Annotated in this window: 44 protein-coding genes (2 of these 44 running past the window's edge); 19 read left to right on the forward strand and 25 right to left on the reverse strand. The window is 72.1% G+C overall.

The window, feature by feature from the left end:
* A protein-coding gene (locus tag CG740_RS02620; RefSeq protein WP_100573208.1) for a HelD family protein crosses the window boundary here: on the forward strand, window positions 1–1,563 show its 3' portion. The gene continues 504 nt to the left of window position 1, outside the view; 1,563 of the gene's 2,067 nt are visible here — the last part of the coding sequence; its start codon lies off the left edge, out of view; the stop codon is at window positions 1,561–1,563.
* 55 nt (window positions 1,564–1,618) lie between these two features.
* Here CG740_RS02620 and CG740_RS02625 read toward each other — a convergent pair whose 3' ends face one another.
* Window positions 1,619–2,812 carry an MFS transporter gene (locus CG740_RS02625; RefSeq protein ID WP_100573635.1) on the reverse strand — a complete coding sequence of 398 codons (1,194 nt, stop codon included), beginning with the start codon at window positions 2,810–2,812 and terminating at the stop codon, window positions 1,619–1,621.
* 214 nt (window positions 2,813–3,026) lie between these two features.
* Between CG740_RS02625 and CG740_RS40675 the strand changes: the two genes are divergently transcribed.
* Window positions 3,027–3,719: a hypothetical protein gene (locus CG740_RS40675; RefSeq protein WP_234376007.1), complete on the forward strand. Its 693-nt coding sequence runs from the start codon at window positions 3,027–3,029 to the stop codon at window positions 3,717–3,719.
* A 48-nt stretch (window positions 3,720–3,767) separates the two neighbouring features.
* Here CG740_RS40675 and CG740_RS02635 read toward each other — a convergent pair whose 3' ends face one another.
* The 12 genes from CG740_RS02635 to CG740_RS02690 form a co-directional block, all read right to left on the reverse strand.
* Window positions 3,768–4,121: a beta/gamma crystallin domain-containing protein gene (locus CG740_RS02635; protein ID WP_100573209.1), complete on the reverse strand. Its 354-nt coding sequence runs from the start codon at window positions 4,119–4,121 to the stop codon at window positions 3,768–3,770.
* A 298-nt stretch (window positions 4,122–4,419) separates the two neighbouring features.
* On the reverse strand, window positions 4,420–5,139 hold the full coding sequence (locus CG740_RS02640) for a tryptophan 2,3-dioxygenase family protein (RefSeq protein ID WP_159030196.1): 720 nt from the start codon (window positions 5,137–5,139) through the stop codon (window positions 4,420–4,422).
* The gene (locus CG740_RS02645; protein WP_100573211.1) at window positions 5,136–6,377 is read right to left on the reverse strand and encodes a pyridoxal phosphate-dependent aminotransferase; all 1,242 of its coding nucleotides are present in this window, start codon (window positions 6,375–6,377) and stop codon (window positions 5,136–5,138) included. The genes CG740_RS02640 and CG740_RS02645 overlap by 4 nt, the downstream gene beginning before the upstream one ends.
* Window positions 6,374–7,303 (reverse strand): class I SAM-dependent methyltransferase, encoded by a 930-nt coding sequence (locus CG740_RS02650; RefSeq protein ID WP_100573212.1) that lies wholly within the window; start codon window positions 7,301–7,303, stop codon window positions 6,374–6,376. The genes CG740_RS02645 and CG740_RS02650 overlap by 4 nt, the downstream gene beginning before the upstream one ends.
* A gap of 41 nt (window positions 7,304–7,344) precedes the next feature.
* A complete protein-coding gene (locus tag CG740_RS02655) occupies window positions 7,345–8,094 on the reverse strand; it encodes an SDR family NAD(P)-dependent oxidoreductase (RefSeq protein ID WP_100573213.1) in 750 nt (249 codons plus the stop codon).
* A 250-nt stretch (window positions 8,095–8,344) separates the two neighbouring features.
* Window positions 8,345–8,980 carry an O-methyltransferase gene (locus CG740_RS02660; protein ID WP_100573214.1) on the reverse strand — a complete coding sequence of 212 codons (636 nt, stop codon included), beginning with the start codon at window positions 8,978–8,980 and terminating at the stop codon, window positions 8,345–8,347.
* The gene (locus tag CG740_RS02665) at window positions 8,977–9,744 is read right to left on the reverse strand and encodes a thioesterase II family protein (RefSeq protein ID WP_100573215.1); all 768 of its coding nucleotides are present in this window, start codon (window positions 9,742–9,744) and stop codon (window positions 8,977–8,979) included. The genes CG740_RS02660 and CG740_RS02665 overlap by 4 nt, the downstream gene beginning before the upstream one ends.
* Complete coding sequence (locus CG740_RS02670; RefSeq protein WP_100573216.1) at window positions 9,741–10,937, reverse strand: Gfo/Idh/MocA family oxidoreductase; 1,197 nt, start codon at window positions 10,935–10,937, stop codon at window positions 9,741–9,743. Before CG740_RS02670 ends, CG740_RS02665 begins: the two co-directional genes overlap by 4 nt.
* On the reverse strand, window positions 10,934–12,088 hold the full coding sequence (locus CG740_RS02675; protein WP_159030197.1) for a saccharopine dehydrogenase NADP-binding domain-containing protein: 1,155 nt from the start codon (window positions 12,086–12,088) through the stop codon (window positions 10,934–10,936). The genes CG740_RS02670 and CG740_RS02675 overlap by 4 nt, the downstream gene beginning before the upstream one ends.
* Entirely contained in the window at window positions 12,085–17,556 is a 5,472-nt protein-coding gene (locus tag CG740_RS02680; RefSeq protein ID WP_100573218.1) for a non-ribosomal peptide synthetase, read from the reverse strand. The genes CG740_RS02675 and CG740_RS02680 overlap by 4 nt, the downstream gene beginning before the upstream one ends.
* On the reverse strand, window positions 17,553–24,092 hold the full coding sequence (locus CG740_RS02685; RefSeq protein ID WP_199846299.1) for a non-ribosomal peptide synthetase: 6,540 nt from the start codon (window positions 24,090–24,092) through the stop codon (window positions 17,553–17,555). Before CG740_RS02685 ends, CG740_RS02680 begins: the two co-directional genes overlap by 4 nt.
* A 39-nt stretch (window positions 24,093–24,131) precedes the next feature.
* Complete coding sequence (locus CG740_RS02690; protein ID WP_159030198.1) at window positions 24,132–25,427, reverse strand: condensation domain-containing protein; 1,296 nt, start codon at window positions 25,425–25,427, stop codon at window positions 24,132–24,134.
* Window positions 25,428–25,536: 109 nt separating this feature from the next.
* Here CG740_RS02690 and CG740_RS02695 point away from each other — a divergent pair, with 109 nt between their 5' ends.
* Together CG740_RS02695 and CG740_RS02700 are read left to right on the forward strand one after the other, a co-directional pair.
* Window positions 25,537–26,511, forward strand: coding sequence for a ferritin-like domain-containing protein (locus CG740_RS02695; protein ID WP_100573221.1), 975 nt, complete (start codon window positions 25,537–25,539; stop codon window positions 26,509–26,511).
* 21 nt (window positions 26,512–26,532) lie between these two features.
* Window positions 26,533–27,699 (forward strand): class I SAM-dependent methyltransferase, encoded by a 1,167-nt coding sequence (locus CG740_RS02700; RefSeq protein ID WP_100573222.1) that lies wholly within the window; start codon window positions 26,533–26,535, stop codon window positions 27,697–27,699.
* A gap of 105 nt (window positions 27,700–27,804) precedes the next feature.
* On the opposite strand, the gene CG740_RS02705 is transcribed toward CG740_RS02700, so the two are convergent.
* The 8 genes from CG740_RS02705 to CG740_RS02740 all read right to left on the reverse strand — a co-directional run bounded on the left by CG740_RS02705 (window position 27,805) and on the right by CG740_RS02740 (window position 36,115).
* Window positions 27,805–28,623, reverse strand: coding sequence for an alpha/beta fold hydrolase (locus tag CG740_RS02705; RefSeq protein ID WP_100573223.1), 819 nt, complete (start codon window positions 28,621–28,623; stop codon window positions 27,805–27,807).
* A gap of 186 nt (window positions 28,624–28,809) precedes the next feature.
* The gene (locus CG740_RS02710) at window positions 28,810–30,249 is read right to left on the reverse strand and encodes an NAD(P)/FAD-dependent oxidoreductase (RefSeq protein WP_100573224.1); all 1,440 of its coding nucleotides are present in this window, start codon (window positions 30,247–30,249) and stop codon (window positions 28,810–28,812) included.
* Between the two features lie 7 nt (window positions 30,250–30,256).
* A complete protein-coding gene (locus tag CG740_RS02715; protein WP_100573225.1) occupies window positions 30,257–31,468 on the reverse strand; it encodes an FAD-dependent oxidoreductase in 1,212 nt (403 codons plus the stop codon).
* A gap of 48 nt (window positions 31,469–31,516) precedes the next feature.
* Entirely contained in the window at window positions 31,517–32,326 is an 810-nt protein-coding gene (locus CG740_RS02720) for an ABC transporter permease (protein WP_234376008.1), read from the reverse strand.
* A complete protein-coding gene (locus CG740_RS02725; protein WP_100573226.1) occupies window positions 32,323–33,132 on the reverse strand; it encodes an ABC transporter permease in 810 nt (269 codons plus the stop codon). The genes CG740_RS02720 and CG740_RS02725 overlap by 4 nt, the downstream gene beginning before the upstream one ends.
* Entirely contained in the window at window positions 33,129–34,100 is a 972-nt protein-coding gene (locus tag CG740_RS02730) for an ATP-binding cassette domain-containing protein (protein ID WP_100573227.1), read from the reverse strand. The genes CG740_RS02725 and CG740_RS02730 overlap by 4 nt, the downstream gene beginning before the upstream one ends.
* A gap of 159 nt (window positions 34,101–34,259) precedes the next feature.
* A complete protein-coding gene (locus tag CG740_RS02735; protein ID WP_100573228.1) occupies window positions 34,260–34,535 on the reverse strand; it encodes a hypothetical protein in 276 nt (91 codons plus the stop codon).
* 11 nt (window positions 34,536–34,546) lie between these two features.
* Entirely contained in the window at window positions 34,547–36,115 is a 1,569-nt protein-coding gene (locus tag CG740_RS02740; protein WP_100573229.1) for an AMP-binding protein, read from the reverse strand.
* Window positions 36,116–36,330: 215 nt separating this feature from the next.
* Here CG740_RS02740 and CG740_RS02745 point away from each other — a divergent pair, with 215 nt between their 5' ends.
* On the forward strand, window positions 36,331–37,935 hold the full coding sequence (locus tag CG740_RS02745) for a (2,3-dihydroxybenzoyl)adenylate synthase (protein WP_100573230.1): 1,605 nt from the start codon (window positions 36,331–36,333) through the stop codon (window positions 37,933–37,935).
* A complete protein-coding gene (locus tag CG740_RS02750; RefSeq protein ID WP_100573231.1) occupies window positions 37,916–38,662 on the forward strand; it encodes a 4'-phosphopantetheinyl transferase family protein in 747 nt (248 codons plus the stop codon). Before CG740_RS02745 ends, CG740_RS02750 begins: the two co-directional genes overlap by 20 nt.
* A gap of 56 nt (window positions 38,663–38,718) precedes the next feature.
* Here the strand turns inward: CG740_RS02750 and CG740_RS40210 are convergent, their stop codons facing one another.
* Both CG740_RS40210 and CG740_RS02760 read right to left on the reverse strand, forming a co-directional pair.
* Window positions 38,719–38,955: a winged helix-turn-helix domain-containing protein gene (locus CG740_RS40210; RefSeq protein WP_199846301.1), complete on the reverse strand. Its 237-nt coding sequence runs from the start codon at window positions 38,953–38,955 to the stop codon at window positions 38,719–38,721.
* Window positions 38,956–39,684: 729 nt separating this feature from the next.
* Entirely contained in the window at window positions 39,685–40,890 is a 1,206-nt protein-coding gene (locus CG740_RS02760; RefSeq protein ID WP_100573232.1) for a cytochrome P450, read from the reverse strand.
* A gap of 160 nt (window positions 40,891–41,050) precedes the next feature.
* Between CG740_RS02760 and CG740_RS02765 the strand changes: the two genes are divergently transcribed.
* Window positions 41,051–42,277 (forward strand): cytochrome P450, encoded by a 1,227-nt coding sequence (locus CG740_RS02765; protein ID WP_234376009.1) that lies wholly within the window; start codon window positions 41,051–41,053, stop codon window positions 42,275–42,277.
* A gap of 93 nt (window positions 42,278–42,370) precedes the next feature.
* Here CG740_RS02765 and CG740_RS02770 read toward each other — a convergent pair whose 3' ends face one another.
* Window positions 42,371–43,771 (reverse strand): FAD-binding oxidoreductase, encoded by a 1,401-nt coding sequence (locus CG740_RS02770; RefSeq protein WP_234376010.1) that lies wholly within the window; start codon window positions 43,769–43,771, stop codon window positions 42,371–42,373.
* Window positions 43,772–43,919: 148 nt separating this feature from the next.
* Here CG740_RS02770 and CG740_RS02775 point away from each other — a divergent pair, with 148 nt between their 5' ends.
* The 5 genes from CG740_RS02775 to CG740_RS02795 all read left to right on the forward strand — a co-directional run bounded on the left by CG740_RS02775 (window position 43,920) and on the right by CG740_RS02795 (window position 49,005).
* Window positions 43,920–44,273 (forward strand): VOC family protein, encoded by a 354-nt coding sequence (locus CG740_RS02775; protein ID WP_100573234.1) that lies wholly within the window; start codon window positions 43,920–43,922, stop codon window positions 44,271–44,273.
* A gap of 154 nt (window positions 44,274–44,427) precedes the next feature.
* Window positions 44,428–45,351 (forward strand): LysR family transcriptional regulator, encoded by a 924-nt coding sequence (locus CG740_RS02780; RefSeq protein ID WP_100573235.1) that lies wholly within the window; start codon window positions 44,428–44,430, stop codon window positions 45,349–45,351.
* A 90-nt stretch (window positions 45,352–45,441) separates the two neighbouring features.
* On the forward strand, window positions 45,442–46,245 hold the full coding sequence (locus CG740_RS02785; RefSeq protein ID WP_100573236.1) for a serine/threonine protein kinase: 804 nt from the start codon (window positions 45,442–45,444) through the stop codon (window positions 46,243–46,245).
* A gap of 48 nt (window positions 46,246–46,293) precedes the next feature.
* A complete protein-coding gene (locus CG740_RS02790; protein ID WP_234376011.1) occupies window positions 46,294–47,718 on the forward strand; it encodes a serine/threonine-protein kinase in 1,425 nt (474 codons plus the stop codon).
* 288 nt (window positions 47,719–48,006) lie between these two features.
* Window positions 48,007–49,005 (forward strand): alpha/beta hydrolase, encoded by a 999-nt coding sequence (locus CG740_RS02795; RefSeq protein WP_100573237.1) that lies wholly within the window; start codon window positions 48,007–48,009, stop codon window positions 49,003–49,005.
* A 106-nt stretch (window positions 49,006–49,111) separates the two neighbouring features.
* Here CG740_RS02795 and tpx read toward each other — a convergent pair whose 3' ends face one another.
* Complete coding sequence (gene tpx / locus CG740_RS02800; protein WP_100573238.1) at window positions 49,112–49,621, reverse strand: thiol peroxidase; 510 nt, start codon at window positions 49,619–49,621, stop codon at window positions 49,112–49,114.
* A gap of 802 nt (window positions 49,622–50,423) precedes the next feature.
* Here tpx and CG740_RS02805 point away from each other — a divergent pair.
* The 7 genes from CG740_RS02805 to CG740_RS02835 all read left to right on the forward strand — a co-directional run.
* Window positions 50,424–51,023: a hypothetical protein gene (locus tag CG740_RS02805; protein ID WP_100573239.1), complete on the forward strand. Its 600-nt coding sequence runs from the start codon at window positions 50,424–50,426 to the stop codon at window positions 51,021–51,023.
* Window positions 51,023–51,337, forward strand: a complete 315-nt coding sequence (locus CG740_RS02810; protein WP_100573240.1) for a PqqD family protein — start codon at window positions 51,023–51,025, stop codon at window positions 51,335–51,337. The genes CG740_RS02805 and CG740_RS02810 overlap by 1 nt, the downstream gene beginning before the upstream one ends.
* A gap of 64 nt (window positions 51,338–51,401) precedes the next feature.
* Window positions 51,402–53,387 (forward strand): AfsR/SARP family transcriptional regulator, encoded by a 1,986-nt coding sequence (locus CG740_RS02815; RefSeq protein ID WP_100573241.1) that lies wholly within the window; start codon window positions 51,402–51,404, stop codon window positions 53,385–53,387.
* Window positions 53,388–53,535: 148 nt separating this feature from the next.
* On the forward strand, window positions 53,536–54,843 hold the full coding sequence (gene purB / locus CG740_RS02820) for an adenylosuccinate lyase (RefSeq protein WP_100573242.1): 1,308 nt from the start codon (window positions 53,536–53,538) through the stop codon (window positions 54,841–54,843).
* Complete coding sequence (locus CG740_RS02825; RefSeq protein WP_100573243.1) at window positions 54,830–55,234, forward strand: GNAT family N-acetyltransferase; 405 nt, start codon at window positions 54,830–54,832, stop codon at window positions 55,232–55,234. Before purB ends, CG740_RS02825 begins: the two co-directional genes overlap by 14 nt.
* A 64-nt stretch (window positions 55,235–55,298) precedes the next feature.
* Window positions 55,299–57,002 carry a hypothetical protein gene (locus tag CG740_RS02830; protein WP_159030199.1) on the forward strand — a complete coding sequence of 568 codons (1,704 nt, stop codon included), beginning with the start codon at window positions 55,299–55,301 and terminating at the stop codon, window positions 57,000–57,002.
* On the forward strand, window positions 56,992–57,671 hold the 5' end (the start) of the coding sequence (locus CG740_RS02835) for an amidase (protein ID WP_100573245.1). The gene runs 775 nt beyond the window's last position; the window shows 680 of its 1,455 coding nt (coding positions 1–680); its start codon is at window positions 56,992–56,994; the stop codon falls past the right edge of the window. The genes CG740_RS02830 and CG740_RS02835 overlap by 11 nt, the downstream gene beginning before the upstream one ends.

A 57,671-nucleotide genomic window follows, 5' to 3' on the forward strand; every position in this document is an offset into this window, starting at 1 on the left:
GCGATCCTCACCGGGGAGATCGAGCGCCCTCGGGTCGGCCCCATGCGGGACATCGCCGCGACCATCCAGCCCGAGCAGGACGACCTCGTACGCTCCGACCTCGTCCAGTCCCTCTGCGTGCAGGGCGCCCCCGGCACCGGCAAGACCGCCGTCGGGCTGCACCGCGCCGCGTATCTGCTGTACACCTACCCGCAGCGCATCCAGCGCCGCGGCCTCCTGGTGCTCGGCCCCAACCGCACCTTCCTGACCTACGTCTGCGAAGTCCTCCCCGCGCTCGGCGAGAGCGATATCCGGCAGTCGACCGTGGACGAGGAGGTCGTGCGCGAGCTTCGCGGCCGCCAGGTGGGGGCGGTCGACGAACCGGTGGCCGCGATCGTCAAACACGATGTGCGGATGGCCGAGGTGCTGCGCCGCGCGCTCTGCGGACGGATCGCCGGGCCCGCCAACTCCGTTGCCCTGCGCGAGGGTTCGTACACCTGGCGGGTGGCGCGGAGCGAGCTCGAAGCGATCGTCGACGCGGTGCGCGAGGAGGCGCCCCCGTACGCGATCGGGCGGGAACGGGTGCGCAGCCGGGCGGTCCGGGCGATCCAGCTCCAGGCCGAACGCCGGGCCGGGCCCATGAACAACGTCTGGCTCCAGAAGATCACCCGGGCCCGTCCGGTGAAGGAGTACGTCGATACGGTGTGGCCGAAGGTGAGGCCGGAGGAGGTGCTGGCCGAACTGCTCACCGACGCCGCCGCGTTGGCCGCGGCGGCCGACGGCATCCTGGACCCCGGCGAACAGAAGGCACTGCTCTGGGCGCGGCCGCCGCGTTCGTGGAAGTCGGCGAAGTGGTCGGCGGCCGATCTGATCCTGCTCGACGAGGTGTCCGGGCTCATCGAACACCCGGAAGGGTATGGGCACATCGTCGTCGACGAGGCGCAGGACCTGTCCCCGATGCAGTGCCGTGCGATCGCCCGGCGCGCGGTGTTCGGTTCGCTGACGGTACTCGGCGACCTGGCGCAGGGCACCACCGCGTGGGCCGCGCGCGACTGGCCCACCCAGCTGGCCCATCTGGGCAAGCCGGATGCCGTGGTGGTCCCGCTGACCACGGGGTTCCGGGTGCCGGCCGCGATCGTGGAACTCGCCAACCGGCTGCTGCCCGCGCTGGACGTGGACGTCTTGCCGGGGCAATCCCTGCGCAGGGACGGCCGGTTGAGCCGTCGGCCGGTGGCTCGACCGGCCGGGCTGGCCGCCGCGGTGGTCGACGCGGTACGGGCCGCGCTCGGCCGCGAGGGCTCGGTCGGCGTGATCGCCGCCGATCGCGATGTGGCCGCCCTGAGCGAGGCCCTCGCGTCGGCGGGCATCGACACGGCCACCGGGGCCCGCGTCGCCGTGCTGCCCGCCACCTTGGCCAAGGGCCTCGAATACGACCACGTCGTGGCCGTCGAACCGGCCGAAATCGCCGCGTCGGAGGACCGGGGACTGCACCGGCTCTATGTGGTCCTGACACGGGCGGTGTCGGGCCTGGAGATCGTCCACAGCAGGCCGTTGCCCGACGAACTCGCCGACCCCGCAGCCTGACGGCGGCCCGGTGCCCCTCGCGGCCGCCGGGAACCGGACGGCGGTCCCGCCGCGCTCAGTTCCCCCGCGGTGGCCCGGCCTCGGCGTCGGCCATGACGCCGGGCACGGGTTCGGCGGCGGGCCGGGTGGTGCGCATGCGGGTGAAGGCGTAGACACAGCCGGCGAGGGCCAGGTCGGACAGGAGCATGAAGCCGATCGAGTACGAGTTCTTCGCGCTGTAGATCGCGCCCATCACCAGCGGCGGCACGAAACCGCCGAGCCCGCCCATCGCGCCGACGATGCCGGTCACGCTGCCCACCTGGGGCTGCGGCGTCACCTGGGAGACCAGGGCGAAGACACTGCCGCTCGCCGTGCCGAGGCCCGCGCCCATGCACAGCAGGGCGATGGTGCCACCCGGGTACAGGGTGGGGTCGAAGGCCTGCACGATCGCGAGCAGGGCGACCAGGCCGAGCGCGACGGCGGTCACCACGGCGGGGTGGATGCGGTCGGAGAGCCAGCCGCCGATCGGGCGGAAGACGACGGTCGCCAGCGCGAACCCCGCCGCCTTGGAGCCCGCGTCCGTAGGCGACAACGCGTACCAGGTCTTCAGGTAGGTGGGCAGGTACACGCCGAACGCGACGATGCCGCCGAAGCCGATCGCGTACAGCGCCGACAGTTCCCACGTCACGCGCAGCCGTCCCGCGCTGCCGAGCCGGGTGGCGAGCGACGCCGTGGGGACCGGGCGGTCGGGCCGGTCGGTGATCAGCAGCGCCGCCAGAACGGCGTAGACCGCGAGGGCGATCGCCACGACGAGGAACGGCACGTGATAGCCGTGCTTGGCGATGCGGGGCGTCAGATACCCGGACAGCGCCACACCGCCCATGCCCATGCCGAACACGCCGAGCGCGAAGCCCCGCTTGTGCGGCGGGAACCAGGAGTTGACCAGCGGGATGCCGATCGCGAAGGTGGTGCCGCCCAGGCCCAGCAGGAAGCCGACGACCAGCATCAGGCCGTAGCTGTCGCGCGCCGGGATCAGCAGCAGGACCGGCACGATCGTGAGCGCCGACATCAGCGGGAACATCAGCTTCGCGCCGTAGCGGTCGGTCAGCGCACCGACCGGGATCCGCCCGAGCGACCCGACGAGCACCGGAACCGCGACGAGCAGCGACTGTTGCAGCGAGCTGAGGTGCAGCCGGTCCTTGTAGTCACCCGCCAGCGGAGCGATCAGGTCCCACGCCCAGAACGTCAGCGTGAATCCGATCGTCGCCATCACCAGGTTGCGGTACGCGGCGGCTGAGGGCTTCGTCACGGTGTCCACGCCCCCAGTCAAAGCCCCGGTCCGGCCCGGGGCGCGCCGGACTGTGCCGTACGGGTGACGGCCGCGGTGCCGGCGGTCGGGACCGTCAGCTGCCTTGACCAGGCCGTCCTGCCGGACCGTTAGGCTCGGCCCCTGACCTGCAAGCACCTTCCCTCGGGGGGAAACCATGACGATCCACCGGCCGGGCCTGCCCGGAGATCTGCCGGAGCCGGAGCTGCTCTGGGCGCGCTGGGGGCTGCTCGCCGTCCTGGAGGCGTCCACAGAGGAGGAGAACACTCCCTCTGTGCACCGCACGGGCCACTGGGCCGACGCCGGCGGGCTCCATCTCGACGACTGCGGCTGCACGTGGTGGACGCTGGCCCAGGCGGGCGGGGGCAGGTTCGTCCTCTACGGGGAGGACGAGTCGAGCGACGTGAAATGGTACAGGCCTGCCGTCGACATGCTGGCCGGCGCCCCGGACTGGCTCCCGTACGCAAAGCTCCGCGATCTGATCGAGGGCCATGAGCTCGGCTGCGTCTACTGGTACGAGAACGGTGCCTGGGCGCGTGCCCCGTACCCCGAGGGCCTCGCCGACGACGGCCTGGACTGCGGGATGAACCGGTTCGTCGACCGGGGTGATGTGCTGGGCGCCATCGACCTCGGCGGGAGCGCGGAAACGGATCCGGAACTCCTCCGGGACCCGGCCGAACGAGGCTTGCTGACAACGGAGTTGGTGGAATCGGCGGTGTCCGGGTCGGAGTGCGGCCACGGGGATCTCCCCGCCATGCTGGGGGCCCTGCGGCTGGCAGGGGTTTCGGCGCATGGCGGGGAGGGTGTGACGGGTGGTGATGGTTCGTCACATGCACCTCAGACAAGCTGAGTTGCTGTGCCTTCGAGCTCCGGTCCGAGGGTGTGGGCCGTCAGTTCGTCAGAGGATTTCGATGGAGTTGACCTTCGGCGGACGGTTCGGGAAGGTGATGTCGGTCCAGCGGTTGATCTTCACCGAGTCACCGTTGGCGTCGTAGTAGATCAGGTCGTTGTTGCCGGTGGAGATCCGGTCGACCCACCAGCCGCCGAAGTTCGTCCGGCCCTTGTTCGCGTAGCAGTCGACGCTCTGGCTGCCGCCGCTGTGCGACCAGATCTTCAGGAAGTTCTCCCCGCCGCGGCATTCGACGTGGTCGATGGCGAAGGCATTGCCGGTTGGCATGACGAAGGTGATCGCCGCGGTCGCGGCGAACGCGACGGCAATGGAACGCGCGGCTTTCCTGGTCTTCGAGATCACGAGTTCTCCTTCATTCAGTTCATTCGATGGTCAGTCGAGTTCGAACCGGGAGGTCATTTCGCCCACGACGACGATCCTGTGAACTGCCTGTGCAGGGCAATGATGTTGGAGATACCCGGCTGGAATATGCCCACGGATGTCCGAATCGGCCTTGGTTGGGTGGTGTGAGTAGGTCTGGCGTGCGGTCCTTACACACACATCCGTACCACTGGACACGCCGGCCCCCGGTGGCGGACACACGTCCGGGCGCAGACCGGACGAATCCGGTCTGCGCCCGTGGGTGTTGGGGCGGCGGGGGTCACTTCTGGCCCGAGTGCTGGTCCTCCCTGACCGCGCGGAGTTCCGGGAAGGGCATGCGGATCCGGGCCGCCAGATAGGAGAGGCCCGTGGTGCCGGCCGTGCCCCGCAGGGTGCCGACGGTGCGGTCCACGAGGGAGAGGTGGGTGATCTTCCAGCGCCAGAACGAGTAGCCGACGTCGAGCATCGCCTCGGCCAGGCGGTGCTCGACCCCCGCGCCGGCCGCGCCCCGCTCGCACACCTCCTCGACATCGGTCGCCCTCGCGGCCAGAGCCTTGAGATAGGCGCTGTACAGCGGGCTGGTCGCCCCGTCGGACGCGGTGCCGAGCCGGTCGTCCAGGGCGCGGAAGCCACGCGACTGGGCGCCGCTCGCCGTGCCGAGATAGCCGCGGAACGCCGCGAAGTGCTGGATGGGCAGGCGCTCCAGGAGCCGTACGGTCTCGTCCAGGATCCGGACCATGCCGGTCACCCGGCCCAGGTGCTCCAGGGCGCGCTCGGGGCCGTCCCAGTCCGGTGAGCCGTCCGCCTCCGCCAGCGCGTCCACCGCCGCGTCGATGTCCACGGCGGCCTGCGCGAGCCACAGTTCGCTCGTCTGGTGGGCCACGATGAAGAAGCGCTCGGCCGTCTCGACGGCCAGGTCCTTGTCCGCCGGGTAGAGCGGGTGCTGGAGGCCGAGCAGCTGTTCCAGACGCAGATAGCGCCCGTACTCGGGCGGGCTCACGGGTGCCCGCCGCTCGCCTGTCGCTCCGCCGTGTAGGTGAGCAGGCGCTCGACTCCGGTGTCCAGCTCCTGGGGATCGCCGCAGAAGGCCAGGCGCACCAGGGTCCTCGCCCCGGGGGCGGGCTCGGCGGAGAGCGTGCGGACCGCATCGGAGACCACCGGCCGCAGCGCGAACCCGGCGGCCGGCGCGAGGCCCACGTCGTACCGTTCGAGCAGGCCCTGCACGAAGACCTCCGCGTCGTCGCACACCCCGGCGACATCGAGCACCGCGTACCAGCCGCCCTGCGGGAGTTCCGCGAGCAGCCCCGCGTCCCGCAGCGCCGGCAGGGCCCGGTCCCGGTTGGCCCGCACCAGGGCCGCGTTGCGCACCGCGCTGTCGCGCGACTTGAGCGCGGTCAGACCTGCGTACTGCACCGGCGTCGACGGGCTGACCAGGCTCGCCTCCTGCACCACCCGCATGGCGTCGGCGGCCCGGCGGTGCGGGGTCACCACATAGCCGAGCCGGTAGCCGGTCATGGCGAGGCTCTTGGAGAAGGAGAACGTCGAGGAGATCCGGCGCTCGTGCTCCGGAAGGCCGCGCTCCAGGGACGCGAACGAGGTGTGCTCGCCGTCGTAGACGAAGTGCTCGTACGCCTCGTCGCTGATGATCTGGAGGTCGCGCTCCCGGGCCACCGCCAGGATCGCGGCCAGCGCGTCCGCGTCGAGGACCGCTCCGGTCGGGTTGGCGGGGGAGTTGATGAGGATCGCGCGGGTCCGCGGAGTGACGGCCGCCCGGATGCCTTCGGCGGTCGGGCGGAAGTCCGGGCCCAGCGGGTAGAAGGCCGGGCGGAATCCGGCGAGCAGACACTGCTGGAGGTGGATCGGCCAGTGCAGCTCCGGCAGCAGCAGCTCGTCGCCGGGCTCGGCCAGGGACTGCATCAGAGCGGCCAGGCCCTGGCAGGAGCCGGGGGTCACGAAGATGTGGTCCGGCGAGGTGCGGTGGCCGTTCTCCATCTCCAGCTTGACGGCCAGCGCCTCGCGCAGCGCGGGCATCCCCTCGGCCGAGGTGTACGCGGTGCGGCCGGTGCGCACGGCCTCCGCCACGGCCTCGGCGACTTCCCGCGGCGGCTTGAAGTAGGGCTCTCCGACATGGAGTTTGATGACCGGGCGCCCGGTGGCCCGCTCCCTTCGCTCCGCCGCGTTGAAGACCTCGTGCAGGCAGGAGGAGGGGATGGTGCCGGCCCGCGACACGGCGTTCACTGACGTCCCTGACCGGCCACGGGGCCTTCGGCCGCGGCGACGGTGAACTCGTAGACGAAGAAGCTCTGGAGTGCCGGCTCACGGTCTCCGATGACGTGCTTGGCCCGCTGCTGGAAGCCGTTGACGGCCAGCTCGTGCTCGACGATCAGCGGGGAGAGCTTGTGCTCCTCCTCGAAGGAGGTGACCACGTCGTCCTTGGTGATCTGCATCTCCGCGATCGCGACCATCCAGTTGTCGCGCTCGATGGCGTAGTCGATGACGAACTTGTACCAGTTCCACAGGGTCTTGCGGCGGCGGGTCTCCAGCTCGCGGGACCACTCGGGCACCGACCCGTCCTTGCGGTACGCCGCTATCTCCTCGTCGCTGGCCAGCAAATAGCCGCCGCCCAGCTCGATGACCTCGGCGGACTTCAACCGTACGGCGTCCTCGGGAGTGCAGTACTCCGGACAGAACTCGTCGCCGAGGATCAACAGGCCGTGCTCGCCCAGGAGTTGGCGGGCGTGCGTGAGGTGGTTGTGCGGCAGGTGGTGATGGCTGCCCCACGAGATCATCACGTCGAGCGGCTCCTGCCACTGCTCGAACGGGGAGCCGTACACCTCGGCGCCGGGCTTGTCCGCGAGGCGGTCACGGGCCTGCTCCAGCGGGTTGCGCGCCACGTCGTTGGCGATGACGCGGCAGTCGGGCAGCCGGTCGGCGATCATCCCGGCGAGCACGCCCGAGCCCGAGCCCACGTCCATGACGGTGAGCGGCCGCCCGAGTTCCGCGCGCCGGGCCGCGACGCGCTCCACGATGAGCAGGTCGCCGTCGGTGATGTCGGGGTGGCCGTCGCGCATGATGGCACCCACGTCGATGGTGCGGAACTCCTCGCGGGTGTAGATGGTGCTTTCCTCGATGACTGTCTCGGTGGTGCCGTCAACGGTTTCCATGTGCCTGATTCCTTCCGCGTCGCCGCTTTCCGATTCGGTGATCACGCGCTACGTCCCCCGTCGATGGCGACCAGCGCACCGGTGACCCAGCCCGAGGCTTCCGGGTCCAGCAGATTGCACACCCACCCGGCGATGTCGTCGGGTGTTCCGAAGCGACCGAGCGGGGTCGCCTCGACCATGTCCGCGACCAGGTCGCGGGTGGCTCGCTCGTCGAGGCCCAGGTCCCCGTACATGGGGGTGTCCACCGGGCCCGGCAGAATGGCGTTGACCCTCACCAGCGGCGCGAGTTCGCGCGCCAGCGAGCGGGTCAGACTGTTGAGCGCCGCCTTCGTCGCCCCGTACAGTGCGCGGCCCGGCATCGCGAGCGCCCCGCCGACCGACGAGACGTTCACGACCGCGCCCTGCCGTGCGCGCAGTTCGGGCAGCGCCGCGCGGATGAGGTGGACGGGGCCGAACAGGTTGACGCCCAGCATGGCTTCCAGGTCGGCGGGGTCCGCCTTCTCGATCGGCGCGAACCGGGCGAGCCCCGCGTTGTTGACCAGGCCGTCCACCGCGCCGAACCGCTCGACGGCGGCCTCGACCGCGGACCGCGCCCCGTGCTCGGCGCTGATGTCGGCGGGGTGGACCAGGGCCCGCTCCCCGCCCTTGGTGTCCGCCGCCTCGCGCAGCGCGTCGGCCCGGCGGCCGACCAGGGTCACCGAGGCTCCGGTGGCCAGCAGCCGGCGGGCGACGGCCCGTCCGATCCCGGTACCGGCGCCGGTGACCACCATGCTCTTTCCGTGGAGGCTCATGGACGTGTGGCCCACTTTCCTTGATCCGTGGACGTGCGGCGATCCGTGGACCGGCGACCTGGTCATGCGCTCCGGCGGGAGGCGGCCGCGGAGCTCGCGGGCCGCGGACGTGCCGTCGCGGCTTACGTTAGGGCGGCGCCGGAAGAGGGAGCGGAATTCTTTCACTGGCCGAAAAGAACCCGGCCCCTGCGATGCGGGAGCGACCCGGCCGCGCGCTGCGGGGCCGGCCCGCCCCCTGCGGTGCGGCGGCCTACACGCGGCGGATGAGCGTGATGCCTTCCCGCACCGTGAGCACGACCTGTTCGACCCTGGGGTCGTCGCGCACCTTCTCGTTGAACGCCCGCAGCGCGACGGTGTCCTCGTTCTGGTCCAGGGGGTTGGCCACCCCGCCGAACTGGAGCACGTTGTCCGCCGCGATGACGCCGCGCTCCGAGAGCAGCGGCAGCACCCGGTCGTAGTAGGCGCTGTACCCCGTCTTGTCCGCGTCCAGGAAGACGAAGTCGAACGGGCCCTGGACGTCGTCGAGTTGATCGAGGGCCGGGCCCTCGCGCAGCTCGATCCGGTCCGCCCAGGGCGAGGCCGCGATGTGCCGGCGGGCGATCTCGGCGTGCACCGGGTCGATCTCGCACGTCACCAGGCTTGCGCCGGGCGGGAGTTGGGCCGCCATCGACAAGGCGGAATAGCCGGTGAACGTGCCGATCTCCAGGACCCGATGCGGGCGCAGCATGTGCAGCAGCATCGAAAGGAAGCGGCCCTCCATCGGGCCCACCATCATCTGCGGCAGATCGCAGACCTTGCGGGTCTCCTCGGCGAGCGCGGCCAGCCAGGGCGGCTCGCCGGTGGAGAACTCCTCGGCGTACGCGTCGACCTTGGGCCTGACGATCATGGGTTCTCCCTGTCGGCGGTGGTCAGCAGCCAGGAGGCGAGGGCCTCTTCCTGGCCGCGGAGGTAGAAGTGGTCCCCGTCGAAGAGGCGGAACGCGAAGGCGCCGCCACTCACTTCGGCCCAGGCCCGAGCCTCGGGCTCGGTGACCTCGGGGTCCTTGTCGCCCAGGCAGGCGGCGACCGTGCAGCTCACCCGGGTGTCGAGCCGCGGCCGGTACCGCTCGACCAGGCGGTAGTCGGCCCGCAGGGTCGGCAGGACGACCTTGCGCACCTGTGCGTTGTCCAGCAGTGCGGCGGGAGTCGCGCCGAGCCGGGACAGTTCGTACCACAGGGCCGCGTCGTCCAGGTGCTTGTCGCCGGGCTTGTGGAAGCGGGGTGCCGGGCGGCCGGACACGGCGAGCAGGGACGGGCCCACGCCGTGCCGCGTCTCCAGGCGGGCCGCCACCTCATGGGCGACGGACGCGCCCATGCTGTGCCCGAAGAACAGCACCTCGCGGTCGAAGGCGGGCAGCAGCGCGTCGCTCACGCGCGCCACCAGGCGGTCCATGTCGTCGATGTGCGGATCGTCCAGCCGGTCCTCGCGCCCCGGGTACTGCACGACGACCGGCTCCACCCAGGGTGGCATGCGCTTGGCGAACGGGCGGTAGAAGCTGGCCGAGCCGCCGCCGTGCGGAAAGATCACGAGGCGCCGGCGCGCACCCGGCCGGGGCCAGTAGCAGCGCAACCAGGTGCGGTACGGCGCGTCCGCGCCCGGTGGCCTGTTCACGGGCCGCTCCTCGGGGTGGGGTCGGAGGCCGGCCCGGGATCCGGATCGGAGCCGGGGCCGGGGCCGGGGCCGGGGGCAGGGTCGGGCGGACCCGCGTCGATCGCGGCGCCGGCCAGCACCTCGGGCGTGCTGCCCCGGTGCAGACGCACGGGACCGAACCGCTCGGCGGCCTCCGCGGTCAGCCGGCACAGCGCCAGGTGGTACTGGCCGTCCTTGGCGGGGTCCTCGCCCGACTCGACGGCCGCCCGCAGCGCCCCGAGCGCCCGTGCCGCGGCCTGGGGCCACAGCTCGCCCAGGATCCCCCGCTGGTCCGGCGCGGTGGCCGGGCCGAGCGGTTCGGCGCTGGGGTGGGCGAAGGAGGGGTCCGCCGACTCGGCCAGGGTGGCGGTGGTGCGGATGTCCTGCGGCATGTGCGGGCGCGGGCTCCACAGCAGCGGGCCGTGGGTGTTGGCGAGCGTGAGGTGGCCGCCCTCGGTGTGCAGGGTGATCCGGTGGAAGAGGTGGATGTGGTTGTCGGGGTCCCCGGGGTCCATGTCGTTCTGGAGCCGCAGGCTGAGCGGCACCGAGCCCACCACCCCGTCCAGGCTCCGGTACACGGGCGGAGCGTCCGTCAACTCGACTGCACCGGACGGCAGTTGGGACGGCTGTCCCAGCGCGAAGGGGCGTACTCCGCCGAGCATGCGGCCGATGATGTCGAAGGTGGTGTAGAGCACCTGGAAGGAGCACGCCGCGTCGATGTGCAGCGGCCGCTGGCGGGCCAGCAGCCGGCGTGCCGTGGCGATGAACCTGCGCACCGGCTCCACGTGCGGGTAGTGCGTGTTCAGCCGGTAGGCCACCCGGTGTTCGCGGGCGGCCCGCAGGCAGTCGGCCAACTCCTGCTGATGCAGTGGGTGTTCCTGGAGGACGTGGTGCCCGCGCGCCATCAGGTCCTGGGCGAGCCGGGCGCCGGGACCGCCGTTGATCCCGGCACCCACGACGACGGCGCACGCCTCCACGTCCTTGGGCACGGCGTCCACCTCGGTGAACAGCGGCACCCCGTAGTGCTCGGCGACCCGGCGCGAGCGTTCACTGCCCCGGGCGAGCACGCCCGCCGGTTCGTACGGCGAGTCGGCGCGGGCGGCCCCGGCGAGATAGATCCGGCCGAACTTGGTGCCGCACACCACCAGCCGGGGCCGCCGCCCGGCCGCGCTCACAGCTCGCCCTCCTCGGTGTCACCGGCTTCGGCGAGCGGGACGCGGTAGGTCTCGAACAGGGACACCTCGTCCAGTTTCGCCACCCGCTCCACCACCGAGGACGGGTCGAGCACATCGGCCGCGTAGTGCACCCCGGGCGCCACCGAGCCCTCCACCAGGGCGCTCGCCGCGAGGGCCGCGACGAGCCCGGTGAGCCGGTAGGTGTCGCCGGCCCGCAGCACGAGGCTGCGGGTCGCGGGCGCCCCCGCATGACGGCCCGTCAGCTCCAGGGCGAAGAGCTGGTAGGGGGCGCGGCCGAACAGGTCGAGGGCCGCCGCGTCGATGAGTTCGCGGGCGGCCGGCGTCAGATCGCTCTGGCCGGCCATGGCACCTTGCAGCCGGCTGAGTGTCTTGAGCATGTGGGAGCCGCCGTCGAACACGTTGTACCAGTCCACCGTGGACAGCCCGAGGTCCCGGGCGAGCCGCTCGATCTCGTAGCTGAGATACGGGTACGCGCTGACCGTGCCGGGGAAGAACGGCAGCCGCACATCGGCGAGCGGAGTGAGCGCGCGCAGCACCCTCGCCCCGTCCCGCCAGGCCGACTGGGCCTCTCCGTAGCCGCCGCCGAGGCTGAGCAGATAGTCGGCGGCGCCCGCCGGGGTGAGCCGGTCCATGGTGCCCGCGTACGCGGTGAGCCGGCTCGGCTCGCTCAGGTCCTGGGCGGCCAGCCAGCGCGGAAGCAGGCCGGTGAGGCCGGGCATCATGCCCGCCGTGAGCAGCGCGGTGCGCCCGCTCTCGGCCAGGCGCTGCTCGGACAGGGCGCGGTGTACGGGCTCGTCGCCCCCGGCGTCCACATAGTCGGCGCCCGCCGCGAGGGCGACCTTGGCCACGGTGTCCAGGACGACGTAGGAGGGGCCCGCGCAGTTGACGACGATGTGGCTGCCCCGGCAGAAGGCGTCGAGCGAGGCCGCGTCGGCGGTGTCCGCACGGGCGGACTCCACCGGACCCGGCCGGCCGGTCGCCTTGAGTTCGGCCGCCAGTGCCTCGGCCTGGACGGGGTCGCGCCCGCCGATGCGCAGCGTCGCCCCGGGGTGTGCGGAGGCCAGTTCCTGGGCCACGACGCGGCCCACCGCGCCGTAGCCGCCGAGGACCGCGATGGTCGGAGCGTTCACGCTTGGTTCTCCTTCTCCGTACGGACATCGGTGAGCAGGGCCGCGATACGGGCGGCGCGCGCCGGATCCAGGCAGTCGAAGTGGGTGCCGGGGGCGTCGATCCTTCGCACCTCACCCAGACATCCGGCGCTCCACCACTCCGTCATGTCCGCGCGCAGCGTCGGCCACAGCGCGATCTCGTCGGTGTGCAGAACCAGGGTGAGGTCGCCCGCGTACGCCTCCGGGCGGTGCACCGCACAGGCATCGGCCAGTGCGCGTCCGGCCCGCAGCCGCGGACGCAGGTCCTGGGCGTCGGTGCCGAGCGCGGCGGCGAGCGCCGCGAGCCGCTCCTGTTCGGGCCGGGCCGCGTACTGGCCGAAGGACTGCGCGAGTTCGGCGTGCGGGCCGTCGAGCCGGCTCAGGGCTCCGTCGGGCACCCGACCCGGGGTCGCGGCGAGGACGGCGGCGAGCGCGGGCCCGGTCAGGGTGTCCCCGGGCAGCCCCAGCGCGGCCGGGTCGAGACCCGCGCCGAGGGCGAAGAGGTACTCGGCGAACGCGTCGTCCTCGACCACGGCCGGCAGCGGATAGCTGCTGATCACGGTGAGGTCGACCTCGGCGCCGCCCTCCGCGAGCAGCCGCGCCGTCTCGGCCGCGAGCACCCCGCCCACATGCGCGCCCACCAGGTGGAAGCGGGTGTGGCCGGTGGCCCGCAGGGTCTTGGCCCGGTCATGGGCGATGCGCTCGATGAGCACGGCCGAGGTGGCGTCCGCGTAGTCGGTCAGCGGGTGGCCCGCCGAGAGATCGAGGAGCGGACCGGCGTCCTCCAGGGGGGCGCACAGCGCGGCGTACCGCTCGGCCGTGCCGAACCCCTCGGCGCAGGTGGCCCACACGCCGTCGTCGTCCCCGCCGCCGAGGAACGCGGCGGGCGCGGCCGAGGCGCTCTCGCTCTCGCGCGCCGCGGACTGCTCGCCGTCGATCTGGCCGGTGGCGAGCAGGGCGGCGAGCCGGGCCACGGAGGCGCCGTTGAGGACCTCGCGCAGCAGCTCGTCGAAGAAGGTGTGCTTGGCCTCGGCCACCTCCTCGCGCAGCACGCCCACCACCTGGGCGGCGAGCAGCGAGTCGCCGCCCGCCTCGTAGAAGGTCTCCTCGCGGCCGACCGCCGTGGTGCCGAGCACCGTGCACCACGCGGCCTGGATGCGCTGCTCCAGATCGGTCATGGGCACCCGGTCGCCGGCCCCGGCGCGCTGCTCGACCGCGCCCCTGGGCAGCAGCCAGGAGGCGAGGGTGCGCCGGTCGGTCTTGCCGTTGTCGGTCAGCGGCAGCGCGTCGACCAGCTGGAGGTGGGCCGGGACCATCTCCTCGGGCAGCCGCTCGGCGACATGGCCGAGCACCTCGGCCGCGTTCACCGGCACCCGGTCCTGTTTGAACTGCACCGCGAAGACGTGCATGCCGATCGTGGACAGCGGGTCCTTGGTGTCCGGCAGGCACACCACGGTCTCGCCGCCGGCCCCCGCGATCAGGTCGAGCCACTGGTCACGGGCGACGAAGGTCTGGTCGGCTCCCTTGCGCACATCCTCGAAGTCGCCGTTGGTGGCGTCGAAGAGGAACTCCATCGACGTCAGGATCTGGTAGTTGTCCCGGGTCGTCTCGATGAAGATGAGCCAGCCGCCCGGCGCGAGCATCTCCCGCATCCGGTCCAGGACCACCGAGGCGTTGCGCGAGTAGTGCATGACGTTGCCGCACAGGATGACGTCGAGCGAGTTGGGCTCGATGCCCTGCGGGCGGTACTCCTCGTTCATGTCGAAGAGCTGGTAGTCCACCCACGGGAAGTCGGTGAAGCGCTCGGCCGCCTTGTTCAGGAAGAACTGCGACACATCGGTGAACAGGTACGAGCAGTCGGTCCCGGCGAGCCGGGGCACCGCCTCGACGCTCACCCCGCCCACGCCCGCGCCGACTTCGAGCAGCCGCAGGGTGCCGCGCGGGGCGTGCTCCTGGGCGATCCGCTGGACGACGGAGGTCGCGACCCGGTTGAGGTAGGAGTTCAGGAAGCCCTCGGTGTAGGCCGCCTCCTGGATCTCCAACCGGCCCTCGGGGAACAGGAGTTGCACGGGATCCTGCTCGTCGCGCAGCAGCTGCGGCAGATGGGCCGTGGCCGTGCGGAAGTAGCTGAGCAGTTCCGAACCGTCCTGCGCGGTGGGCAGCGCCTCGTCCACCCGCACCCACGCCTCGTCGACCGAACCGGGCTCGGCCCGGCGAAGGGCCCGGTACGCGCCGTCCTTCGACGAGCGCTCCACATACCCCTCGCGTTCGAGAGCGGCGAGCCAGCGGCGCACCAGGCGGTGGTGCTTGGGCGCCACGGCCGCGGAGAGAAGGATCGTCTCCAGTGAGTGCCGGTCGTCCGCCGTGGCGAACAGGCCGCTGGTCTGGAGCACATCCATCATGGCCAGCAGCGCCGCCTCGTCGAGCCGCCGGGCGAAGCCGACCACCTGCTCGGCGTTCACCCCGGCCCTGACCTCCTCGCCGTCGGCGGTCACCGCCTCCACCAGGGCGCTGTCCCGCTCGGCGGCGCCCGCGGGCACGCGCGCGGTCTCGGCGAACGCCATCAGGCGCCGCTCCCAGGGGCGTTCGCCCTCCACGAGCACCACGCAGTCGGCGACCGCCGGGTGGCTGCGCAGGGCCGCCTCGACCTCGGCCGTCTCGATGCGGTGGCCCCGGATCTTGACCTGGCGGTCGTCCCGGCCGAGGAACTCGATCTCCCCGTCGGGCAGATACCGCCCCAGGTCCCCGGTGCGGTAGAGCCGTTCGCCGGTGCGCGGATGGGTCAGGAAGCGCTCGGCGGTCCGGGCCTCGTCGCCGAGGTAGCCGAGCGCGAGCCCGATCCCGGCGATGTACAGCTCGCCGGCCACCAGATCCGGACAGGGCTCCATCGCCGCGTCCAGGACGTGGAAGCGCTGGTTGGTGAGCGGCCGCCCGTACGGGATCGAGGGCAGCCCGGGGGTCACCTCGTCGATGGGGTGCAGGATCGACCAGATCGACGCTTCGGTCGCGCCGCCCAGCGAGGTCACGGTCAGGCCCGGCACCTTGGCGCGGATGGAGTCGGGAAGCGACACCGGTATCCAGTCGCCGGACAGCAGGGCCAGGCGCAGCGAGGGCAGCGGCACGGGTTCGGTGCCGAGGTACTCGTTGACCATGTGCAGCTGCGCGGGGACCGAGTTCCACAGGGTGACGCCGTGCCGGGCGACGAGATCGGCCCAGTGCGAGGGGTCGGCGCGCCGGTCGGGGTCGGGCAGGACGAGCGCGCCGCCCGCGGCGAGGACCCCGAACACGTCGTAGACGGACAGGTCGAAGCCGAGGTTGGCGAGGGCGAGGACGCGGTCGTCCGGGCCCACCGCGAACCGCTCGTTGATGTCGTCGATCGTGTTCACCGCGCCGCGGTGGCTGATCATGACGCCCTTGGGGCTGCCCGTCGACCCGGAGGTGTAGATGACGTAGGCGAGGTCGTCGGGCGCGCGCAGCCGGGCGACCGGGGCGGTCGGCGCGGGATCCAGGGTGTCCACCTCGATGGCGGTGACGCCCTCGGGCAGGACGGTACGGCCCGAACGCACCAGCGCGCAGCCGACCTTGGCGTCCCGGAGCATCTGCTCGCGGCGCGCCTCGGGCTGGTGGGTGTCGACCGGGACGTAGACGGCGCCGGCCAGCAGCGTGCCGAGGACGGCCACCACCTGCTCCCAGCTCTTGTCCATCACGACGCCGACGAGATCGCCCGGCGCGCAGCCCGCGCCCTTGAGGGCGGCGGCGACGGCGTGCGCCCGCGCGGCCACCTCGCCATGGGTGAGGACCCTGTCGCCGCTGATCACGGCGGGGTTTTCGGGCGAGTGGGCGGCCGCCGCGAACGGGCCCTCGTGCAGCAGGGCTTCGGACAGCGGGCCCTCGGTGGCGTTGGCCACGGTGCGGCGGGCGCTCTGCTCGGCGGGCAGTTCGGTCGGCACCGCCAGGTCCCATACGCCGGGGTCGGCGGCCATCCGCTCCACGAGGGTGCGGAAGGAGGCGAACATCGCCTCCACCACCCCGTCCGCCAACACCCCTTCGCGGACGTCCCAGTTGAGGGAGAGTCCCTCGCGGTCCTCCATGACCTGGCAGTCGATCCACACCTGCGGGGTCTGGCTGATGCCGTGCACCAGCCGGCCCTCGGTGTGGTCGGCCGGTGCGGACGCGGCGTCCCCGAGCCCGATGGCACTGGTGAAGACGACCGGCATCAGGGCCGCGTCCTGCCCGCGCCTGCGGGCGATCTCGCGCATCACCTCGACACCGGTGAACAGCCGGTGGTCCAGGTCCTCGAAGAGCCGGCCCACCAGCTGCTTGCCCCGCTCGGCGAACGTGGCGCCGGACGAGCGGTCGACTTCGAGCAGCTCGACAGAGGTGAAGTCCCCTACCAGGGAGCCGACTTGGGGATGCAGCGGCAACCGGTTCAGGAGGGTGAGGTCGAGGGTGAAGCGCTGCCGGTTGCACCAGCGGCCGATGACCTCCGCGTACGCGGCGAGCACCGCACCCGACGGGGTGAGGCCGCGCGCGGTCGCGGTGTCGCGCAGCGCCTGCCACTGCGGCTGGGACAGCGCCAGCCGATGGCGCACGAAGCGGGCCGGGCCCTCGGCGGCCGGGGCGTCCCGCATCGGGAACGCGGGCGCCGGGGGCAGCTCGTCCACGCGGTCCAGCCAGTAGGCGCGGTCGCGCTCGTAGCGGGTGCTCTGGCGCAGCCCGCGTTCGGCGAGCAGATAGTCCCGGAAGGTGACGGGCAGTTCGGGCAGGGGCGCCGACAAGTCGGCGTACAGGGTGCGCAGTTCGTCGAGCAGGAGGTTGATCGAGACGTAGTCGGCGATCAGGAAGTCCAGCGAGACGTGCAGCAGCGCGTGATCGGCGAAGAGGGTGGCCCGCAGCTCGAACAGCGGCCACACACCGGCCGGCCTGATCTCGTGGTCCATCGCGTCCCGCTGTGCCGCCAGCGCCCGTCCGGCGTGCTCCGGGGGGGCCTCGCGCAGATCGGTGACCTCGATGCGGTACGGGGCCACGGCGGTCAGGACCCGCTGGGACCCCTCCTCGTCGACGACGGCCCGCAGCATGTCGTGCCGTTCGATCAGGAGCTGCCAGGCCTGCTCCATCCGGGCCGGGTCGAGGCTGGTGAAGCGCAGCTCCCCGTAGGCGTGGCAGGCGACGCCGCCGTACGCGAAGAGGTCCTTGCGGCCGAGCAGATACGCGGTCTGCACATCGGTGAGCGGGAACGGGGTGTGGCGGTCGTCGGGGTGGTGCACGACCGTGCTGCGGGTGCGCTCCGCACGCAGGTGGCCGAGCACCTGCTCCTTGTGGGCGCGCAATGCCTCGCGGCGCTCGTCGGTCAGCGCGCCCTGGGGGGCGCGGAACCGCAGCCGTCCCGACTCCTCCCACAACTCGACCCCGGCGGCCTCCAGTTCGGCCAAGAGCCCGGCGATGTTCATAGGGTTCCCTCTTCCATGGCGGTCAGGGCGGTCGTGTTCCGTTGCTCCTGGACGAGCGCGGCGAGCGCGCTCACGGTGGGCGTGGCAAAGAACTGACGTAGCGTCAGTCGCAGTCCGGTGGCCCGGTACAGCTCCTCGGCGGCGCGGGTGGCGGTGAGGCTGTCCCCGCCGAGCAGGAAGAAGCTCTCGCCGCGCCCCACCCGTTCGGTTTCCAGAACCGCACCGAAGACGCCGGCGACCAGCTGCTCAAGCTCTCCTCGGGGCGGCTCGCCCCGGTCGGGACCGGCGCCCGCTCCGGCCGCGAGGTCGGTGAGGGCGGCGCGGTCCACCTTGCCGTTGGCGGTCAGCGGCAGCCGCTCCACGGCCTCGATCCGGTCCGGGATCATGTAGTGCGGCAGCCGCTCGACGAGCGCGGCGCGCAGGGCCTCGGTGTCGGGCGCCATGCCGGTGTCGGAGACGACGAAGGCGACGATGCGATGGCGCGGGCGCTCCCCGGCGGTCAGCGCCACCGCGCGGGCCACACCCGGCGCCGTGCCGAGCGCCGCCTCGATCTCGCCCAGCTCGATCCGGTGCCCGCCGACCTTCACCTGATGGTCGGCGCGGCCCAGGAATTCGAGCACCGCCCCCGGCCGGTAGCGGCCGAGATCGCCGGTGCGGTACCAGCGCCGGCCCGCGTGCGTGACGAACCGCTCGGCCGTGCGCACCGGATCGCCCCGGTAGCCCTCGGCCACACCGGCGCCGCCGATCCACAGCTCGCCGGGCACCCAGTCGGGGCAGTCCCGGGCGTGCGCGTCGGCCACGCGATAGCGCTGGTTGCGCAGGGGAGTGCCGTACGGAATGGAGGGCCAGTTCTCCAAAAGGCCTTCCACTACATGGTAGTTGGACCAGATCGCGGCCTCGGTGGCGCCGCCCAGGGCGACCAGCCGACAGTGCGGGGCCCGTTCGGCGAGCCGGCCCGGCAGATCCAGACCGACCCAGTCGCCGGAGACCAGCGCCAGGCGCAGCCCGTCGAGCGCGGGCCCGTCGGCCGCCGCCACCAGGAGCATGTCGAGCAGCGCGGGCACCGTGTTCCACAGGGTCACCCCGTGGTCGCGGACCGAGCCGAGCCAGCGGTGCGCCTCGCGGCGGTCCTCCTCGGCGACGAGGACGAGCGCCCCGCCCGCCGACAGCGGACCGAAGATGTCGTAGACGGACAGGTCGAAGTCGAGCGCGGAGACGGCCAGGACGCGGTCCTCGGGGCCCACGCCGAACCGCTCACCGATGTCCTCGACGGTGTTGGCGGCCGCCCGGTGGGTGATCTCGACACCCTTCGGCTCGCCCGTGGAGCCCGAGGTGAAGATGGTGTACGCGAGGGTGTCCTCGGGCACCTCGACGGGCCCGGACAGCGGCACGGCGCCGAACGCCGCTTCCACGTCGACGCGGTGGACCCCTTCGGGCCAGTCCCCGAACGCGCCGCCGGTGAGCGCCACCCGCGCCCCGGCGTTGGCCAGGATCCGGGCGCGGCGCGCCGGCGGCTGGTCCACACCCACCGGAACGTACGCGGCCCCCGCGGCGAGCACACCGAGCACCGCGGCGATCTGGTCCGGCCCCTTGGGCAGGACGACGGCCACCATGTCCGCGGGCCGCACCCCCGCCTCCCGCAGCGCCCCGGCGACACGCAGGGCGCGGTCGGCCAGGCCCGCGTAGTCCAGCGTGCCGGACTCGCCCCACAGCAGCGCCGTCCGCTCCGGTGCGGTGCGGGCCCGAGCGAAGAACGCCCGGTGCAGCAGCCCGCCGCCGGCCGGGGCCTCGGTGGCGTTGACGGCGGCGCGGGCCGCGCTCTGTGCGGCCGGGAGCGGCACGGTGACCTCGGCGGACCAGTCCGCCGTGCACAGGCTGCGCAGCAGGTGCTCGTACGCGCCGAACATGTCGGCCACGACGCCGTCGGGGAACAGTTCCTCCACCACGTCCCAGTTGATGGCGAGCCCGCCGTCCCGCTCGACCACCTGGCAGTCCAGCCAGACCTGCGGGGTCTGGGAGAGGCCGTAGACCTGCTCCCCGAACGGCATGCTGAGATCGGCGAGCTTGTCCGAGACGCCCAGTGTGCTCGTGAAGACGACCGGCATCGGGGAGTCCATCACCCCGTCGCGCAGGGCCAGTTCGCGAAGGACCCAGATCGCCGAGACCGAGCTGTGCTGGAGGCCGTCCCAGATCTGCTGCTGGAAGCGGCGCGCGGCGGATCCCCAGCCCTCGCCCGCCCGCGGGCGGTGGCCGACCAGGAGCAGCGAGGTGAAGTCGCCCACGATGTCGTTGATGTCGGGGTGCACCTCGCGCCGGTCGAACAGCGTGAGGTTCAAGGTGACGTCCGGGTGCGCGCTCCAGGCGGCGAGGACGTCCGCGAACGCGGTCGCCAGCAGCGCGGAGGGCGTGAGCCCCACCTCGCGGCCCCGCGCGGTGAGCGTCGCCCAGGTGTCCGGCTCCAGGGCGAACTCGCGCCGGGCGAAGCGGGGCGCGGTCACCAGGGCCGGGTCCACGGCGAGCGGCAGCGCGGGGGCGGGCGGCAGGTCGTCGAGCCGGGCCCGCCAGTAGTCCCGGTCGGCCGCCAGGTCGTCGTCGGCGGGCGCGGCCTGGAGGACGTAGTCCCTGAACGACACACCCAGGGAGGGGAGTTGGGTGCGCGGTGCGCGGTAGAGGGTGGACAGCTCCCAGAACAGGGTCATGATGCTCAGCGCGTCGAGCACGATGTAGTCGAAGCCGAAGGCGATCCGGGTCCGGCCGGCGCCGTAGCGCGTGGCGGCGATGTCGAACAGCGGCCAGCTGCCCACGTCGAAGACCCGGTGGTCCATGGCGGCACGCTGACGGGCCAGCGCCGGCTCCTCGTCGCCGGGAGCCGCGTCCGTGACGGTGAGGCGGAACCGGGGCACCTTCGGCAGGATCTTCTGGTTGCCGTCGTCGTCGAAGACGGCCCGCATCATCTCGTGCCGCTCCACCAGGCGGTTCCAGACGTCCTCCAGGAGGGCGAGGTCCACGTCCTGGCCGTCGAACTCCCAGTACCAGTACGAGCCGACGCCGCCCAGGGTGAAGTCGGAGCCCCGGCCCAGCCAGTAGGCGCGCTGCACGTCGGTCGCCGGGAACGGCTCGCCGCGCCGCGCCAGGTCGGCGGTGACCGTGGGCAGCCGGGTCGGGCGGCCCGGGGTGAGGCCGGCGGCGAACTCCCGCAAGGTCGGAGCGGCGAACAGCCGCCCGAGGTCGGCGTCGTGCAGGCCCTCGGCCTTGAGCCGGGTGAGCAGCCGGGTGGCGAGCAGACTGTCGCCCCCGAGCGCGAAGAAGTCGTCGGTGCGGCCCACGCGTTCGGTGCCGAGCAACTGCTCCCACAGGGTCGCGACCGCCGCCTCCACGGGGCCTTCCGGCGGCACATGGGCGGCGCTCACGCGGGGCGCGCCGGACAGCAGTTCCGTCAGCGCGGCGCGATCCACCTTCGCGTTGGCGTTGAGCGGCAGCGCGGCCACGGAGGTGATCCGGTCCGGCACCATGTGGGCGGGCAGCAGCGCGGCCAGATGCTCCCGCAGCGCGGCGAACTGCGCCTCTGTGCCCAGGATTTCACCTCCCTGTTCGCGCTCGGCCGCGTCGGGGCCCAGCACCACGGCCGCGGCGAGCCGGCGTGGCTCGTCGCCGACCGGCACCACGGCGGCGGCCGTCACGTCCGGGTGCGAGACCAGGGCGGCCTCGATCTCACCGGGCTCGATGCGATGCCCCCGGATCTTGACCTGGAAGTCGGACCTGCCGAGGAATTCGAGGGTGCCGTCCGGCCAGTAGCGGGCCAGGTCGCCCGTGCGGTACCAGCGCAGGCCCTCGTACGTCACGAACCGGTCGGCGGTGCGCTCCGGGTCCCCCCGGTATCCGTCGGCCACCGACGCGCCGCCGATCCACAGCTCGCCCGGCACCCAGTCCGGCCGGTCGTGGCCGTACGGGTCGGCCACCCGGCACCGCTGATTGGCCAGCGGTACGCCGTACGGCACACAACTGCCGTAGGGAACGGGCCTGTTGGTCTCGTACACGGTGGAGTGGATGGCGGTCTCGGTGGTGCCGCCGAGCCCGGCGAAGCGCAGTCCGGGGAAGACCTCGGCCGCGCGCTCGGCCAGGGCGACCGGCACCCGGTCGCCGCCGAGCAGGGCCACCCGGAGAGCGGGCGCACCGCCCTCGGAGGCCGCGGCCTCCAGGAACATGGCGAACAGGGTCGGCACGCAGTTGACGACGGTGACGCCGTACTCCCTCACCAGGGCGAGCCAGGCACGGGCGTCGCGCCGCTCGGGCTCGCTCACGACGACCACCGCGCCTCCGGCCGACAGCGGGCCGAAGATGTCGTACACGGACAGGTCGAAATCGAGCGCGGAGACCGCGAGGGTCCGGTCGTCGGGCCCCACCGAGAAGTGCTCGCCGAGCGCGGCGACGGTGTTGCCGGCCGCCCGGTGGGAGACCACGACGCCCTTCGGCACGCCGGTGGAGCCCGAGGTGTAGATCAGGTACGCGGGTGCGCCGGTGTCCGGCGCCGCGGGCGCGTCGATCGGGCGCGCGGCGGCGGACTCGGCGAGCGTGGCCGCGGTGACCGAGGCGCGGGCACCGCTGGACTCCTGGATACGGGCGCGGCGCTCGGCGGGCTGGTCGACCCCGACCGGTACGTAGACGCCACCCGCCGCGAGGACTCCGAGGACGGCGACGATCTGGTCCGGGCCCTTGGGCAGGGTCACCAGGACCGTCTCGCCGGGCGCCAGACCGCGCTCGCGCAGCGACCCGGCGAGCCGCAGGGCGCGAGCGGCGACCTCGCCGTAGCTGAGCGCGCCGTCGCGCGAGAGGAGCGCCGCCCGGCCGGGATCGGCGGCGGCCCGCGCGAAGAACGCGCTGTGCAGCGGGGCGTCGGGCAGCGCGCGGCTGGTGGCGTTCACCGTCGCGCGCGCCGCGCGCTGCCGCGCGGGGAGCAGATCGGGCAGCGGGCCGTCCCAGTCGGCGCCCGGGGCGGTCAGCTGGGACACCAGGGTGCGCAGGGCCGCGAACATCGCGTCCACGGCGCCCTCCGGGAAGAGCGCGTCCACCGCCTCCCAGTTGAGCCGGATCCCGTCGGCCTCCTCCACCACCTGGAGGTCCATCCACACCTGCGGGGTCTGCGAACTCATCCAGGCGGGCTCGCCCAGAACGCCGCGCACCTCCGGTCCGAACAGCTCGCCCATGCTGAGCGCGCTGGTGAACACGACCGGGGCGAGGGCCGCGCCCCGCCGGGTACGGGCCAGGTCGCGGAGCACCTCGGTGCCGGGATAGTCGCCGTGCGCGGCGGCCTCCCGGAAGGCCGCCTGCACCTGGCGGGCCCGCGCGGCGAAGGAGTCCGCCTCCTGCGGCTCGACGGTCAGCAGCAGCAGACTGGTGAAGTCGCCCACCAGCGAGGGGACTTCGGGGTGTACGGGGTCGCGGTCGAAGAGCGGCAGATTGAGCAGGAAGCGCTCCTCGGCACTCCACAGCGCCAGCACCTGGGCGTAGCAGGCGGCCAGCGCCATCGAGGGGCTGACTCCGTGCGCGCGCGAAAGGGTCAGGAGCCGCTCGCGTTCGGCGGCGCCCAGCAGAGTGCTGCGCCGGGTCGTGCGCGCGTCGCGGATCTGCTCCGGGGCCGCCGCCAGCGGGAGTTGGGGTCCGCCCGGCAGTGTGGGGAGCCGCGACGCCCAGTAGGCGCGGTCCCGCTCGCGTCCCTCGGCGGGGTGTGCGGTGCGCTCGGCGAGGTAGCGCCGGTAGCTGTAGGCGGACGGCTCGGGGCGCTCGTCCGGGCGGTCGTAGTGGCGGGCCAGATCCGCGATCACGATGCGGAAGCTCATCGCGTCACAGACCAGCATGTCGATGTCGATGTGCAGCCGCCCGGTCCCGCCGGGGAGCCGGGTGAGCCGGACATCGAGTACCCGGCCGCGAGCCACGTCCATCCGCTGATGCGACAACTCGCCACGCAGCCGCGCCAGTTCGGCCTCGCACTCCTCGGACGGCAGGGCACGCAGATCGTGCACGCCGGCCAGGCCGGTGGGTGCCGGGTCGATCTGCTGGGTGCCGTCGTCGAGGAAGCGGGCCCGCAGCATCGGGTGCCGGGTGGTGAGGGAGCGCAGCGCGGCGTCGAGGCGGTCGGGGTCCAGGGCGGGGCCGTCGAACTCGAAGTAGAAGTGGCTCCCGGAACCGAGCGCCTGGCCCTCGGCGCGGCCGATCCAGTAGGCGTGCTGCATGGGGGCCAGGGGGAAGGGCGCCCGCTCGTCGAGCTCGGTGTACGCGTCGTCGTGGGCGCTCTCGCCGACGGGGTCCCGGGGCTTGTCGTGGTCCTGGCCGCCCGCGCGGCCGCTCGCCAGCGTCCACCAGTCGCACAGCCGCGGCTGTGCGATCAGCTCGCCGAACGTGACCGCCACGCCCTCGCGGCGCCACAGCCCGGCGAGCCGCATGACGCCCATCGAATCCAGACCCCGGGCCACCAGGTCGTCGTCGTCGAGGATGGACGCGACGGGTTCCTCCAGCAGGTCCGCTACGGCCCTGCGCATGTCATCGAGCGAAATTCCCATGGGTGCCCCCGATGGTGGTCAACAGATCCGGCTGACGGGCAGGTCCGCGTTCTTGGCGGCCAATTCCGAGGCCGCCACGAAGCGTTGGACGAATTCCTCGGCGAAGGCAGCGGTGAAACGGCCCTCGTTGTAGAAGAGCAGGACGTGGAATCCCTCGCTGTGCGGCACCAGGACCAGTTCCAGCTCGAATCGGCTGCCCACTCCGTCGGGCACCAGGACTTCTATGTCGAGATCGCCGACGGTGATGCTGTAGACCGGTTCGGCCAGCATCTGGAAGACGATGTCGTCGGCGCGCGCACCGTCGTTCGCCGAACCGGGAAGTGGCAGGAGCTGATAGGGAATTCCCTGGTTGAGGAAGCCGCCCACGACGGTGGCATGCGTGGTCTTGAGCGCGTCCAGGACCGGTGCGGAGGGGTTGAGGCGGGTACGCAGCACGACCATGTTGGCGAGGAAGCCCACCGTGCGGCGGGTCTGCGGGCGCAGCCGGTTGGCGTACAGGGACGCCACCGCGAGATCGGTGCGGCCGGTCGTGCGGTGCAGCGTGGCGTAGTACAGGGTCAGCATGGCGGCGAACAGGGAACTGCCCTGGCCGACGGCCAGCGACCGCAGCGCCGCGACCGTCGCGTCGGACAGCTCGCCGCGCACGAGCGCGGTGCTGCGCGGCCCCGGGTCGATCCGCGAGGGCAGGGGTGGCAGTGCCAGACCGTCCAACTCGCGGCGCCAGTAGTCCAGTTGCTTCTTCAGCTCACCGCTTTCCAGGGCGCCGTGCTGCCAGTCGGCGAACTCGGTGAACTGCCAGCCGGGATCGGGAAGTTCCCTGGTCCCGCCGGCCAGCCGGTCGAGCACGGCACACAGGTCCTGGAAGATGACGCCGCAGGACCAGGAGTCGGTGACCAGGTGGTGCATGTTGACGCACAGCACGTGCTCGTCGTCGGCGACCTGCCACAGCGTGCAGCGCACCGCGTCCTCGGTGGCGTCGATCCGGGTGGCGAGCTCCTCGGAAATGCGCTCCCGCACCGCCGATTCGGCATCCGGCTCGCCCCGCAGATCGACCTGCCGGAGTTCCACCGGATGCGGCTCCCGCACGATCTGCCGCAGTTTTCTGCCGCCGCCGCTGAATACCGTGCGCAAGGCGTCATGACGGGCCGAGACCCGGTCCAGCGCCTCGCTCAGAACGGAATGATCCAACGGCCCTCGAATGCGGCACATCATGGGGCAGTTGAGGGCTCCGTCCTGACCGCGATAGCGATCGAGGAACCACAGCAGCCGTTGCCCCACGGAAGGTTCGGTCTCGCGCTCTTCGGAATTCCCCACGGCGCTCAAGCTACCGACCGTCACCGAGCGGGCTTCGGGGACTGAAAGATACTTGGCGGCATTGAAAGAAACCGCTGGTACCGCGCCGTGCGCTGCTAGCGTCCCCGGCATGCGGGACCTCGACATGACGACCACGGCACACACCCGGCTGTCCTGGGACTACACACCACGCACGCCCCAGCTGCAACGGCTCTACCAGCGGGCCCAGGAGCAGCAGTGGAGTGCCGCCGAGGATCTGGACTGGACGCAGGTCGTGCCGTTCGGCCAACCGCTGCCGGACGGCACGGACTTCGCGCGGGCCTCCTTCGAGGCCTCGCCGATGGCGGAGCGCGGGCGGCCGATGTGGGACACCTTCCGCTGGGAGCTCCAGAGCTGGCTGGTCAGCCAGTTCCTGCACGGAGAGCAGGCAGCGCTCGCCGCGGCCTCCCGGCTCGTCCAGGAGCTGCCCGACGTCGAGTCCAAGCTGTGCGCGGCGAGCCAGGTCACCGACGAGGCCCGGCACGTCGAGGCCTTCTCGCGCTATCTGCGGGAGAAGATCCCGCAGCCGTACGCCGTCAACGAGGCCCTGCACGCCCTGCTGCGGGACGTGCTGTCCGACGCCCGCTGGGACATCACCGCGCTCGGCATGCAGATCGTCGTGGAAGCCCTCGCGATGGCGGCGTTCCGGCTCGCGGGCACCACCTTCCACGACCCGCTCATCCGCCGCATCACCACCCTGGTCGCCCGCGACGAGGCCCGGCACGTCTCGTTCGGAGTGCTCTCGCTGCGCGAGGTGTACCGCCAGCTCAGCAGCGCCGAACGGGCCGACCGCGAGGAACTGGTCCTCGACGCCGCCGCCCTCATGCGCCGGCGCTTCCTGCTCGGCGACCTGTGGGAGCGCCTGGAGGTCGACCGCACGGCGGGCGTCCAGTACGCGGCGACCGACCGCGCCATGGTCGCCTACCGGCGGACCGTGTTCACCCGGGTCGTGAGCGCGCTCGACCACATCGATCTGCTGACCGGCCGGGTCCGCCAAGGACTCGAACGGCTCGATCTGCTCGGCGACGGCTCGCCGGTACGCCGGCCACCCGGCCGGGCCGGCTGAACTCGACGGAGGCATCCACCCATGACCGCGCCCGACCGCTTCGCATCGAACCCGCGCACCGCCGCGCCGCCCCGCGTCCCCGGAGCCCGCTCCGCGGCCGACCCGGCCGCGGCGCCCCCGACCACGGCCCAGGCGCTCTCCGTACGCCTCTTCATGGCCGGCCTCGGCGCGGCCGAACTCATGACCGCGTACCTGGGTCTGCGGCTCGGCCTCTACGACGCGCTCGCCGAGGGCGGCCCCGCGACGGCCCCCGAACTGGCCGAGCGGGCCGGCATCGCCCCGCGCTACGCCCGGGAGTGGCTGGAGCAGCAGGCGGCGGCCGGCATCCTGCTCGCCCAGACCGGCGAAGTCCCGGCGGAGCAGCGGGTGTTCACGCTGCCGGCCGGACACGCGGAGGCGCTGACCGACCCCGGCAGCCTCTTCTCGATCGCCCCCCTCGTACTGCTGCCGATCGGCGGCATGGCCTCGGTCCTGCCGCTGCTCATCGAGGCGTTCCGCACCGGCGAAGGCATCGCGTACGAGCGGTTCGGGCCCGAACTGCGCGGCGGACAGGCCGGGTTGAACCGGTCGGTCTTCCAGCACCAGCTGGCCGGCTGGATCGCCGCCACCCTGCCCGCGGTGCACGCCGCGCTCGGCGGGGAGGGCGGGGTGGTCGCGGACGTGGCCTGCGGCTCCGGCTACTCCTCGATCGCCCTCGCCCAGGCCTACCCCAAGGCGCGGGTGCACGGCCTCGACCTCGACGAGCGGTCGGTGTCCGACGCGCGGGAGAACGCGCGCGAGGCGGGCGTGGCCGACCGGGTGACCTTCGAGGTGCGCGACGCCGGCGACCGGGACCTCGCGGGCCGCTACGACCTGGTGTGCGTCTTCGACGCGCTGCACGACATGGCGCGGCCGGTGGAGGTGCTGCGCGCCTGCCGGGCGCTGCTCGCCCCGGGCGGGTCGGTACTTCTGATGGAGCCCAACGTGGGGGAGCGGTTCACCGCTCCGGCCTCGGAGACCGAGCGCTTCCAGTACGCGGTGAGCCTGCTGCACTGCCTGCCGGTCGGCATGGCCGAGCAGCCCTCGGCCGCCACCGGCACGGTGATGCGCCCCGGCACGGTCCGCGCGTACGCCTGTGAGGCGGGGTTCGCGCGGGTGCGGGTGCTGCCCGTGCGGCACACCTTCCACCGGCTGTACCAGCTGCTCTGAGGCTCCCGCCGGCCGCGCCGCCTGCCCGGAGGGCGCGGTGCTCGCGGCGGGAAGGCGCAGGGCCCGGACGCCATGGGGTGTCCGGGCCCTGCGCCTTCGCGGGTCCTACTCCTTGGCGCCGCCCAGGAATTCGTCGAGCAGCATGTTGACCTCGGTGGGCTTCTCCAGGAGCGCCGCGTGGCCGCTGTTCTTGATCTCGCGGTACTCGCAGCCCGGGATGATCTTGGCGAGTTCGCGGGCCATCGGATACGGCGACATGATGTCGTGCTCCATGCCGACCACGAGGCACGGCACGGTGATCTCCGCGATGCGCTTCGGGTCGGGGTCGTACGACGCCGACGCCTCGGCATGGCCGAGCGCCCCGTGCCCGCCGGACTCGGCGAGTCCGCGCAGCCCCTCCAGGTACGGCCCGATGAACGCGTCCCGGTTGAGCGCGCGCGGCCCGAACAGATACATCGCCCGGTAGATGCCCTCCATCACGGGCGGCATCACCACCCCCGCCCGCAGCCGCTCCAGGGCGTCCTCGCGGATCGCCCGGTGCAGCGCGCTCGGCTTCCACGGCACCCCGACGAGGGCGGCCTTGGCGAGCAACTCGGGCCGCTCGACGGCGAGTTCGAGGATGATGGTGGCGCCCAGGGAGTAGCCGACGATCGCGCAGGGGCCGATGTCGAGCTGCTCGATGAGGGCGGCCACGTCCTCGGCGAGACCCTCCATGGTGTACGGGGGCGGGGTCTCCTGCGACGGCGGTACGCCCCGGTGGTCGAAGGTGATCACGCGGTGGCCGCGCTTGGTCAGGAACGGGACCTGCATCTGGTTGAACAGGTTGGCCTGGTGCTGTCCCGGGACGAGCAGCACGGGGCTGCCGTCGGGGTCTCCGAAGATGTCGTAGCTCAGGGTGACGCCGGTCTTGAGAGAGATCTCCACGCTGCCGTCCTTCACGGACTCGCCCGGCGGACCGGGCGGGGATTCGGTGGGTGGGGCCCGGGATGGGAGGGCCGGGGGCCGGGCGGTCGGGGACCGGACCGGAGGAGCGGGGCCGCGCGAGGGGCCCGGGAGCCGGGCCGGGACCGCGTGGTGCGGTCGCCGGTCGGTGCGGCCCGCCCGCCGACGCTATCGGCGGGGAGCGGGGTGCGGTGCGGCCGGTGACAGGTCCTGTACAGAACCGCCCGTCACCAAGGACTCGAACGCCGCCCGCCCGGGGCCCTCCACGGGCGGTTCGGGCAGCGGGTGGTCGCGCAGGAAGGCGAGGATGCGCCGGGAGACCACCCGGTCACCCATCAGTTCCTGAGGGGTCATCAGCATGTTGTAGAGGCGCAGTGCGGCATCCCGTACGTCCTCGTCGTCCTCCCGCAGCACCGCCATCGCCCGTACGAAACGGTTGGGCAGATCCTCGGCCGGCGCCGCGCGCTGTCCGAGCAGGCCGGCCCGCAACTGGGCGAACCGGGCCTCGTCCGTGGCGAGTTGCAGCCCGAACCAGCGCCCCGGGTGGGCCGCGGTCCACTTCTCGAACGCCAGCAGCGCGCCGAGCGGGTCCTCGGCCGCGCCGTCCGCGACCCGGGCCAGCCGTTGTGCGTGGCTGAAGGCGAGGGAGGTGCCCCGGCCGAAGGTGGGGTTGGTCTGGAGGGCGGCGTCGCCGAGCAGCACGAGCCCGGCCACGAACGGATGGCCCCGGTCGTCGAGCAGGCGGCGCCACCGGTTCTCGATGTTGCCCATCGGAGCCGGATCGTCGATCGGGTCCCCGCGGTCGAGCCAGACCGCCGTGCGGGGCACCGCGGACAGGAAGCGGGTGAAGGTGGCCGGGTCCCGCAGCCGGTGGCGCAGCGGGTCGGACACGGCCACCGTCGCGGAGAGCTGGAAGGTGTCGTTGTCGCCGGGGAAGACCAGCGCGGTCGCGTAGTCCAGCTCGGCGACCTGCGGCACCGTGGTGGAGGGGAAGCGTCGGCCGGGACGCAGCCGGTAGTGCCGGGTCAGATAGAAGAAGCCGCACGTCTGCGCGGTCTCGCTCGGCACCGGCAGCGCCAGGTCCGAGAGCCAGCGGGCGACTCGGGAGCGCCGGCCGCTCGCGTCGACCACCAGATCGCCCCGGAACTCCTCGCGCCCGGCGGTCAGCACCCCCACCACGCGTGGAATGCCCTGGGACTCACCGGAGAGCCGCAGTCCGGTGACCCGGGTCCCGTGCACGAAGGTGACCCCCGCCTCGGCCAGCGCGGCCCGCCGCAGCACCCCCTCGTACACCAGGCGCCGGGACAGGACGGTCGCGTCCGGCCGGCCGTCGTGCAGCGGTACCGGCACGGCGCCCCGGGCGGCGAGGGCCGTCAGGACATCGGGTGCCTCGTCGCTCAGTACCTGGGTCGCCAGGGCGAGGAAGGCATGGCCCTGGCGGGCGTGCGGGACCTCGGGGCGCCGCCAGCCCAGGACGTCGTCGTCGGGGCTTCCGCCGGGCGGCGGCTCCCCGCTCTCCAGGACGGTGACCCGGTGGCCGCGGCGGGCCGCGAACAGGGCGGCGGCCGATCCGGCGAGACCGCCACCGATCACGATGACGTCGGTCATCGCGCGCTCACCTCGCGGCCACGCGGTGCGGCGTGTCCCAGGGGACCCGGTAGCCGTACACGTCGTCCGCGCTCTTCAGGCTCAGCCGGAGGAAGAAGGGCAGCATCAGATCGCGCATCGCCCGTCCGACCGGCCCGTTCGGCGTCATGTGACCGCCCGTCCTGCGGGCCCGCTCGACCAGCCCCTCCACGCGCGGGCGCCGGATGCGCTCGAAGGCGGCGAACGCCCGCTGGGGATCGGCCTCGTCGCGCAGGCACTTGGCGAGGACCACGGCGTCCTCCATGCCGAGGGCGGCGCCCTGGCCCAGGTGCGGCGAGATGGCGTGGGCCGCGTCGCCCATCAGGCACACGTTCCGGCGGTGCCAGCTCGGCAGCGACGGCAGGTCGTAGAGCGGCCAGCGGCCTATCGGGCCCTCGGTCGCGCGCAGGATTCCGGCGATCACCCGGTGATCGGCCGCGTGCCGGCGCACCAGCTCCTCGCGCCACTGCTCGTCGGTGATCGAGGCGGCCCAGCCCCGGGCGGGCTCCTCGGGCTCGGTGTGGTTCTCGAACCAGTACACCTCCCCGCCGGGCAGCACCTGGTAGCCGAAGAAGCCGCGCAGCCCGAACACCATCCGCAGGACGCCGTCCGCCTCACCCGCGCCCCTGGTACGGGCGAAGCCGCCCGAGCCGATTCCCTGCGTGAAACTGGGCTCCGGCGCCTCGGGGAAGACGGCCCTGCGGGTCGCGGAGTTGATGCCGTCCGCGCCGATCAGCAGGGCCCCGTCCGCCGTGGTGCCGTCGGCGAACCGGGCCGTGACGCCGCCCGGCCCGTGCTGCTCGACGCCGGTGACGCGCTTGCCGAACTCGACGGGCACGCCCGCCTTCTCGGCCGCGTCCCGCAGTCCCTTGTTGAGCAGACCGCGCTTGATGACGGTGGTCCGCTCCGGGTTGCGGCCGATGGTGCGGCCGCGGTGGTTGGCGAAGACGAGGCGCGTGGTGGGCTCTCCCGCGCTCAGGACCTCGTCCGCGATCCCGAGGCTCTCCAGGACGCTGCGTCCGTTGGGCCCCAGATTGATGAACGACCCGGCCGCGTCGTCCGGTTCCTCGCGGCCCTCGTACAGCACGGGCTCGTATCCGCAGCTCCGCAGGAACAGCGCGAGCACCGGGCCGGTGATCCCGCAGCCCGAGATGAGGACCCGCTGATCGCCGGGGGTGTCGAAGGAACGTGCGTGGGGCATGGGCGTACTTCCTCCTTCGCCCGGTCGCCGGACTGGCCGGGACCGGAGCTAACCTGCAACGAAATTACGGAACTTACGGACCGTCACAAACGCGCAGAGCACACTGATGCCGACGGTCCAGGCGACCGTGGCGAGCACCGGGACCAGGAGCGGTCCACCGTGCGAGAGCCCCACCAGTGCCTCCACCGCGGTGGAGACCGGCTGTGCGGCCACCACGGAACGGATCGCGCTCGGGAAGGCGTCCAGCGGCATATAGCCCGACGACATCAACGTCAGTGCCAGGGTGGGCAGTTGGACCCAGGCCATGATGACGGGCGGGTACGGCGCGGACAGTGCGGCCACCACCGCGATCGAGGTGCACATCAGGCCGAACAGGGCCACCAGGACGAAGAAGCCCACCGCCGCCCCGAAGCCCTGCTCGAAGCGGAATCCGGGCAGATAGGCGATGGCCGCCACCAGGACGGCGATGCCGAGGATGCGCACCAGGTCGCCGAGCATCCGCCCGAAGAGCATGGACAGGGCGTTGATCGGCATGGCCCGCAGCCGGTTGAAGACGCCGCTGCGGATGTCCACCCAGAACGCGATGGCGCTGGAGCCGATGGCCGAGAACGCCGTGATCAGAATGATCAGCGGGGCAAGACGGACGACATAGCTCCCGCCCAGGGTGTCGTGCACCAGGATGTTGAACGCGGCGAGCAGCATGAACAGTTGGAGCAGCGGGAAGCCGAACGTGGCGAGCAGCATCATCGGGCTGCGCACGAAGAGCTTGAGCACCCGGCCCGCGATGATGCCGCTCTCCGCCCACAGGCCGCCGCCGTGGGTGGGAAGGACGGCGGGCGCGCTGGTTGTCGCGGTCACTTGGTCACCTTCCGGAAGGCGCGCGCGGTGGTCCACCCGCACAGCAGGATCAGCCCGGTGCACCACACGAGGGCGGGCCAGACCCGGCCGGTGCCGGTGCTGCCGTCCGACAGGGCGCGCAGTGCCTCGATGACGGCGGAGACGGGGGAGGCGTTGACGACCGGCTGGAGCCAGCCGGGGAAGAGGTTGGCCGGCACGAACCCGGTCGAGACCACGAGCAGCGGCAGATAGGGCAGGTACAGGCAGGCCGCCAGGGCCTCCTGGCTGCGCACGGTGAGACCGAGCGTCGCCGTCACGGCCGCCAGGGCCGCGGTGAACAGGACGGCGACCAGGAGGAAGCCGATCGCCGCCAGCGGCCCTTCGTGGAAACGGAATCCGGCCAGGTGCGCCACCAGCGTGATCACCACGGTGGAGATCACCGCCTCGACGGCGACGGTGAGCAGCCGCGCGGCGCCGAGCGCGGAACTGCTGATCGGCATCGTGCGCAGCCGGTTGAAGAGACCGCTGCCGCGGTCGGTGGCCAGGGCCATCGCCGAGGCGATCGCGATGAACATCAGGGCCTGGACCACCAGCGTGGGCGTCACCGAGGGGCCGTAGTCGATGCCCTTGGCGGAGAGCATGCCGCTGAACGTGGCGTAGAAGATGCCGAAGAACACCAGCGGCTGGACGACCGTGCCGAAGAGCGCCGGCTTGCTGAAGGACCGCTTGAAGTCGCGCTCCGCGAGCACCTGGACATCGCTGAGGAAGGCCGGTCCCGCCGGGGCGGCCGGGGCCGCGGGTGCTGCGGGGGCCGCGGGGGCGCTCATGAACGGCCCTCGCCCGCCGCGTCGAAGGCCGGTCCTTCGGAGCCCCGGTGGTCCTTGGTCAGCGCGAAGAACACGTCGTTGAGGGTCGGCGGGTGCACGGCGATGTCGTCGGCCTTCAGGGCCGCGCCGTCGAGCGCCCGCACGATCGCGGAGAGCTCGTCGGTGCCGCGCATCGGGACGACGAGGACGTCGTCGCGTTCCTTGACGCCCACGAAGCCCGCCAGCGCGCCGGCCGCGCGGGCCCGGTCGCCCGCGTCGGTGATCTGCACCTCGCAGACCGAGCCGCCCACGTCCCTCTTCAGCTCCTTGGGCGTGCCCTCGGCGATCACCCGGCCCTCGTCGATGACGACGATGCGTTCGGCGAGCGCGTCGGCCTCCTCCAGGTACTGGGTGGTCAGCAGGATGGCCATGCCGTCACGGGCCAGCTGGTGCACCGCGTCCCACAGAGCCTGCCGGCTGCGCGGGTCGAGGCCGGTCGTGGGCTCGTCGAGCACCAGGATCGGCCGGGGCACGACCAGGCTCGCGGCCAGGTCGAGCCTGCGGCGCATGCCGCCCGAGTAGTGCCCGGCGGGCATGTCCCCGGCCTCGGAAAGACCGAACTGGTCCAGGAGTTCGGCGGCGCGGGCGCTCGCGCCGGCCCGGGTCAGCCGCAGCAGGCGACCGAAGAACACGAGGTTCTCGCGGCCGGTGAGCGTCTCGTCGACGGCGGCGAACTGGCCGGTGACCGCGACGCTCGCCCGGACGCCGGCCGGGTCGGTGGCGACGTCGTGCCCGGCGAGCCGGGCGGTGCCGCTGTCCGGCGTGAGCAGGGTGGTGAGGCAGTTGATGACGGTGGTCTTGCCCGCTCCGTTGGGCCCGAGCAGCCCGACGACGGTGCCCGCGGCCACCGAGAACGACACGTCGTCCACCGCCGCCTTGGGCCCGAAACTCTTGCGGAGCCGATCGATCTCGATCGCCGCTTCGGCCACAGCAGGACCCCTTTCCTCACGCAGGAGGTTCCGCGGACGCGGAACCTGTACGAACGGAACGCCGCAAAGGCGTTGTAATCGACTCATTGGGTACGCTCCGCGCCGCGACGGTAGCAACACGTGCGGTGATGGGAGCCGTTGCTGTCAGAGATCTGTCAATCAGCCCACCAGGAGCTTCTGTTCCCTCAGTTGCGTGAGCACATAGGCCACCACGTCCTCGGTGGTGACGATGCCGCGGCCCGTCTCCTCGTCGATCGGCGGCAGGTCGAAGTCGTCCTCGATCGCGAACGCCAGCTCCAGCAGGGCCAGCGAGTGGTAGCCCAGGTCGTTGACGAGGTGGGCGGGCCGGTCGGTGGGCATCTCGTCGGCGTCCGGGGCGAGTTGGCGCACCAGGGACAGGATGCTGTCGCGTACGGAGCTCTCGGTGTGGGCCATGTCCGTCTCTCCTACGTCCGGGTCGGGTCGGGTGGTGCGGCGCGGTACGCGCGCCACAGGGAGCGGCGGCGGGGCTTGCCGCTGGAGGTCCAGGGGATCGAGCCGCGCGGCACCAGGTGCACCACCGTGCGGGCTCCGGTGGCGCCGCGCGCGAGCAGCCGGGCCAGGCGGTCGTCGGTGGCCGGGTCGCGCGGCCCGCCGTCGGCCTCGATCACCGCGACGGCCACCGGCCCCGCCGCGTCGTCGCCGAGCACGACGGCCGCGCCGCGCGGCAGGACGCCGGCCTCCCGGAGCGACTGCTCCAGGTCCTCGGCGAACACCCGGGTGCCGCGCACCTTCACGCTGTCGCCGAGCCGGCCCTGCACGAAGAGCTCGCCGCAGTCGAGGAAACCGGCGTCCCCGGTGCGCAGTTCGCCGCCCGTGAAACGGCTTCCGGTGCCCTCGTCGCCGAGGTGGCCGAGGCCGAGGGAGGGGCCGCGCACGATGATCTCGCCCACCACGCCGTCCGGCAGCGGCCGGCCCTGCTCGTCGACGACGCGTACGGTCGTGCCGGGCAGCGGGGTGCCGCAGCCGACCACGGGGCCTTGATGGCGCCAGCCGGCGCCGCGCCGCACTCCGGTCACCGCGAGAGTGGCCTCCGCCAGGCCGTAGGCGGGCAGCAGGGCCGTGCGGTCGAAGCCGTGCGGGGCGAGCAGCGCGGCGAAGCGGTCGAGCAGGCTCGGCGCCATGCGCTCGGCGCCCACCACCATCGACGTCACGGCGGAAAGGTCCAGACCGATCAGTTGGCCGGGATGCACCTTGCGCAGGATGTGATCGAGTCCGAAGGCGGGGGTCGCGGTGATCGAGGCGCCCCGCTCGCCGAAGCAGCGCAGATGTTCCAGCGGCCGGCGCACGAAGTCCTCGGGCCGCATCAGCCACAGGTCGTTCCCGGCCACCACCGGCCCGAGCAGACACCCGACCAGTCCCATGTCGTGATGAACGGGCAGCCAACTCGCCCAGATCGAAGCGGAGTCGACGCCCAGCCAGCCCTGGATGACGGCCAGGTTGTCGCACAGCCCGTCCCATCCGATGCGCACGCCCCGAGCGGGGCCGGTCGAGCCGGAGGTGAACTGCACCAGCGCGGTGCGGTCGTGCTCGACCTCGCCGGGCGCGGGCCCGTCCGGGCCGGGCGCGAGGAGTTCGGCGCTGCTCAGCGTGTCGATGCCCGCCGCCCGGGCGCCGCCGACACCGTCGCCCACGACCACGCGCGGGCGGGCGGCCGTCAGCAGCGCGGCCATCCGCTCCTGATGGCCGGTGGTCACGGGGCGGCCGACGGCCTCCGGGGCGAGCGGCGCCGGGACGGCCCCCGCCAGCAGGGCGCCGAAGAACGCCGCGACGAACGCGGGCCCCGACGGCAGCACCAGCGCCACCAGGTCGCCCCGGCGCACCCCGGCCTCCGTCAGGCGGCCGGCCGCGCGCCGCGCGTCGGCGGCCAGCTCCGGGTAGGAGCGGTGGTGCCAGCCCCCTTCGCGGGTGCTGAAGTGAATGCCCCGGGTGGCGGCGGGATCGCGGATCCATGCGAGCAACGGCCCCTCGGACACGGCCTGTTCACCTCCCCGTTCGGTTCCCCATCAGGCTTCGCTGCGGGAGCCTAGGCACCCTCCGGCACGGGTCGGCGGATGCTGTTGAGTGTCTTTCACCGGCCCGGCGCCGACCGGCCTTCGCGGCGGACTCTGGTTGTCCCGCGTGCGGGGAAGCCTCCTCGCGCTCACCCAACGGCGTACGCGTATCACCCGCGTACCGGCAGGAGGGGCCCATGCTGGACGGATTCGTCCCCTGGCCGAGCGAGTTCACCGAGCGGTACCGCGACCGTGGCTACCGGCAGGGCCGCACCCTGTACGACCTGCTGCTCGCGGCAGCCGAGGAGCACGGCCCGCGGACCGCCGTGGTCTCCGGCGCCACGCGGCTGACGTTCACCCAACTCGTCGACCGGGCAGCCGAGTTGGCGTCGGGGCTGCACCGGATCGGGATCCGGCCGCGCGACCGGGTGGTCGTCCAGCTCCCCAACCGCGCCGACTTCGTGGTGCTCTGCTTCGCCCTGTTCCGGCTCGGCGCGGTGCCGGTCATGGCGCTGCCCGGCCATCGGCGCAACGAGCTGGTGCACCTGTGCCGGCGTGCCGAGGCCGTCGCCCTGGTGGTCCCGGACCGGTTCCAGGGCTATGACTTCCGCGCACTGGCCCGCGAAGTGCGCGCCGAGGTGCCGGAGTTGGCGCACGTCCTGGTCTCGGGCGACGCGCAGGAGTTCACCGCACTCGACTCGGTGCCGGGCCCGCCGGTCGACCTGGCCCCGGTCGACGCCGGGGAAGTCGCGCTGCTGCTCCTGTCCGGCGGCACCACGGGCCTGCCCAAGCTGATCCCGCGCACCCACGACGACTACGCGTACAACGCCCTGGCCTGCGCCGAGGCGCTGCGCGTCGATCAGGACAGCGCCTATCTCGCGGCCACCCCGGTCGCCCACAACGCGGCGCTCGGCTGCCCGGGCGTGCTCGGCACCCTGTTCCGCGGCGGCAAGGCGGTGCTCGCCGCGAGCCCCAGCCCGGACGAGGCGCTGCCCCTGGTGATCGAGGAGGGCGTCACGCTGACGACCCTGGTGCCACCGCTGGTCATGATGTGGCTCGCGGACCCCGAGGTCCTGAAGGCCGATCTGTCCGGGCTGCTGCTCCAGGTGGGCAGCTCCAAGTTCCAGCCCGAGGTGGCCCGCCGGGTGCGCGAGGGCCTGGGCTGCCGGCTCACCCAGTGGTACGGCATCGGCGAGGGGCTGTTGACCCACACCCGGCTCGACGACCCGGACGAGGTCATCACCCACACCGAGGGCCGTCCGCTCTGCCCGGACGACGAAATCCTGGTGGTCGACGAGGAGGACCGGCCGGTGCCGACGGGCGAGGTGGGGGAGCTGCTGACCCGGGGGCCGTACACCATTCGCGGCTACTACCGGGCGCCCGAGCACAACGCGCGGGCTTTCACCCGGGACGGCTTCTTCCGCACCGGCGACCTGGTGCGGCTGCGGCCCGACGGCAACCTGGTCGTGATGGGACGGGCCAAGGACATCATCCATCGCGGCGGTGACAAGGTGTCCGCCGAGGAGGTCGAGGAACATCTGCTGTCCCACCCCCAGGTGCGCGACGTCGCCGTGGTGGGCCTCGCCGACGAGATGCTGGGCGAGCGGATCTGCGCATACGTCATCGCGGATCCTTCAACGGGCCCCACAGAGCTGGGACTTGCGCGCCTGAAGGCGTATCTGCGGGAGCGGGGTCTCGCCTCCTACAAGGTGCCCGATCAGGTCGAGCGGGTGGACTCGTTCCCCAAGACGCCGGTCGGCAAGGTCGACAAGGCCGCGATGCGTGCGCACGGAAACCGCTGACGCGCTGCTGCGGGCCGTGCTGCCGCCCTGGGCGGTCGGCGCGGCCCGCGCCGACGACGTGCCCGGGCCGCTCTTCGCGTCGGAGCGGGCGCTGTGCGAGGGGGCCGGGCCGCGCAGGGAAGGGGAGTTCACCACTGGCCGGTGGTGCGCGCACCGGGCACTCGTCCGGCTCGGCGAGCCCCCGGCGGCGGTCGGGCGGGGCCCGCGCGGCGAACCGCTGTGGCCACCGGGGATCCTCGGCAGCATCACCCACTGCCCGGGGTTCCGGGCGGCCGCGCTCTGCCGGGCCGGGCGGGCCCGGGCGCTCGGCATCGACGCCGAGGTCGACGCTCCGCTGCCAGCGCGGGTCCGGGACCGGCTGATCAGTGCGGACGAGGCCGGGCGGATGCGGCCGGAAGTCGCCGGAGAGCGCTTGCTGTTCAGCGCCAAGGAGGCCGCTTACAAAGCGTGTTCGGCTCTCGTGGGCGACGGCCGCGCCCCGCGGCTGGCCGACCTGCGCATCCTGGTCGAGCCCGGCCGGCAGGGACCGGGGGCGAGCGGGCGCTTTCGGGTGCGGGTGCCCGACACGACCGGCCTCGTAGACCTGGACGGGCGGCACTTCCAAGGGCGGTGGAAGCGCTCCCACGGCCTGGTGCTCACCTCGTGCGTCATCGTGCGGCCCGGCGCGGAGGCGGCCACGCCCACCGCAGGGGGGCCCGGCACGGAGGTGTCCACGGCTCGGGGGTGAGGCACGGAGGTGCCCACGACACGTCCCCGCCGCGTCGTGGGCACCTCCATCGGCCCTCAGACCAGATCGGCCTGGGACTCCAGCACGTAGCCCCGCCCCCAGACGGTGCGTATGGAAAGGCCGAGCGGTTGTATGCGCTCCCTGGTCCGCATCATGTGCAGGTCCAGGGCGTTGCGCGTCCTCGATCCGTTGACCTGGCCGAGCCGGTAGCGCAGCGCCTCGCGGGGAACGACCTCGCGGAAGTTCGGTACCAGCAGTTCCAGGAGTTCCGTCTGGGTGGGCGAGACCGTCACGGAACGGGAGGAGAAATGCAGTACCCCGCTCTCGTCCAGACACGGAAGCCGGTTCATTCGGTACCGGCGGCTGAGGGCATTCACCCGGGCCTGTAAGTCATGCGCCGCGATCGGGGCCCTGACCCAGTCCTCGCAGACGTCCTCGCAGACGGGAGCCTCGGCTCTCGCCTCCACGACCAGTATGCGAGGCACGCCGATCGTGCGGTAACGATCCCGCAGTTCCTGTTGCGCCGGCCATCTCAGTAACCGGACTTCTTCACGTGACAAGTACGCGCCCCTTCCACGCCCATGGAGTTATACGCTCACTCATCCCCGCATCCTGAAACCCGGGAGCGGGAGCCACCCATCGATGAAATTGCGGCGCGAAGAGACGCCGGAGAACAGCCGTTGCCGCCGGTCACATGGAGCACGCTCGACGAGCCGACGTGACAGCCCCGTTCAAGCCATTCACCTCGTGTGCGTGCTCGTGAAATTGTTGACCATTGGATCAGAATCGCGCGGCGCCCGTCGGGGCCTGACGACCGACGGAGGTCCTTCGCCGTAACGATTCAGCCGGGGTGGCCGATAAAGATCGGTGGCTGTCCCACCCCTGTCACCTTTCCTCCACGGCGTGGTGCAAACCTGCGCCGTGCCCCCCTCGCCTCCTCATATGAGCCGGACGAACAGGCTCAATCTAAGGGCTTGTGAGGGTCCGCGTCGCTAAATCTGTCACTCATATTTTGGCCACCGTCACCGTAAAGCGACGGGAACGCTCGCGTACGAGCGGAACGTCACGCTGGGTATCCGGACCACCTCGCCGGCGGGCTCGAACCGGGCGGCCCTGGCGAGCAGTTGACCCAGTGCGACCTGCGCCTCGACCCGCGCGAGGCCCGCCCCCAGGCAGTGGTGGGCGCCACCGCCGAAGCTCACGTGCGGGTTGGGGGAACGGCCCACATCCAGCCGTTCCGGGTCGGCGAACCGCTCCTCGTCGTGGTTGGCCGAACCCAGCAGGAGCACCACCACCCGCCCGGGCCGGATCGCGCGGTCCCCGATCTTGATCTCCTCCACGGCCATCCGGGCGGTCGCCTGGATCGGGGCGTCGTAGCGCAGGAACTCGTCGACGGCGCTGGGCAGCAGGCCGGGATCGGCGCGCAGCCTGGCCAGCTCGCGCGGATGGCCGAGCAGCGCCGCGCAACTCGTCGCGATGAGATTGGTGGTGGTCTCGAAGCCGGCGAAGAACAGGAAGATCGTGTTGTCCACGATCTCCTCGCGGCTCAGCCGCGCCTGCGGCTCGTCGGCAACCTCGGCCGTCAGCATCTGCGACAGCAGGTCGTCGCCGAGATTGCGCCCCCGCTCGTCGAGCAGCGCCCCGATGTACTCCCGCAGCCAGGCGACGGCCGCGTGCGCGGCGGCCCGGTCCTCCTCGGCCACGTACAGCGCGAACGCCTTGGCCAGCTGGATGGCGTGCGGGCGCACCAGGTCCCGGTCCACCGGGGGAATTCCGACCAGTTCGCACACCACCATGACCGGAAGCGGAAAGGCCAGCTCGGTCACGGCATCGAAAAGGCCACCGTCCAGGCCCGGCGCGAGCAGCGACTCCACCTGCTGCTCGATGAAATCATGCATACGCTGCACCAGACGCGGGCTGAACGCCTTTGCCATCAGCCGCCTCAGGCGTGTGTGATCGGGAGCGTCGCGATCGAGGATTATTCGCTGGAAGAAGCTGTTCGCCGGGCCGTCGCCGATACTGAATTCATGGTATTCCGGCGGGTATTCATGGCTCAGCCGGCGATCTCGAAGCAGCGGCACCACATCGGCGTACCGGCTGATCACCCACTGACCCGGGCCGCCCCGGCTCAGTGGCCCCGAGGCGCGCAGTTCCGCATACACGGGGTACGGATCGGACAGCACTTCAGGGGCGCGTGAATTGAACCTCAGGGGCAGTTCCGAAGCCATGCCGCTCTCCTGTCGAAAGCCGTGATTTCGGCCCGGATCCTAGCAGCGGGAATGACCCGTGCGGCACCGGACGACAGCCAGGATCTCCCTTACGGAGTTGTTCTGTCCCTTTCCTTTCAGGGCACGGAAAGACCGGGTCGGCTGTCCTACGCTGCCAGTTGTGACCGATGTGAGAGACAGGGAACTGCCCAGGTTCAGTCTTGACGACGCGGCTCTGCTGCGTGATCCCTATCCGGTCTACCGGAGGCTTCGCGAGGCGGGCCCCCTGTGCCGGGGAGGGCCGGCGCAGTGGGTCGTCACGCGCTACGACGAGGTGTCGCGGCTCCTGAAGGACCGCCGGCTCGGGCGGGCCTTCCCGGTCGAGTTCCAGGAGATGTCGGTCGGCGCCGGGCCCGCCGTGGACTTCCTGCGCGGCATCGTCATCGACCGGGACCCGCCCGACCACACGAGGTTGCGCCGGCTGCTCACCAAGGCACTCCCGCCGACGACCGTGCGCACCCTGAGCGGCCTGATCGGCGACCTGGTGGACGGACTGCTGACGGCCGCCGAGGAGCGTGGTTCCTTCGACGCCGTCACCGACCTCGCCCAGCCGCTGCCCGTCCTGGTGATGAGCACCCTGCTCGGCATCCCGCACGCCGACCGCGCCGAGGTGATGCGCCGCTCCCTCGACGTCGCCAAGGCCTTCGCCGTGTTCATCCCCGAGGAGGAACGCGCGGCGGCCCACGACGGGGTGCTCTGGTTGCGCGCATACCTGCGCGGGCTGCTGCGCCGGCGTCTCGCCGACCCCGGCGACGACCTGCTCAGCGCGATCGCGCTCGCCCGGGACGACGAGCACCGCCCGCTCACCGAGGAGGAGGCCGTCGACAACGCGCTCTTCCTCTACTACGCGGGCTTCGAGACCACCACCAACCTCATCGCCACCGGCTGTCACGCGCTGATCCACCACCCCGACGAGCAGCGCCGGCTGCGCGCCGACCGTGCGTTGATGCCGACCGCACTGGAGGAGTTCCTGCGCTGGGACGCCCCCATCCACACCACCACCCGCCTCACCCTGGAGCCGGTGGAGGTGGGCGGCCGGACCATCCGGGCCAACCGGGTCGTGGTGCTGCTCCTCGCCTCCGCCAACTTCGACGAGCGGCAGTTCGCCGACCCCGAGCGCCTGGATCTCGCCCGGCGCCCCAACGCCCATCTCAGCTTCGGCGGGGGCGCGCACCACTGCCTGGGCGCGATGCTCGCCCGGGTGGAGGGCTCGGCCGTGTTCGACCGGCTGCTCGACCGCCCCGGCCATCTGGAACCGGCCGGCGAGGCCGACTGGCAGCCGAGCGCGGCGGGCTTCCGCTTCCCCTTCTGCGCCTACCGCAGCATCCCGGTGGCCCGCACCACCTGACCGCGCGGGGCGCGACCCGCACCCCCGGCAAGGGGAGTCCACGACGAAGGGGGCCACCGGTGATCCGGTGGCCCCCTTCGCGCTGCCCGTGGGTCAGCTCGCCGGAAGGATGTTGTGGTTGACCCGGAAGAGGTTCTCCGGGTCGTACTTCGCCTTCAGCCGGGTGAGCCGTTCGAGGTTGGGGCCGTAGGCGTCGCCCAGTCGCTGCGGGCCGTCGTCGCCGAGGTGGTTCACGTACACCCCGCCGGTCGTGTACGGGAGCACGCGCTCGTAGACCTGCTGGGTCCACTCCACGTTGGCCGCGTCGTCGGCCGGATCCTCCCACTGGCTCAGCACACTGACCAGATAGCCGGTGCGGTGCGGGAACGCCGTTGCCTCCGCCGGGAGTTGGGCCATCACGCCGCCCATCAGACCGCCGCCGACCAGGGACAGGGCGGAGGGGTTGGTGGTGAAGCCCTCGCCCAGGATGTCCAGGGCCTCGGCGTGCAGCTCGTCGAAGTGGAACGAGCGGGCGTACAGGCGCCGTCCGGCGACGGTGTTGTCGTCGAGCATCCGCTGCACGGCCAGATACGGCATCCGGCCCACGTGGTTGAGCAGCGGCTTGCGGCCGAGCCCGCTCAGCGGCGCCACCGCCTCCTCGCCCCCGGCCTCCGGGTCGGCATGGACGTACCCGAGACCGACCGCGGGTTCGCCGTCCACGGTGAGGAAGGCGAACGACGTGGTCAGCGCGTCCGGCGCCGTCTTGTTGAACTCGCCCAGACGGCGGGCGACTTCACCGGTCTCCGCGACCGGGAAGGCCAGCAGTCCGGCCAGGCAGTCGCCCTGCGGGTACAGCTTGTACTCGAAGGACGTGGCCACGCCGAAGTTCCCGCCGCCGCCTCGGATCGCCCAGAACAGGTCCGGGTCGTCCTCCAGGCTGGCCCGGCGCAGCGTCCCGTCGGCGAGCACGATGTCGGCGGAGATCAGGTTGTCGACGAGCAGCCCGCGGTAGCGGGCGAGCCAGCCGAGGCCGCCGCCGAGCGTCATGCCGCCGATCCCGATGTACGACTCCTGGGAGCCGGTGACCGCGAGCCCGTAGTGCATGGTCTCCGCGTCGAACTCGCCCTGTACCAGGCCGGGTTGGGCGAGAGCCGTGCGGCCCGAGGGGTCGACCTTGACGCCCTTCATGGCGGACGTGTCGATGACCAGCCCGCCCTCGACGCTGCCGGTGCCGGCGAAGCAGTGCCCGCCGCCCGTCACCGCGAGCAGGATGTCGTGCTCACGGGCGAACCGCACGACGGTGGCGACGTCCGCCGCCCCCGTACAGCGGGCCAGCGCGCCCGGCCGCTTCTCGAAGTAGGCGTTCCAGATGGATTTCGCCTCGGTGTACTCCTGGTCCGCCTCGGTGATGAGGGGGCCGCGCAACTGCTCGCGCAACTCCTCGACGAGTCGCTCCGGGACAGTGTCGCCGGAGGTGGTGGTGAGCCGCATCGCGCCTCCCGTACGGCTGGACATCGAATGGTGCGCCAATCCAACCCCGGCCCGGCAGGGCCCCCCACGGACCGGACAGAGTACGGAAAGGTCCGCCGCGTGCGGCCGGTGGGACCGCCCCGCCTTCGGTACCGTGGGCCTCCCGCATGTTCCCGCGTCCACGGAGTGGCCCATGTACGTTCGCCGGATCGTTCCCAACTTCCAGTCCGAGGGCCAGGCCCTGGCCGAGAGCTCCGACTTCTACGGGGTGCTGGGCTTCGAGGAAGTGATGAACCACGGCTGGATCGTGACGCTCGCCTCCGAGGACAACCCCGCCGTGCAGCTGAGCCTGATGACCAAGGACCTGACGGCGCCGGTGATGCCCGACGTGAGCATCGAGGTCGAGGACGTGGACGCGGCGCACCGCGCGATGGTGGAGCGCGGCGCCGAGATCGTCCATCCCCTGACGGACGAGGAGTGGGGGGTGCGCCGCTTCTTCGTGCGCGACCCGAACGGCAGGGTCATCAACGTGCTCAGCCATTCCTGAGGCCACAGCTGGATTCCCGGGACCACTCCCGACGGACGGCCCACACCGACCGCCCCCCCCGCAGGGTGGTCCGGGGCCGGTGCCGGGCCGGTGGAACAATGGGCGCTCCCTCACCGGCCCAGAAGTACAGACGTGGTTCAGGAGCGCCCGCCGCATGGATCTCAACCTGTTGCGCGTCCTGGACGCCCTGCTGCGGGAGAACAGCGTCACCCGCGCCGCGGAGCGCCTGGGCACCTCGCCCGCGGCCGTCAGCCGTACCCTCGCCCGTCTCAGAAGGACCGTCGGGGATCCGCTCCTGGTCCGGGCCGGCCAGCGCATGGTCCCCACTCCCCGGGCGCTCGAACTCCGCGAAGAAGTAAGGGAGTTGCTCCAGTCCTGCGACAACGTGCTGCGGCCGGGCGCGGGGTTCGACGCGGTGCACCTGCGGCGGAGCTTCACCGTGCAGGCCGCCGATCTGCTGCTCGCCGGGCTTGCCGGGCCGCTGGCCGACCGGGTCCGCGCCGAGGCGCCGCACGTGGACGTGGTCTTCCTGCCCGAGGCGCTGGAGGGCGGGCCCGCGCTGCGGCACGGCACGGTGGACGTCGAGCTCGGTGTGCTCGGCCGGCTCGACCCGGAGGTCCGCACCCGGCACCTCACCCGGAAGGTGCTGGTGGGCGTGGCCCGCGGCGGCCATCCCCTCTTCGACGGGCCCATCGACGCCCGCCGTTTCGCCGCCGCGGGGCACATCGGCATCTCCCGGCACGGCAAGCGCAACGGTCCCATCGACGAAGCCCTCGCCGCGCTCGGGCTCGAACGCCGGGTGGCGGTCGTCGTGCCCAGCCACACCAGCGCGATGATCCTCGCCCGGGACACCGACCTCGTCGCCCTCACCCTGGAGGACTGGCTCCCCGGCACCACCGCCGCCCTCGGCCTGCGGACCTTCCCGGTCCCGCTCGATCTGGCCCCCCTCGACCTCGGCATGGCCTGGCACCCCCGCAATTCGGCCGATCCCGGCCATCGTTGGTTTCGCGAGCATCTGGCGGGTGCCGTCCTCGACCCGTCGGGGCCGGAACCGGACGGACCCGTTGCCGGGGCCTGAATTCGGCCAGAACTCGGGAGTTGACCCATGGTCAGGATGTGTAACGTTCGATCCGAGTGCGCATCGGTGACACGGGGCGAGGAGGGGGCCGTGAGCGGGGTAGTGATCCATCTGCCCGGGTGCAGGGGCGACGCACAGGGCGAACCGGGCGGAGACGCGGTCACCCTGAGGCTCGGACCGGGCGAAGTGGCACGCTTCGGACGGGGATCGGCCACGACCCCCGTCGAGCTCCGCCTGGACGACGAGGCGATCTCCCGGCTCGCCGGCGAGATCCGGGTGACCGACGACCACTGGCAGCTCAGCAACCTCAGCGCCACCCAGAGCTATCTGGTGGAGAATCCGGAAGGGGCGGGGGAGTACCTGCGGGTGCCGCCGAGACGGGCCGGCGCGCCCATCCCGTTCGAGTTCTCGCGGGTCGTGCTGCCCACCCGCAACACCACCGTCTCCTTCCAGGTGTTCGCGCCCGACCACGTCTACCTGGACCCGGACGGTCCCCACGGACAGTGGGGGAGCCGGACCGTCACCGCGTACTCCCTGGACGAGACGGCCCTCTACTTCCTCATCCTCGTCGCGCTCTGCGAACCGAGGCTGCGCGACGAGTCACCGGTCGCGGTGCCGACCACGCCCCAGATCGTGGACCGGCTGGGGAACCACCCCGCCTGCGGCCGGCTCACGGCCAGGGCGGTCAGCTCGCACATCGACTACCTCGCCGACGAGAAGATGCGGATCAGCGCGCCCGCGGAGACCGCGCCCCGCAGGGAGGCCCGCCGCAACGGCAAACGCGAGGCGATCGTCGGACTGGTCCTGCGCTTCGGCCTGGTCCGGGAGGAGCACCTCGCGCTCCTCCCGCCCCGGACCGGGGCGGCCGGTCAGGAGCGGGGGACGGCCGGATGAGCCAGGGACCCGCACCGCAGGAGCACCGGCGGACCGGAGGAGGGGACGGTGCACGGTCCGGCCGACACCTCGGGGAGTGACCGCGCCGAACTCCTGCCGCCCGGTTACCGGGTGGCCCGCTGGGAGGTCACCGGGCCGATCGGAGCCGGCGGCTGGGCGACCGTCCACGCGGGGCGCCTGGCCGAGGGCCAGGAGGAGGGGGTGCCGGGGGAGGAGTCCGTGGCGCTCAAGGTGCTGCCCACCGCGGGGCTCTCACCGCACCAGGCACGCAAGGTCGCCGAGACCGCCCGGCGCGAGGTCGAGTTCGGCCGCGCCTCCTCGCACCCGAGACTGATCCGCCTGCTCGACACCTTCGTCCTCGCCGAACCCGAACGCCCACACCTCGACGGCGCGATCGTGCTGGTCATGGAGCGGGCCGAACGCAGTCTGCGCGATCTGCTCGCCACCGGCGTGAGCGAGGCCGAGGGCGCCCGCCTGGTCACGGAGATCTGCGAGGGCCTGGCACAGCTGCACCGCAGCGGATGGGTGCACGGCGATCTCAAGCCCGACAACATCCTGCTCATGGCGGACGGCTCGGCGAAGCTCTCCGACTTCGGGCTCGTCACCCAGCTGACCGGCACCCACGGGACCCATGGCTACGCACCTCCCATGGGTACCTTCGACTACCTTCCGCCCGAGCGCTGGAAGGCGCCGCTCGGGGAGCAGGGGGTCGAGATCCGGCCGAGTGCCGACATCTGGGCGCTCGGCATCACCGTCCATGAACTGTTCGCGTCCGGCGCCTCCCCCTTTCCCGGGGCGACCCCCATGGCACGGGGCGCTGCGACCCAGGAGTACGCCGACGGCCGGGCGCCGCTGCGCCTCGACGGCGCGCTGCCGCCGTTCTGGCGCGCGCTGGCCGCCGACTGCCTCGCCCCGACGCACTCCGCCCGCGCCCCGCACACCGCCGAAAGCCTGCTGACCCGTATCGCCGAGCGGCCGATGTCGCAGGCATCGCCCGCCGCACGGGCCGCGCCGCGCCGGGGCCGAAGACGCGCCGCGTTCGTCGCCCTCGCGGTGTGCGCGGTGGGCGCCACGCTCTGGCCGCACTTCACGCACGGCACCGGACCCGGCGGACCGAACGCCGAACCACCCGGCCGTATCAAGGTGTTCAACGCCGAGCAGAGCTGCCGGGGCCGCAGCGACCGCAACGCCGATTGCAGTCTCGGCCTGGCGATCGACCCGATGCGGCCCTACACGGTCGACAACGTGGTGGCGACCCGGGTGTGGCACGGCGACGAACTGGGCGTCGACTGCCGGCTCCTGCTCGGCATGCCGATCATCGACGAGGCGGACACGCACTCCGCCGAGTGGTACCGGGTCAGGCTGCCCCGGGCCGACGCCGGCCGCGGCACCGCCTGGCTGCCGGCCGTCCGCACCAAGGACCACCCTTCCGTCCCCGACTGCCCGGCGCCCACACCCACGCCCACCGGCTGAGGCGTGCTCGTGCGGTGCGGCGGGAGCAGCCCGCACCGCACCGGGACACCGGCCGCCACCAGCCTGCCGCCCCGGATCCGCCCGGTCCGCCGACACGGGGCACAGTCCACCGCGGATCCGGGCCCCTGTCACTCCGGATGGTTCCGGATGCCGCCCGCGGCACACCACGGCTAGCTTGCGGACCGTCGACCCGGGCCGCCGCCCCGCGGGCCGGCACCTCTTCAACCTCCGCCCGCGCAGGCGTACTTGATCGTGGCCCGCCCGTCCTTACCCGTTCAGGAGGATCCGTTGAGCGAGCAGCATCGCCCCACCCGCAGGAATGTCCTCAAGGCCGTCGGCGGCGCCGGCGCCGCGCTGGCCCTCGGCGCCGGGACCGTACTGTCGACGGCGTCGACGGCCAGTGCCGCCGACGACGGATTCGGGCTGCGCATCGTGGAGCGCGGCGAGGGCGACCCCCGTATGTGGTACTACCGCTTCCAGACCGCCGAGATCGGCTGGAACCCCGCGGTCAACGTCCTGCTCCCCGACGACTACCACTCCAGCGGCCGCACCTACCCCGTCCTCTATCTGCTGCACGGCGGCGGCGACGGCCAGGACTTCATCACCTTCGACCGCCTCGGCATCCGCGACTGGACGGCCGGCAAACCGGTCATCGTGGTGATGCCCGACGGCGGCCACGCGGGCTGGTACTCCAACCCGGTCAGCTCCACGGTCGGTCCGCGCAACTGGGAGAGCTTCCACATCAACCAGCTGATCCCGTGGATCGACGCGAACTTCCGCACCTTCGCGGAGTACGACGGCCGGGCCGTCTCCGGGTTCTCGATGGGCGGCTTCGGCGCGCTGAAGTACGCCGCCAAGTACTGGGGCCACTTCGCCTCGGTGAGCTCGCACTCGGGGCCGGCCAGCCTCCGGGGCAACGCGGGCGGCATCGCCGGTGGCGTCGTGCAGTGGGCCAACGCCTCCTCCGCCGCCATCGAGCTGGGCGGCGGCACCGTCTACGGCGTGCCGTGGGACCAGAACCGGGTCAGCATGGACAACCCGTGCGAGCGGGTCGAGAGCTACCGCGACAAGCGGATCTACCTGGTGGCCGGCACCAGCCCCGAGCCCACCTTCTGGGACACCTTCAACGAGACCGCCGTGCTCGAAACCCAGCGGGAGTGGCGCGGCTACCTGGACCGGGCCGGTATTCCTCATGAGTGGTACGAGGTCCCGGGCGGTCACTTCGTACGGCCCGACCTGTTCATCCGCGACCTGGACGGGATCGTCGGCCGCCTCCGCAAGGCGTAGCCGCACCGGGGCAGTTGGCGCGGCAGGCGGTACCGGGCCCGACGGGAACACTTCGGCCCCGGTACCGCGCCATGGGAGGAAGGCGGCCCGGTCCCGGCGCGCGTCCCTAGACCTTGGCCAGAACCTTCAGCACCGCGTCGTAGTCGGGCTCCGACGAGATCTCATCGACCAACTCGGCGTGGACGACCCGGTTCGCGCCGTCCAGGACGATCACGGCCCGGGCGGTCAGGCCCGCGAGGGGGCCGTCGGCGATGGCGACTCCGTAAGCGGTGTGAAATTCCCGCCCGCGCATCGTCGACAGGGTGACGACCGAGTCCAGGCCCTCGGCTCCGCAGAACCGGGCCTGGGCGAACGGCAGGTCCGCCGATACGCACACGACCACCGTGTCGGCCAGTCCGCCGGCGAGCTCGTTGAACCTGCGGACGGACGCCGCGCAGGTTCCGGTGTCGACGCTCGGGAAGATGGTGAGGACCTTGCGGGTGTCCCCGAGGGACGACAGCGATACGTCGGACAGATCCTTGCCCACGAGCGTGAACGGCCGTACCGCATCGCCCACTTGAGGGAAGTCTCCCTCGACGGCCACGGGGGCTCCCCTGCGGTGAACGGTGCTCGACATAGGGCTCTCCAGTCGTCACGAAGCGTATTTCGACCACGTCAGTCGTTGGGGTCGATGTGCCCAGGTTGGCTGACGATCATGCCGAGAACCACCTTCGACCTGCAAAGTTTCCGCTAAGCGCCCGCCCCGCACCGGGGTTGGCGGCGCACCTCCCAAAAACCTCCAGGACACCACCGGCCACATCCCATGATGTGCCGCACTCCGGCCCTTGAGGAAGCGCATGCCACAGACCGAGCAGCCCGTCAGCGTCCCCGAGCCCGCCTTCCCGGGCCGCTCCCGGCGCAGAGACCGGATCCGGCCATTCTCCGCGGACATTCGCGCAAAGTCTGGATCCGGCCATTCTTTGGATGTATTCCTGACGGCACCCGGTCGAGCCTGGACGTACCGTTTCTTAACCCGTTGTGCATGTGATTGAGGTCGCAGCGGGCCCCGATGACCGTCGGTCAAGATCGTTGCTAGGGTCGCATCCAGCGGCTCGGGGGCACATGACTGACGTGAATGGCATTGCCTGCTCGGCCCGGGTGAACAGCCTCGACGAATGGGATATATCGTCGAGTGGGTGCGGCGTTCCAACGATCTTGGACTATTGCGTACCGGCACAATGGAAAGGCATGGTCGCATGACCTACGATGTAAGTGGTGTAATCGGCGAACTGAAGAGCCGTAATTTGCTGCCCAGTGAATACGAGACAGTATTCGCAAGCGGTTCTCTAATTCGTGGATGGGGAAACCCGACCAGCGATCTCGATGTGCATGTCGTCACCAAAGATGTATGGAACAGCAGTATCGGCGAGACCAACCATGTGGCACTTGAACCCAACACGCTCCAGTACGAGGGCACGTTCGTGGACGGGCGCCGCTGGGACGTCGAGTACTGGACGGCTTCGCAGCTCGACCAGGTGCTCGCCAAGATCACTCCCGAGCAGTTCGCCGACGAGCAGGGAACCTGGCGCACCCTCAGCTATCACGAGACAGCCCTGCTCGAACGCCTCCCCTACGCGGCCGCCGCCGACGACGGACAGTGGCTCAAACGCACCCGCGCCACCCTCGCCTCCTCGGCGCACCGCTCGGTACTGATCGTCAACTCGCTCAAGCAGGCGGACAGTTACACCGAGGATGTCGCAGGTCAGATCGCGCGAGGAGATCTGCACAGCGCCGTCATCGCGGCCCGGACCGCCTTCAGCCACGCCGTGGACGCGCTCCAGGCGAGCCTCGGCCAGTTCGGCAGCCTGTGGCCCAAGTGGCGGGCCCGCCGGATGCAGATCCTCGATCCCGAACTGCTCCCGTTCGACGCGTACTGGGCGATCGAGACCATGCGGTCCTTCGACCCGGACAACCCGCAGAAGTGGATCGAGGAGACCATCGCCGTCTGCCAGCGCATCTCGATGGAGGTGACCGTCTGATGAGTGGCGACCGCACCGCCCCCGTGGGGCCGGCCACCGTGGCCGCCCTGCCGCTGAATGTGAAGATCAGGAATCATCGCGGTAAGACGATTGTCGGCGGATATCAGCACTTCTACGAGCTCACCGAATCGGCCGCCTTCATTTGGCGCCAGATAGACGGCGTCCGTACGGTGAGCGATATTGCGCGGCTGATCGCCGAGGAATACGACATCGATCAGGCGACCGTCGTCGGCGACGTCGTGGAACTGTTCACCGAGCTGGCCGAGCACGATGTCATCAAGATAAGTGAGAAGAGTCCTGGCTCTGAGGTGTGAAGAGAAGTCGCGGGGGTGTCTCTCTTTTCCGCCTGAGTGGGTCCCTCACCCCAGGGGGTATGGAATGCTGGACGATCTCCAGTTCGGTGTCTTCGGTCCGTTGACGGTACGGCGCAATGGGCACGTCACAGAAATTCCCCAGGCCAAGCACAGAATTGTCCTGGCGGCTCTGCTGCTCCGCGCCAATCGTGCGGTGACGCAGGAGGAACTCATACAGCACCTGTGGGGCGACGAGCCCCCGCTGACCGCGCGCAAGACCCTCCAGGGATACATCGCCCGGCTCCGCAAGGTCCTCGGTCCCGACGCCGTGGTCAGCCGCTCCTCCGGCTACGCGATCGACGTGGACAGCGACCGCCTGGACCTCGGCCGATTCGAACGGCTCCTGGCCCAGGCCCACGGGGCCGGCGACGCGGGGGAGCGGGCCCGGCTCTTTCGTGCCGCGCTCGACGAGACCGGCGGCATCCCGCTCGTCGACATCCCCTCGGAAAATCTCCAACAGGGCGACGGCGCTGCTCTGTTGGAACGCTGGCTGAACGCGACCGAACACTGGGCCGACGCGGAAATGGCGGTCGGCCGGCACGCGGAGGTACTGCCGAGGCTCAAAGCGCTCGTCTCCGAACACCCTTTCCGGGAGAGCGCTTTGAGCCGTCTGATGAAAGCGCTCTACGGGGCCGGCCGGCAGGCGGACGCATTGGCGACGTACCAGGAAGCCCGCCAACTGCTCGACCGGGAACTGGGAGTGGACCCCGGCGAAGAACTGCGCGGCGCCCACCAGCACATACTGGGCGGCCTGCAAGGAGGGCAGCAACGGCCGGAACGGGACGTTTCCGAACCGGCCCGCACCGGGCCCGCCCACAGCGCGCCACTGTTCTCCCTGCCGCCCAGCCTCGCCGAGTTCGCCCGGCCCCGGCTGGAGGCGGACATCGTGCGAAGGCTGCTCCAGGATCCGGCCCCGGCCCCGGCTTCGGGGCCGCGGCCCCAGCCCGCCGGGCCGCACCCCAAGACGCTGACGCTGCACGGCGGCGCGGGCGTCGGCAAGACCACGATGGCCGTCCGGGTCGCACACGCCGTCAGCGAGCACTTCCCCGACGGCCGGCTGTACGTGGAACTCGAAGGCGACGCGGGCCCGCGCGCGGCCGGCGACGTCCTGCGCGAACTGGTCTGCGCGCTGGGTGTGCAGCCCGCCGCCGTCCCCGAGGAGCCCGCGTCCCTGCTGGCCCTGTACCGGGGCCTGCTCGCGCACCGGCGCATCCTGATCGTCCTCGACGGGGCGGCGAACGAGGCGCAGGTGCGGCCGCTGCTCCCCTCCTCCGACACCTGCGCCGCCCTGGTGACCAGCGTCGCGATGCTGCCCACGCTCGGTGGCACCGAGCACGTCCGGCTCGGACTGCTCAACCCCGCCGAGGCGGCCGACATCCTGGGGCGCATGATCGGGCCCGAGCGGGTCCGCGCCGAACCGGAGGCCGCCCGGGAGCTGATCGAGCGGTGCGGGGCGCTGCCCCTGGCCGTACGGATCGTCGGCGCGCGGCTGCTGGAACGGCCGCACTGGCAACTGGCCCAGATGTCGGAGCGGTTGCGCCTGGAGGCCAGGCGGCTCGACGAGCTGACCGTGGGCGAGCTCAGTGTGCGCGACAGCCTCGCCCTGAGCTACCGCGGCGTCGGCGGGCCCGAGCGCAGGGCGTTCCGGCTGCTCAGCCTCCTGGAGATGCCCTCGTTCCCCGTGCGGGTCGCGGCCGCCGCGCTCGGCCTCCCGGCCGACCGGACGGAGGAGTGCCTGGAGTGGCTGACGGCCCGGCACCTCCTGGAGGCGGACTTCGTCGCGGGCAGCGGCGTCCGGTACTCCTTCCACCCGCTCGTGCGGCTCTACGCCCGCGAGCGCACCTTCGACGAGGACTCCGTGCACAGTCGGCACGAAACCGTACGCAACGCCCTGCGCGCCTGGTACGACAGCCCCGCCCGGCCACCGGCCCCGGCACGGACGACCCCACCGGGCCTGGGGCCCACCCTCCTGGGCAACCCCGCGCCACCCGTGGCGCTCAGCACCGTCTGACCCGGACCGCCCCGGGCAGACCGGCACAGCCGTACCCCGCATCCCCGCCGAAGCCTCGGCGGCCCCGGCCGCGACGCCGGGCCGCCCGACGACGCCCACGCGGGCCGACCCGGCCCCCGACGGCCCCACAGAACCAAGGAGAGCGGCGTTGATCGAACGCTATTCCCGGCCGGAGATGGCCGAACTCTGGACCGACGAGACGAAGTACGCCACCTGGGTCCGGGTGGAAGTGCTGGCGACCGCCGCGCAGGTGGAGCTCGGCGTGGTGCCCGCGGACGCCTTCGAGGTCATCCGGCGCGCCCCCGTCCCGACGGTCGAGCGGATCAGGGAGTGCGAGAGCACGCGCGACCACGAGATCCTCGCCTTCCTCGCCGCGTACACCGAGAACATGCCCTCCGACGCCGCCCGTTGGGTTCACCACGGGATGACCAGCTACGACCTCGTCGACACCTCGCTCGGACACATCCTGGCGCGCGCCGGCGACCTGGTGTTGAACGCGGCGCATACGCTCGCCCAACTCCTCGTCGAGCGCGCCCTGGAGCACTGGGACACCCCGTGCATCGCCCGCACCCACGGCATCCACGCGGAGCCGACCACCTTCGGGCAGAAGCTGGCCGTCCACGCCCACGCGCTGCACCGCTGCCTGACCCAGCTCACCGCCGCCCGGGCCGCGGTCGCGGTGGGCACGCTCTCCGGGCCGGTGGGCACCTACGCGCATATCTCCCCGCAGGTGGAGGAGCGCGTCTGCGCCGAACTCGGCCTGGGCTTCGAGCCCGTCCCCACCCAGGTGGTCGCCCGCGACCGGCACGCCCAGCTGCTCTCCGCGCTCGCGGTGACGGGCGCCGTCGTCGAGCAGTTCGCCCTGGAGATGCGGATGCTGCAACGCACCGAGGTGGGGGAGGTCGACGAGCCCCGCACCAGCGCCTACCAGGGCTCCAGCGCGATGCCCCACAAGCGCAACCCGACGACGAGCGAGCGGCTGTGCGGCCTCGCCCGGATCCTGCGGGCCAACGCGGGAGCGGCGTACGAGAACATCGCGCTCTGGCACGAACGCGATCTCGCCCACTCCTCGGTCGAGCGGGTCATCCTGCCCGACAGCCTGACCGTCGCGCACTACCAACTCACCTCCGCAGCCGACCTGTTGAGGGGGCTGCGGGTCTTCCCCGACCGCATGGCGCGCAACATCGGCACCACCCTCGGACTCGTCTACAGCTCCGAGATCTATCTCGACCTGGTCTCCGAGGGGGCGGACCGCGAAGAGGCCTACCGGCTGGTGCAGTCGGCCGCCACCGAGGCCTGGTCGGCCGGCACCGGCCTCGCCGAGAGCCTCGCGAGCCGTGGCGTCACGGTCCGGGAGGGACAGCTCGACCCCCAGCGGTTCCTCGGCAACCGCGCCCATCTGAAGTCCCGCCTCGAAGCACTGAGCAAGGAGTTGCAGCAGCATGTGGACATGTGAGCAGGTCGTCGGCGCGAGCCTCGACGTCGAGGAAGTCCTCGCCCTGTACCGGGCCTCCACCCTCGCCGAACGCCGCCCGGTCGACGACGTCGAGCGGTTCACCAAGATGCTGGCCGGCGCCGACCTGGTGATCACGGCCCGTCTCGACGGCCGGCTCATCGGTATCGCCCGCTCGCTGACCGACGGCGCCTATGCGACCTACCTCAGTGACATCGCTGTCGACGTCGCCCACCAACGCCAGGGCGTGGGACGGGACTTGATCCGGGCCACCCAGGAGGCGGCGCCGCGCGCCAAGGTGGTGCTGCTCTCCGCCCCGGCCGCCGTCGACTACTACCCGCACATCGGGTTCAAGCGCCACGAGTCGGCCTGGACCCTCGACGCGCTCGGCTGAGTCCGCCCGGGCTGCCCGTGCCGCGTGCCCCCACTGCCGCATCGAATCGACGTAGGTGACCACCATGCTTCTCAAGACACCCGGGTTCGACGCCCTGGTCAAAGCGGCGGCGGAGCGGGCCCGCACCTGTGGGCTCGCGGCCGACGCCATCCGGATCGCCACCACCCTGGATGGCAAGGTGCCCGAGCAGGTCGGCCGGGCGGCACTGGGACTCCGCGAGCGCCTCTACGTGGAACTCGCCGAGTCCCAGGCCGCAGGCTTCGACGCGGCGGCCGACTCCGGCGGGGACGTACTGCTCCTGACGGAGACCGGCAAACTCAAGGTCCGGCCGGAGGGCAGCCGCCCCGCCGAGCAGGATTACGCCCTCGGCGCGGTGAAGTGGTCCCAGCGGCCGGGCTCGCTCGACCGGGCCTGGAGCACGGCGGGCGAGGTGCAGCGCCTCCAGTTCGAGGAGATCGCCCGCTGGCTCGCGGCCCGGGGCGCCGAGGACGTCCGGGCCCGCATCGACGCGCTCGACCACGCGCTGGTGCACATGGCGCCGGTGCTGCTGTACGTGGGCGACGAGCAGGTCTACAGCAATCTCGGCCGGTTCGCCAACCTGCCGGGCCGCTCCCTTTCCCCCGGCGCGCCGGGCTCGCTGCTCACCACGCTCAAGGAGACACCGGTCGAGCAGTGGCCCGCGGAGCATGCCGCCTTCGTGGTGTGTCTGCACGCCCTCATATCCTCCGGATCCCCGGTCAGGGCGGAGGAGTTCAACGGGATCCAGCTGACCCCGGACCAGCTGATCACCTTCCTGGAGGAGCGCATCGTCTCCTACGGCCAGGAGGTCCCCGATCTGCGCGCCCGCTCCACGGGGGACCGCCTGGACCGGCTGGCCGAGGTCTGCGCGCGGGGCCGTACGGAATTACTGCGTGCCGGAACCGTCTTCTACCGGACCATCAACGGCGTGACCCTGCACAAGCGCGAACAGATCATGCGGGAACCGGTCACCGCGGCCGAACTCCCGCATCAGGTGCGGGAGTTGCTCGGTGAGTCCGCCGGGCGCCCGCTGCCGCCGGACGCCACCGCGGACGAGGTGCGGATCCTGGTGGAATCGGCGGTCGAGCGGCTGTCCCGCGCCACCGCGCCCACCGGGTTCAGCAGCGGATACGAGGCCCTCCTGCACCGGTTCTTCGCCACCGTGGCCGACGCCATGGGCTGCGACGTGGTGATGGGCCGTGGCCCCAAGTCCGTTGCCGCGCTGCACAGTCGGGTGCCCGCGGCCGACCGCGCCGCCCTGGCCACCCGGGACTTCTACTGCTGTGTGGCGCCCAGCACGTCCTTCGCGGGCCGCTTCGCCGACGACGGGGACGGCCTCGCCCGCGTCCTGTCCGCCTACAGCGCGCGGATGCGGTACAACACCTGGCACTATCTGCCGCACAGCATGTCCTGGACGCAGGAGATACCGGGCCGGGACGACTGGTTCTTCGCCCCGATGATGCCCGACATCACCAACTGGTCGGACCAGCACCACACCGGCCACGTCGCCTTCGGCGTCCGACACGCGCTGCGGATCCCGCTCGGCATCGTCCTGGAGGGCCGGTACCGCCCCGGCATCCACGACCTGCGGCTGATGCGGACCTCGGGCGCCGAGTACGAGCCGGCGGATCTGCGCGCCGCGATCGCCGTCGGCAACGTCCAGGCGATGTTCCATCAGGCCGCCGCCGAGCGGCAGTGGGAGATCCGCGACTTCGACAACGCCTGGTACCGGGACTTCCATGGAGCATGAGACCGGACCCGAGAGCATCGACGAAATCCGCTCCCGCTACCGCGACGGCGGCCTGCTCCCGTCGCGGTACGTGGCCGACACGCTCGACCTCCTCGACCGCTGGGAGCCGCGCATCGGGGCCTTCCTGACCGTCGCCCGGGACCGCGCCCTGGCCGAGGCGGCGAGCGCCGACCGGCTGATCGAGACGCGGGGACGCGAGGCCTGGCGCGAGCGTCCGCTCCTCGGGATGCCCGTCTCGGTCAAGGACCTCACGGCCACCGAGGGCATCCGCACCACCCGGGGCTCCCTGCTGCACCGCGCCACCGTCCCGGACCGGGACGCCCCGGCGGTGGCCCGGCTCCGGGCGGCCGGCGCCATCGTGATCGGCAAGACCAACACCAGCGAGGGCGGCTGGAGCGCGGCCGGCGGCAACCGCCTCCAAGGCCCCACCCGCAACCCGTGGAACCCCGCGCTCACCTCGGGCGGCTCCAGCGCGGGCGCCGCCGCCTCGATCGCCGCGGGCATCGGTGTGGCGGCGACCGGAACCGACGGCGCGGGCTCCATCCGGATCCCGGCCGCGTTCTGCGGAGTCGTCGGGTTCAAGCCCACCCGCGGCCGCGTCCCGTACGTGCCGCACAGCCCGGACGGCCTGTCCCACCTGGGGCCGCTCACCCGGACCGTCGCCGACGC

Origin of the sequence: Streptomyces sp. CB01201 (genome assembly GCF_002803085.1) — a bacterium.
Lineage (GTDB): Bacteria > Actinomycetota > Actinomycetes > Streptomycetales > Streptomycetaceae > Streptomyces > Streptomyces hundungensis.

Bases quoted from the DNA above. Each gene is read 5' to 3' on its own strand.
- CG740_RS02660 (WP_100573214.1), bottom strand. From the start codon at position 8,980: ATGATCGTCAGGCCCAAGGTCGACGCGTACGCCGAGGAGTTCTCCACC.
- tpx (WP_100573238.1), bottom strand. From the start codon at position 49,621: ATGTCGAGCACCGTTCACCGCAGGGGAGCCCCCGTGGCCGTCGAGGGA.
- CG740_RS02780 (WP_100573235.1), top strand. From the start codon at position 44,428: ATGGATCTCAACCTGTTGCGCGTCCTGGACGCCCTGCTGCGGGAGAAC.
- CG740_RS02735 (WP_100573228.1), bottom strand. From the start codon at position 34,535: ATGGCCCACACCGAGAGCTCCGTACGCGACAGCATCCTGTCCCTGGTG.
- CG740_RS02695 (WP_100573221.1), top strand. From the start codon at position 25,537: ATGCGGGACCTCGACATGACGACCACGGCACACACCCGGCTGTCCTGG.
- CG740_RS02710 (WP_100573224.1), bottom strand. From the start codon at position 30,249: ATGACCGACGTCATCGTGATCGGTGGCGGTCTCGCCGGATCGGCCGCC.
- CG740_RS02815 (WP_100573241.1), top strand. From the start codon at position 51,402: ATGCTGGACGATCTCCAGTTCGGTGTCTTCGGTCCGTTGACGGTACGG.
- CG740_RS02680 (WP_100573218.1), bottom strand. From the start codon at position 17,556: ATGAACATCGCCGGGCTCTTGGCCGAACTGGAGGCCGCCGGGGTCGAG.
- CG740_RS02625 (WP_100573635.1), bottom strand. From the start codon at position 2,812: ATGGCGACGATCGGATTCACGCTGACGTTCTGGGCGTGGGACCTGATC.
- CG740_RS40675 (WP_234376007.1), top strand. From the start codon at position 3,027: ATGACGATCCACCGGCCGGGCCTGCCCGGAGATCTGCCGGAGCCGGAG.
- CG740_RS02810 (WP_100573240.1), top strand. From the start codon at position 51,023: ATGAGTGGCGACCGCACCGCCCCCGTGGGGCCGGCCACCGTGGCCGCC.
- CG740_RS02685 (WP_199846299.1), bottom strand. From the start codon at position 24,092: ATGCGCAGGGCCGTAGCGGACCTGCTGGAGGAACCCGTCGCGTCCATC.
- CG740_RS02760 (WP_100573232.1), bottom strand. From the start codon at position 40,890: ATGGCTTCGGAACTGCCCCTGAGGTTCAATTCACGCGCCCCTGAAGTG.
- CG740_RS02745 (WP_100573230.1), top strand. From the start codon at position 36,331: ATGCTGGACGGATTCGTCCCCTGGCCGAGCGAGTTCACCGAGCGGTAC.
- CG740_RS02715 (WP_100573225.1), bottom strand. From the start codon at position 31,468: ATGCCCCACGCACGTTCCTTCGACACCCCCGGCGATCAGCGGGTCCTC.
- CG740_RS02825 (WP_100573243.1), top strand. From the start codon at position 54,830: ATGTGGACATGTGAGCAGGTCGTCGGCGCGAGCCTCGACGTCGAGGAA.
- CG740_RS02650 (WP_100573212.1), bottom strand. From the start codon at position 7,303: ATGGAAACCGTTGACGGCACCACCGAGACAGTCATCGAGGAAAGCACC.
- CG740_RS02725 (WP_100573226.1), bottom strand. From the start codon at position 33,132: ATGAGCGCCCCCGCGGCCCCCGCAGCACCCGCGGCCCCGGCCGCCCCG.
- CG740_RS02700 (WP_100573222.1), top strand. From the start codon at position 26,533: ATGACCGCGCCCGACCGCTTCGCATCGAACCCGCGCACCGCCGCGCCG.
- CG740_RS02775 (WP_100573234.1), top strand. From the start codon at position 43,920: ATGTACGTTCGCCGGATCGTTCCCAACTTCCAGTCCGAGGGCCAGGCC.
- CG740_RS02770 (WP_234376010.1), bottom strand. From the start codon at position 43,771: ATGTCCAGCCGTACGGGAGGCGCGATGCGGCTCACCACCACCTCCGGC.
- CG740_RS02830 (WP_159030199.1), top strand. From the start codon at position 55,299: ATGCTTCTCAAGACACCCGGGTTCGACGCCCTGGTCAAAGCGGCGGCG.
- CG740_RS02655 (WP_100573213.1), bottom strand. From the start codon at position 8,094: ATGAGCCTCCACGGAAAGAGCATGGTGGTCACCGGCGCCGGTACCGGG.